We start from the raw sequence: 57,671 nt of genomic DNA, 5'->3' as shown, positions 1-57,671 counted from the left end.
AGTAAAACGGGCTTCTAATGTCACAATTTCCCCATTTTCGACATATTGGGTCACTAAATTGCGCATATCTTCATGGTAATTCCAAAACCACCAAGCTCCGATTACGAACGCTCCAAAAAGTCCTGCTATTACAAATGAACGCATCTTCATCCTACACTTCAGATTATTAAAAATTCACTATTACTTAAACTATTGTTAGTCGATCAGAGAAACGAAATCAAGAATTTTGTGAAAAGAGGCTTCATCTGTCTGATGAAGCCCTCAAATGAATTCAATTACTCTTTCATTGAAAGAAGGAATTCGACGTTGCTATTTGTTTTCTTTAGGCGTCCGAGCAATAAATTCATCGCATCGACTGCAGCTAAATCTGCAACAGCTTGACGCAATAAATAGATTTTCTCTAATTCGTTTGGATGGTAAAGAAGCTCTTCTTTACGTGTTCCACTCTTAATTAGATCAATTGCAGGATAAAGACGACGATCAGCTAGACGACGATCTAGGACGAGCTCCATGTTACCTGTGCCTTTGAATTCTTCAAAGATCACTTCATCCATACGAGAACCTGTTTCAATTAGAGCCGTTGCGATGATTGTTAAAGATCCACCCTGCTCAATGTTTCTAGCAGCTCCAAAGAATCGTTTAGGTTTATGAAGAGCATTCGCATCGATACCACCTGTCAAGATCTTTCCGGAGTGCGGCTGAATGGTGTTGTAAGCTCTCGCCAAGCGAGTAATCGAATCCAAAAGAATCACAACATCCCGACCATGCTCAACAAGTCTTCTGGCTTTTTCAATGGCCATTTCAGCAACTTGCACGTGTCTTTCAGGAGGTTCATCAAAGGTAGACGAAATGACTTCACCTTTCACGATCCGTTGCATATCCGTCACTTCTTCAGGGCGTTCGTCAATCAACAGCACGATAAGCACAATTTCAGGATTATTTATAGCAATCGCATTCGCCATGGCTTGCAGCACCATCGTTTTTCCGGAACGAGGAGGCGCAACAATAAGTCCACGCTGCCCTTTACCGATTGGTGCAGCGAGATCAAGCACTCGAGTAGAAAGCTTGTCTTTAGTCGTCTCCATCACCATACGCTCATTTGGATAAAGCGGTGTCAAGTTTTCAAATAAAATTCTTTCACGTGCTTTTTCTGGGGACTTTCCGTTGATTTTATCAACTTTTAGAAGCGCAAAGTATTTTTCTTTATCTTTTGGAGGACGAATTGTTCCGCAAACAGTATCCCCTTTTTTCAAGTCAAAACGGCGGATTTGTGCGGGTGAAACGTAGATATCTTCTGCAGATGGAAGATAGTTGTAGTTTGTTGAACGAAGAAATCCGAAACCATCTGGTAGAACTTCCAAGACTCCTTCGCCATAAAGAATCTCATTGGGATTTTCAGAAATTGCTTTTACAATCTCGAAAACCATTTGAGATTTTGTCAAAGAACCTAAATGCTTTAATCCAATTTTCTTACCATATTGATTAAGCTGATCGATATTCATTCGCTGGATATCAGCAATACGCGTAATTTCTCCAACGACCGGCTCCTGTTCTTTTGAGGAAGAGACTTCGTTTTGAGAGTTTTCGGTTGTAGTCATTTTATCGGCTGAGAGGATCTCAGGCGAGGTCTCTTCTTGAGTATTTTCGGGATTCATGAAAGAATCGGACTCCTAAGTGAAGGGTTATTGAGTTAATTGATCAAAAAGTATTTTTACCATCTCCTGCACATCAACCAGATTGCCGTTGTTGATAATCACATAATCAGCTCTGTGTGCTTTCTCGTAGGGAGACAGCTGTTGGGCCATCCGTTTTTCATAGGCGATGGCATCTAAACCTGTTGCATCCATAAAATGTTGCTGTGATACTTTGGGATCGGCCAGAATAGCAATTGTGCTGTCGTATATGTTTTCGGCTCCAGCTTCGAAAAGTAAAGGGATCTCTGCCACAAAGAGGGAAGTGTTCTGTTCGCGGTAGGCAGTTTGATAGCTTCTTTCGATTTCATCCCACACAGCTGGGTGCAAAATTTTTTCTAATGATTTTAAAAGCTCCGGATTATTAAAAACCTTTTGGGCGACTTTAGAACGATCGATCTGGCGATCAACTAAGATCTCCTCCCCCAAAAGATGAATTACTTTTTGACCTGGGGCTGTTTCTGGAGATAGAAGTTGATGGACAATTAAATCGGCGCTGACCACATATGCACCGAGGTCCTTAAAGAAACGACAAACCGATGATTTGCCAGAAGAAAGACCGCCTGTTACAGCTATTTTTCTATATTTTAACATTCTTTCCAATTTTTGCCAATATTGATGTCAACAACTAAAGGAACATTTAATAACATAACGCTTTGCATAACCTCTGGAACCAATTGAGAAAAAAGTGAAATTTCTTCATCTGGAATTTCAAAAATCAATTCATCGTGAATTTGTAAAATCATGAACCCTTTTAAATGCTGTTTTTCAATTTCTTCGTCCATTTTCAGCATCGCCATTTTAATTAAATCTGCAGCCGTTCCTTGTAAAGGAGTGTTAACTGCCAGCCGTTCAGCTGCAGCCCGAATCTGCATATTTTTACTTAAAATTTCAGGAATAATTCGCTCTCTCCCAGTCAACGTAACAGACTTTCCCGTGGCACGTGCATTTTCTTTGCTCTGATCCAGATACTCTTTTATTTTAGGGTAACGCTGAAAGTACATGGTGATAAATTTTGAAGCTTGTTTGACTTCGATCCCTAACTCGCGCGCCAATCCAAAGGCTTGCTGCCCATAAATAATTCCAAAATTAATCGCTTTTGCTTGATAACGTTGTTCTTTTGACACTTGCTCCAAAGGGATCTCAAACATGGAAGCTGCTGTATATGTGTGAATATCTTCATTATTTTGAAAAGCCGCCATTAAAACTGGATCCTGGCTCAGATGAGCCAAAAGACGTAGTTCTATTTGAGAATAGTCAGCCGAAAGAAAGCTCCACCCTTCTTTTTCTGGTCGAAAAGCCCCTCGAATTTTTCGGCCTTCTTCTGTTCGTATTGGAATGTTTTGAAGATTGGGATCTTGAGAAGAAAGGCGTCCAGTAGCCGCAACAGATTGATTAAAAGTGGAATGAATACGATGCGTTCGAGGAATCACTTGTGAAGGAAGAGCATCAACATAAGTGGATCGCAATTTCTCTAAAAGGCGATATTCTAGAATTTTACCTGCCAATGGATAGTCATTTTTCAAAAATTCTAGAACTTCTGCACTAGTCGAATGTCCCGTAGCCGTTTTTTTTGGAGCCGGGATTCCTAGCTTAATAAATAACAATTCACTCACTTGTTTGGGAGAATTTAAATTGAACTCCTCTCCGGCCATCGTATAAATCGACTCTTGCAAGGTTTTTAATTCTTGCGTAAGCTCTTTCGAAAGCAGCTCTAAATAAGGAATATCGACATAAATTCCCCTCCGCTCCATTTTAGCAAGCACAACGAGTAAAGGCAGTTCAATTTGATGATATAAATTCAAAAGATCTCGTTCCTTTAATTGCTTTTCAAGCACTTCTTTTAAGCGACAAGTAAAATCGACATCTTCACAGCAATATTCTGTAACCCGCTCAATGGGCACATCACGCATGCTCAATACATTTTTTCCTTTCCCGATCAGTTCACTAATCGGAATCGTCACTTTTCCAAAATACTCTAAAGCTAAAACTTCTAAAGAATGTTGTCGACTATGCGCATTTAAAATATAAGAGGCGAGAATGGTATCAAAACAGATATTTTGAATCTGAATGCCTTCGTTTTGCAAAACATGCCAATCATATTTCACATTATGCCCGTAGAAACCAATTGCCGAGTTTTCAAACAGAGGCTTTACCCCCTCTAGAACACGCTGCTTCCCAAGTTTTCCATTTAAAGGCACATACCAAGCTTTTTTAGGATGAATTCCAAAACCAATTCCGACAAGTTCTGCTTTTAGCGGCTGTATATCGGTTGTTTCGGTATCAAAACAAATCTGTTTTTCGGAAGAAAGATTTTTGAGAAGCGCATCAAAAGCCTCCGGTTCATCGACAAGCACGTATTCAACCGTTTCCTTTTCTGCCTCAACGGCTGCTTCCACTGGCTCTTCTTGTCCTAGTTCACGCAGCAAAGAATTAAAATTCATGCGAGCATAAAACGTTTTTAAAGGGTCTATTACCGGATCCGTTTTTTTATAAAATGCAATCTCTTGTGGAATCTCAACGCTCAAATCGATTGTGACTAAGTCTCGGCTTATGCGCGCAAGATCGGCCTCTGTTTGAAGAGTTTCCTGCTTCTTTTTGCCAGGAACTTCTTCTGGATGAGCTAAAATATAGTCGAGAGAACCAAATTGCCGAAGCAAAGCGGCGGCCGTTTTTTCGCCAAATCCTGTCAAGCCCGGAATATTGTCAGAAGCATCACCCGTCATGGCTAATAAATCAACCATTTGACTAGGAGGAACACCCCACTCTTTTTCAATACTCGCGGCGTCTAAAATCGTGTTATCTTTGTGTGTATTCAGAAGAAAAACATGCGGATTGACAAGTTGCGCCATATCTTTATCGCTTGTACAAAGATATGTAATCGCGCCTTGCTGTTCGGCCCATTTTGCAACAGTTCCCATTGTATCGTCAGCTTCTACTTCAGGAACGGAGAGATAAGGGATTCCCATCAGAGAGCAAAAATCTTGCGCCCATTCAATTTGATAGCGTAAATCAGAAGGCATGGCTGAGCGGTGTGCTTTGTAATTTGGATATAACTCTAACCGCTTTTTGGCATTATTAGGTCCGTCAAACACACAAACAAGATGTTCAGGATTGAAGTCTTTAAATAATTTCAATACAGAACGAATAAAACCATAGAGAGCATTTGTGGATTCTCCCTGCTTATTAGTCATATTCCGAATCGCGAAATAAGAACGATATAAAAAACCTGAAGCATCGAGAACATAGAGATTGTGCATATTATAAGAACCACGCATTAAAGATTACCCCCAAAGAGTCTCTTTGGGGGATAAAAGATCTGAATTATTTATTTTGCGTCAGGATGGTAAAGATATAGAGGTTGATTTGAAAATTTAGCATCCAATTCTTGTGGTAATCGCAGTTGAATCGAACCCGATGCTAAAGCATTTGTTTCACTAAAAATTTGTGAAAACCAATTTTTCCCTTGGAATTTCATTACCTGATAGAAATCATCTTCAATTCCAATCTGTTTAAGAAGTGCTTTTAAAGTCTCTCCCCGGCTAAATCCACTCCCATCAATATATCCTTTCGCAAAGGCTTCATCCGCTGGAAAAACCGAAGCGCCATATTCATCAACCAACTTTTCTTTGTTTAACTGGGGACGATTTGCCGTCACCACCCCCACAAAATGCTGATAATAAAAATTAATGAGGCCTTGCATTTTGTCTTGTTCTCCAGGCTTCCAAGGACGTAAAGGATTTAATTCATCCTTGCCTTTGCCTGCAGAAAGAGTCAACGATTGCACGCCAATTTTATCTAAAAGCTGAGAAAGATTCAAATAAGAAGATGTGATCACTCCGACACTCCCGACCAAGCTCACATCACTCGCATAAACTTTATCAGCAGCAGAAGCGACATACATTCCACCCGAAGCACACAATCCGTCCACATAAGCAAATACCGGGACATCAAATTCTTTTTTGTAAGCCTTCAAAGAACGATAAATGCCATCGGCATCAAAAACGGTTCCCCCCGGAGTATTAATCTCTAAAAAAATGGCTTTAACGCGATTGTTACTCAATGTCCCTTCGCGGGATTCGATCAATTGTTGGCGAACTGTTTTTGCGTTTAATGATTCACCACCAATCAATCCATCAATGGGCAAAACGAGCACGACAGGAGCCGTACTAGAAAGTGCGGTACGCACGTTTTTCGCATTCGGTGCTATTTCCAAAGAATATTCGCTTGTAATTTCACTTTCTTTAGATTCAAATAGAGAAAAGGCACTGATTGCCAAAAGAACACCCAGTAAGACCCCAAAAATTTTGCAAAAGGCGATAATAAAGGTTCGGAATCCCGAAACGAAAACAGATTCTTGCATGCATCACTCCTATTAACGATATTCGTTTGACAAGATAGTACGACTTCACGCCCCGATTGACAATAAAAATCTATCGATCAACTCCTTTTTAAAATTGTTTTTAAAGTCATTAAAAAAACCTACCGATTAATTTGGTTTCTCGTTAGAATTGATCCTACTTAATAATTCTAAAAAGTTCTTTTAGTTAGAAAACAAGTCGCTTCTTTATTGAATCACAAATAAGGACATTCTATGTCAGAGTTAGCATTCCCTAACACCTCTGCTATTGCACAAAACACCGTGCCAGAATACCTTGTGAAGAAATACCATTTGAAGCAACTAGAAGAAATTCGCCGCTTTATTCCTTTGAAAAAAGGCTCTATTTTAGATCCTTTCTCTCGATTAGCCCATCGTATTGCACATTTTTTTCAACATTTTCAATTTTTGCGAACCAGCACCATTCAAAAATGTTTACGCAAGGAATGTGCGCACCAATTTGATTTAGAATTGGAAAAGTTTTCCAAATTGACAAACATCACTCCAGCAGACATCGAAAATTTTGAAAAGTGTTACAACCAAATACAAACCATCATCAAGGTTTTTAAGGGAACTAAGCTTGAAATCGGTCTCAATAATTTGTTTAAAATTTATAGCTGGGGATTGCAAGAGAAACGTTTTAATGCTGCAAAATCTGGGCAAAGCCTTGTTCTTTGTCATTCTGGCGGTAGAGTTTTTTTAATTCCAGCCCCTCCTACAGCTCCCGCGGTGATTTACACACCAAATGACTCTACCACAGGCTTGGATAAAGCAACGTTAAAGAGCGTCCAACGAGGCTTGAATCATGTCCCACCAGAAGAGATCACAAACTTTAAGCCTGAAGGTCCTTTTGGAGAAAAGGTAAAGAAAAAAATCGATGGCGTTAAAGAACGCCAGGCTGAAAAAGACCCACCACATGTCATTGAAGACCCTGCTGTACGTGATCAGCAAGCCCAAGAGGGAGGGTGCTGCACTGAGGATGAATGGAAAGCATCCGAGCGTGACTACGATCCTAATGAACATGAAGATCACAGCAGAGTCGGTTCAGGTTTTTCTTCTTCTCCGCCTTCAAGCTCTACATCGCAATCCGTAATACCAGGTTCTAGTAGTCCAAGAACAGGATCACTGCATGATCTAGGTGCAAACGATGTGAATCAACCTCCCGCAACTCCTGGAAGAGTCTCACAAATGGCTCAAATTTTTGGAGGAGTTGCCTCTCAGGCTCAACGTGAACGCTTTGCTCGAAAAGAAAACTAAACCATAAAAAATGTTTTAAGAAAGCACTTGAGCCAATTGAAACCAATTTCCATCTTGATCACGACAAGCCAATAATTTAACTTGCCCGGGGACCTCGATCACATCTCCCACACAAGTCACCCCTTTCTGCACGCAGGCCTCTTTAGCTTTCTCTATATCTTCTACATTTAAAGCTACAACCGCATTTGATCCCGCAGGAATTTGCGTGTATTCACTTACTTGAGCAACCCCTAGGCGTCCTCCTCCTTCATATCCCTCAAACTCAGCCCAGCCAAATTGCTTATCCCATTCTATCAATTGCAGTCCTAAACACTCTTGATAAAATTTAACGGCTTGTTCAAGGTTAGAAACAACAACCCAACATAATTTAATCGCTTGAATCTTCATCTTTGTCTCCTAATTTTAGGGATTTGTTGCAAGAATATGCATTTGTTTTTTTTTGAGGTAATCATTTATGGCCCTGATGCGAAAAATAAAGGCTTCACCCAAATTATGGAATCTTTGGCCCCCCTTTTTGTTCGCAGGAATCAAAATCGTCGAAGTAGCTAAAGACTATCGTCGCATCGTGACAAAGCTAATTCTAAGATCCTGGAATACCAATTATGTAGGAACTCAATACGGAGGATCCATTTACTCGATGGCAGATCCTTTTTATATGATCATGCTTATCAAAAATCTTAGCTCAGACTATGAGGTATGGGATAAATCGGCAACCATTCGCTACCTCAGGCCAGGACGCACAGATCTTTTAGCTGAATTTACCCTATCTCAAGAAGAGATCGATTCCATTTTAAGCACCCTTCAAACACAAAGTCGAATGCTTTGGAATAAAAAGATTTTCATTAAAGACACCCATGGAGAACAGATTGCCGAAGTTGAAAAAGTGATTTCAATCCGAAAAAAGCTCACAATGTCCTTGACAATGCCTGAGTAACTAAGGAATCGATGGAATTTACTAAGTAGAAGGGAATCGACAGAACCTTTTGATGGAAGGAGAGAGGATTTTCTCCGATTCTTACACCTAATGGACTATTTTTTTCATTGAGAAAAACGTGCAACGATCGCAATGTACCTGTTGCCCCTGCTTTTACCTCAATTGGAATCACATTTGCTTTAATAGTCTCAACAAAATCAACCTCTGCCAATCCCCCCGTCATTCGCTCCCAAAAAAGAAGGGGTGCATTTTGATAAGGCGCAGAATAAGCAAGAAGTTCTTGTCCCACAAACTGCTCAGCAACCATGCCTGAATTAATTTGCATGATCTCTTGCTCAAAAAATTGCGTCGCATCGGTTTTTGTCGCTGTCTGGAGCAATCCAACATCCAAATACAATAACTTAAATCGTTCACTTTTAATATGGGCATGAAGAGGCAGGCCTGCAGCTGTGGTTGCAAATATGCGCTGAATAAGCCCAGCTCTGTAAAGAAGTTCGAGAGCGGGCTTTAACTCTCTAGATCGAATATCTTCATGAATACGGCTATATTTTAATATTTGTCCAACAACAGATGGAGCCTTTTGAAAAATAGCATGCAAATATTTATGCTGCACGTGCTTAGCATACTTGCCAAAATCACTTTCATAAGCCTGAAGAATTCTCTCATGAACTCTTTGCGAATCATAGAATGTTGTTTGACTCAAACTCGCTTTTACCGCAGCTGGCATTCCACCTATAAAAAGATAACGTCTTACCCATTTTAAAAATTCTTGGTGCTCTAATTCACTCGGTATGTGATCGAGGTTATATTCTTTGAGTCGGGTCGCTAAAATGGGAGCAGCTTCTTGAAGATATTCTATAAAAGAAAGAGGGTGCAAATAAAGAAATTCAACTCGTCCAACAGGAAAACTAAAGTTTTCATTGTGTAGCAAAAATTCAAGGAGAGAGCCGGCTGCTATCACATGAAGATTTGGCATCTGCTCTTTAAAATATCTCAAAGAGATGAGCGCCTCTGGGCATGATTGAATTTCATCAAGAAAAAGAAGAGTTGTTTTTTCCTTTATTTTTTTTTGCAGAGCGATTTCTAAACGCGACAAAATTTCTTTAGGTTCTCTTGTATTAAATGCGATTCTTAACTCTGGTCGATTTTCAAAATCAACAATCGCGATATCCTCAAAATAGGTTTTACCAAAATCTTCAACTAAATAACTTTTTCCGACTTGTCGTGCTCCTCGCAAAAGAATAGGAAGATGCTCCCCTCTATCTTTCCATGCAATTAACTCAGCCTCAAGCGTCCTTTTCATAAAAAATCTCTTTTTGGTTATTTTTGCACCCAATTTTAGCCATTTTTTGGTTGGAATTGCCCCCTATTTTAGCCAATTTTGGGTTATAATTGGTATCTAAAACGAACATAATAAATACCAAACGACACAAATTTCCCCCTATCAAATACTTCTTATTGAAAATAATGACTAACTTTTTTAGGTTGGGAGATCATTTCAACAAACTTGAAGATTTTTACAATGTTCACAAAAAAAGCTAAAAAAGACTTCCCTCCCGATACATTTCTTCCCACGCCCCTACGCATTTTAGCCATTCTTCAGCTTTGCCTGGCATTTACGGCCATTTGTCTGTATGCAGGCCATCCTTTTATGGGAGCTCTTTTTACACAAAAATCTCACACGCTTCTATTTGAAAATGTCATGGGTACACTCGCTCATCCGTCATCTGAAGAGCATCAACTTTTTAATCGACAACACTTTGAAAAACTCCCAGAACACGAAAGACAGCATATTATCTCTTCTTATCGACAAGTCCAAAGTATGGGAAATCAATCCTTTTTAGAAAAATGCAAAGACTCCATTCTCTTGCTTTTTCTTAAAACGCCAGCCTTTACGAAAGGATGGATTTTATTTTCAGTTGTGTTATCCATTCTCCTTCTTCGTAAAAGAGAAGGCGCGGCACAAGCGACATGGGTTTTACCCATCCTTTGCATCGCTTTTATTTTTGATGCCCGACATACAGGAACCAAATCCCTGCAATTAGAAAATCAACTCTTTCCTTCTGAAGAACGGCTTATGCACGAATATGTAAAAGAACCTCTGAGCTCAAGTATTTTAGAGCAGCATAAACAATTGAAAAGAGGTTGGGAACTTTATTTAATTCAGGAATGGGCAAAAGAACTCATATCGCAAAACCCCTCATTGCGCAAAAAACAAATCATGAAGGGAGAGTTTGCCTTTAATTTAGCCCGCTTAAATATGCGCATGCAAAATCCACAACCCTTTCATTTTTCTTTTATTGAATCATTTAACTATCTTTACATATTTTATTTTTGTTGGAATTTATATTTTGCATGGTTTATGAATCGCAAAAAGTGGCGGTATCAACTTGTATAATGAATCCTTCTAAATAAAGAATGAGGAAACCATGAAGCTTTCACGTTTATTCCATTCCTTATTTGCTTGTTTTACTTTATCAACAATCTGGCTGCATGGGGAAATTCAAAATGTTGCAATCACCTGGCAAAGTGCGCTTTGTCCTCCGGCATGTGCAGAACTTCTTCAAAAAGAATTTCAAAAAGTGCGCGGAGTTTCTCAGGTCCTCATGAATGCTTCGGCAGGCCAACTACAGCTTAAATGGCAGCCGAATGTGCCTTTCTCTTTTGCACCTATCAACGGAACTATGCGTATGGTAGGTCCACGTTTAAAAATCATCCGCTTAACTGTACGAGGGCATATTCGTACAAGTGGAAATAATATTACATTAGTTTCCGATCAAGATGGAACTGTTTTTAATCTTGTCAATCGGATCACTCCTGTACAAGACGAATACACGGAACAGTACAACATTCAAACCCGAGCTTTTCCGCCTCCGGTTGTAGAAGAAATGCGTCAAAAAGAAAAAGCGCGACAGATGGTCATTATTGAAGGCCCTCTCTTTCAGCCAGAAAGAGTCGTTCCCTTACAATTGGTGGTTGAATACATGAAAGATGCTCCTGTACCCGCTACAAAATAGGTGTCGGAATGACTTCACCAACTTGGAGAACCGACCGCAATGCCCAAATGGCTTATGTTTTTCCATTTGGGGAGCACATCCCTTCTCCTCCCCTAGATAAAAATCTTCTGGGGGGAAAAGGGCATGGGCTAGCAGAAATGTGCGCACTTGCTCTTCCAGTTCCCTCTGGATTTATTATCACAACCGAAGCGTGCAATGTCTATCGTCGTAACCAAAAAAGCTTATCCAATGAAATTGTTGAACAAATTTTCCACGCCCTGCAGGTTTTAGAAAAAAACACAGGATCTCAATTCGGCAGCGAGAAAAATCCCTTACTCGTGTCAGTGCGTTCGGGTGCCCGAGTTTCTATGCCAGGCATGATGGATACAATTCTCAACCTGGGTTTAAACGATGCTTCGGTGGCAGGTTTTGCAGAGAAAATGGGTAACGCTAAATTTGCTTATGACAATTATCGCCGCTTTATTCAAATGTACGGGGAAGTGGTTGACGGAGTCAGCCGAAAACAGTTTGATCAAACATTTGAAGAGATCAAGCGGATAGAAAAAGTCTCCTCAAGCCAAGAACTCGAAGCAGACGGACTTAAAAGGACTTGCATCATTTTCAAGCAAATTTACGAAGACCATTGCGGCAAACCTTTTCCTCAAAATCCAAAAGAACAATTAATGCGCGCCATAGGAGCCGTTTTCAACAGCTGGGACAGCGAAAGAGCAGTGTTGTACAGGCACCTACATGGCTACCCGGATGATTGGGGAACAGCCGTGAATGTGCAACGAATGGTTTTCGGGAATAAAAATGAGCGCTCTGCCACCGGAGTTGGATTTACAAGAGATCCTGCGACTGGCGAAAATATGTTTTACGGAGAATTTCTGGTATCTGCACAAGGGGAAGATGTGGTCGCTGGAATCCGGACCCCCCACCCGATTAACGAATACCAAAGGCATGTTTTTCATTCTTCTCTTGAAAGCTTAGAAAAACTGATGCCCTCTGTCTATCAGCAACTTCTCTCGATCGTCAAAAAGCTCGAACAGCATTTTCACGATATGCAAGACATCGAGTTCACCATTGAAGATGGTCATCTTTACATGCTTCAAACACGTGCAGGAAAACGTACGGGTTTTGCAGCGATCCGTATCGCTGCAGAGATGCTGGATGAAGGTTTGATCGACGAAAAAACAGCTTTAAAACGTGTTCAACCTGAACAACTCACCCAAATTCTAACTCCCATCTTTGATTCCGAAGTCAAAAAAAGTGCCGAGCAATTTCTAGCAACTAAAGGGCTCAATGCAGGTCCTGGAGCGGCTTCTGGAAGTCTGGTTTTCACGTCGGAAAAAGCTGTAGAAATGAGAAGAAAAGGAATTCCCTGCATTCTTGCTCGAGAAGAAGCAAGTCCTGATGACTTTCCCGGTATGGTCGCTGCAGAGGGAATTTTAACGATTCGTGGGGGCAGCACCAGCCATGCAGCTGTAGTAGCAAGAGGGATGGGAAAACCTTGTGTCGTGGGATGCTCTTCTTTATTGTATAATGATGCTGCCAAAACACTTTCTGATGGCAAGCAAACTATCAAAGAAGGAGACCCTATCGCTATCGACGGCTTAACTGGTGAAGTTTTCTTCTGCCATCTTCCCACAAGCGCTTCAGAAATCGCACAGGTTCTTCTAGCCAAAACCAAAAAACCTGAAGATAGCCTTCTCTATCAACAATATGACAAATTGATGGAAATCGCCGATCGCTATAGCAAAATCAAAGTGCGAATGAATGCCGATACCCCCCAAGATAGTGAATATGGACGTCTCTTTGGAGCTGATGGAATCGGTCTTTGCCGCACTGAACATATGTTCATGGACCTCAATCGCTTAAATGATGTGCGTTGCATGTTTTTTAGCATCCATCCCGATGAGCGCAGATTGGCTATCGATCGATTACTTCCTCATCAGAAAAAGGATTTCATCGGAATTTTTCGGGCTATGCATGGACTTCCGGTTACCATTCGGCTGCTAGATCCTCCCCTACATGAATTCATGCCACACAATGAAGATGAGCTCGATACACTCGCTCACATCATGAAAATTTCACGCAACCGTCTGGTGGAAATTCGCAATTCCCTGAAAGAACTCAATCCAATGTTAGGACATCGAGGCTGTCGTTTAGGCATTTCCTATCCAGAGCTCACAGAAATGCAAACACGAGCGATCCTTGAAGCCGCTATAGAGGTCGCTACAGATGGCATGGTGGTATACCCAGAAATTATGGTCCCTCTTGTTGGAATTGAAAATGAACTGATTCATCAAAAGGCCTTAATTGATAAAATAGCTCACCGCGTTTTTTTGGAAACTGGAAAATCGATTCCTTATCTGGTTGGGACCATGATCGAATTGCCCAGAGCCTGCCTAATTGCCGATAAAATTGCTGAACACGCCGACTTCTTTAGCTTTGGGACAAACGATCTAACTCAAACAACATTTGGGATTAGTCGGGATGATAGCGCTAAATTTGTCCCTCTATATGTCAAAGGGGTAGTAAATCCACTTGAACCAACGGAAGTGTTTCAAATTCTTAAACATGACCCTTTTCAAAATCTCGATGAAGAAGGGGTGGGAGTGCTCATGCAAAAGGCTATTCACAAAGGAAGACACGTTAAGCCCGATCTTAAGTGTGGCATTTGTGGAGAGCATGGCGGAGATCCGCAATCAATCGCTTTATGCCAAAAAATGGGGCTGAACTACGTTTCTTGCTCTCCTTTTAGAGTTCCAGTTGCGCGTTTAGCGGCCGCACAAGCAAGCATTTCTGAGTGATAATTTAGAAAATTTCAGCCGAACTGACAACTCTTAGAGAGCCGTCTGAAAGGCGTACGAGTAAAAATCCGGCTTCCGTTATCGAATCGATAACACCTCTCCATTGGTCATTGCCTTGGGCTAAGGTCACCTCTCTTCCAATTAGCCCCTGAACTTCCTTCGCATACCTTTCAAAAAAAGGAGAAAATCCTTCTTTCAAAAATAAGGTATAATCTCTCAAAAATTTACCCTCTAAGGAATGCAACAGTATTTCTCGTTCGAATGGTCTTTTAGCTTCAACCATGAGCGAGGTCGCAGCTCGTTCAATCAACAAGAGGTCCTCTTCTGTCATGTTTACATTGATCCCAATACCCAAAATAACTAAAGAGTAGGAGTCCTCCACACAAGTTTCCATCAAAATACCTGCTACTTTTTGATCTCGAATCAACAAGTCATTCGGCCATTTGATGTTTACGACTAAGCCCTGCTCTTGGATAAGCTCTGCAATAAAAAGGGCACTAATTTGAGCCAGACAGTAACTAGAAACACGCAATGTATTCGGAATAAAAAAACAAAAAGTGGCGTAGATATTGCGAGAAGGTGGAGAAAACCACGTTCTCTGCAATCTTCCCCTGCCCGATGTTTGTGCATCGGCCGTGATCAAAGTCACGACTTCCCGATCAAATTGATTGCGGTGTTCTTTGGCCCAGGTATTTGTAGATGAAACAGTATTTAAATGGTGTCTGACAATTTTCATAACTCAAAAATCCTCTGCGATGTAGAATAGCATTATGCAACAAACAAACTCAATTAATTTAAAATTAGTCATTAAGCGACCGTAGAATAAAAATGGCGATATGGAACTACCATTATTTAGCGCGCATGGATTTTAGAATCATTCCCGTGATTCTAAGTTTAATGTTTGTCAGCATTTTGATTATTTCCTCCTATAGCTCCGCAGGGACTTCTGAGATTGTCGATGAATCCTTTTTTACCCCTGTCGTTGGAAATCAACTGCAACGCTTTTTGCTAGGCTGGGGTATTTATCTTTTTTTTGCTGGATTTGACTACAATAAATTACGTGAGTGGGCCTGGATTTTATACGCAACCATGCTTGTTGCACTCTTCGGGCTATTTTTTACAGATTCCATTCAACAAGTTCATCGCTGGTATCGTATTCCCATTATCCATGCCGCTTTTCAACCATCTGAAGGCGCTAAATTAATTGTTGTGATTGCCCTTAGCTGGTTTTTGGAAAGAAAGAGCCATCAATCTTCGACTTGGAATACAGCCTTTGGAGGCCTTTTAATTGTTGGCATTCCTTTTTTTCTTATCCTCAAACAACCAGATTTAGGAACCGCACTTGTTCTTTATCCCATTACGTTAGTGATGTTTTATTTTGGTAATATTCAGCCATGGGTCATCCGCTTAATGACCTGGGGTGGCGCCCTGATGTTATCCATTGTTGCCTTAATATTTTTGGAAATTGTGCCGCATGAATCCGTTAGATCGTATGCCACACTTGTGATGAAAGAATATCAATTTAACCGACTCGACCCACGCACCCACCACCAGCGAGCTTCAGCAACCGCCATTGCTCTGGGAGGGCTAACAGGAACGGGTTGGCGCAATAGCGACTACACGCGTGGAGGCTGGCTGCCTTTTCCCTATACAGACTCTGTTTTCCCCTCTTTTGGAGAAGAATTTGGTTTTTTTGGGTTAGTGGCCTTAATCGCCCTTTTTTATGCCCTCATTTATTTAAGTTTCCAAGCAACTGCTGTCGCAAAAGACCCTTTTGGTCGGCTTTTATCCGCTGGTATCACCGTCTACCTGGCAATTCACATTTTAATTAATATCGGAATGATGAGTGGTTTCTTACCGATCACAGGAGTTCCCTTAATCCTAGTTAGCTATGGAGGATCTTCGATTCTATCCACCATGGCGGCCCTGGGAATTTTACAGAGCATTTATAGTCGGAGGTTCATGTTTTAATGTTTCAACATCTTTTTATTTTTCAACCTGGTCTTTGGATTGGCGAAGGAAAACTCACGTTCAATACATCTTCAGAAACATTGCGATTTTTCACAAAATGGACAGTGTCTTCGCTCGTTCAAGATGAAATCCATACTTTTCAGCAAGTGGAAATGGAGAGCGTCACTGAGCAAATGCGTAACCACTTTCGTTTTTTTGATATCACCCCCACCTCTTTTTCTTTAGAGCTAGAAAACGAAACGATGGGAAAGGTATCTGGTATAGGGGTCATCGAGCAAAATAAAATTGCTTGGGAGTTTCGAAGTGATACCTTAGAAGGATTTGAAGTCTACATTTTCAATCCCGAACTGGAAGAGTACGCTTTGCATGCAGAATTTTCGTCTTCAGAAGACTTTAGAACCATTATTGATGGGAAAATTTGGAAAAAAACAACTTAAACATATTTTTATACAAATAAATCGCACAGCATGCTATCTACATTTTCTATCAACCAAGGATAGATTATGAGAAAAATATTACTAGCTTTACTGTTGTTACCCATACTTGCGTATGCAAACGATATCACTTTAATTTCTAAAGAGCTCTATACGTTCAACATTCATGATCTTCGCAACTTTCAAAGAGCTTTTGGGATCTTTTCTTTCATTGAAACGGGTACAGCTGGCGGTGAAACAACAGAATTAGCCGCCAAAACATTTCCTCAAGTACATAGCATCGAAATCTTCGAAAACAACTATCGAATCGCCAAGAAAAGATTAGATAAATATCCTAATGTGCGCCTGTATCTAGGCGATACCTGCGTCTTATTGAAAGATATGATTCAGTTGGCCCCTCAAAGACGCCTCTATTGGCTGGACGCCCACTGCTCCGGAGAAGGGACAGGTGGAATTCCTGGCTACAATCCAATTCCTACAGAATTAAATATTATTAAGGCCTACGGTTCTGCCGATGATGTAATCCTTATTGATGATATTCGAGGGATGTATTTTCCAGATCAAAGAGCCCTATTGCCTGTCAGGGAGATGTACGCACAGATTAAAGAAATGAATCCGCATCATGAATTCTACACAATTGGTGATATTGTTCTCATTTTTAACCGCAAGTTTTATCCTCACGTTGTCGTGTCAGATCTTGTCAAAGCTTGCTCAGCGTCTCTTTTGTTTGATCCAGAAAATCAAGCAGAGTCTTATTTACAAGATATCGTCGATAAAGAATTGTTTGGCATAGCTGCTAGTAAACCCTATTCTGCCGAAGGGGAAAAAATTGGAAAGCTTTATCAAAGATTCTACGCCTCTTCTGGCAAAAATGGTGGAGAGATTACTTATCTTTTATGGAAAGCTTTACAAGACTTAGGCAACCATTTTTATAATGAAGCTGCTCAACACTTTAAAACCTTACAACAAACACCTTTTGCACATTGGCGCATAGCTGCTTATCAAGTGCGAGCCTTGATCTTAGATCAACGGGTAGAAGAGGCCAGGGAAGTCTTTCAACAATCTGTACAACAAGCTTATGAAGATTATCCAGTTATTGTTAAACAAATTTTAAATGATGGGTGGATTGAATATCTGAAATAGATAAGAAAAAGGCTGTCTTCTGAGAGACAGCCTTAAAAAGGACTTAAGCTTTGATTTTAATATCAATACCAGCAGGCAATGTCAATGTCTTAAGAGCATCGATTGTTTTACCTGTTGGGTGTAGAATGTCAATCAATCTTTTGTGCGTACGAATCTCAAACTGTTCCCGTGATTTACGGTCAATGTTTGGAGAACGTAGCACTGTGAACTTCTCGCAACGTGTTGGAAGAGGGATTGGACCAGCCACTCCAGCTCCAGTACGTTTAGCAGTTTCCACAATGTCAGCTGTTGAACGATCCAACAAACGTTGGTCGTAACCTTTAAGCCGAATACGGATTTTTTGCTTAGATTGCTTAGTATGTTTTTCTTGTTTTGCCATATAGGATAAGCCTTACTTCTTAGTAATTTCTTCTTGGATTTTAGCTGGAACTTTCTCAAAGTGACTTGGTTCCATCGTATACGTTGCACGTCCGGAGGATAACGAACGCAATTGCGTTGAGTATCCGAACATTTCACTCAAAGGCACTTCAGCGCTTACGATGACAGATCCTTTGTGGTTCTCTTGTCCTAAAATCTTCCCGCGACGACGGTTCAAGTCTCCAATCACATCCCCTAAAGAAGCTTCAGGAGTTGTAACGTCTACTTTCATGATCGGTTCAAGGATAATTGGCTTACACTTACGTGCAGCATCTTTAATCGCCATGGAACCGCAGATTTTAAACGCCATCTCACTAGAGTCGACATCGTGATAAGATCCGAAAACAATCGCAACTTTTACGTCAACTAGGTTGTAACCAGCTAACACGCCCGTCGCAAGACCTTCGTTTACACCTGCAATAACAGCTGGGATGTATTCACGAGGAATCACACCGCCCACGATTTTGCTGACGACTTCGTTTCCTTTACCTTTTTCATTAGGCTGGACTTCAAGCTCAACGTGCGCGTACTGTCCACGACCACCGGACTGTTTCACAAACTTCGTTTGAGAAGCCCCTGGGATTGTGATCGTTTCTTTGTACGATACCTGTGGTTTACCAACGTTTGCTTCCACGCCAAATTCACGCTTCATACGGTCATGCAAGATCTCTAAGTGAAGCTCACCCATCCCTGCGATGATTGTTTGACCCGTTTCTTCGTTCGTTGTTACACGGAAAGTAGGATCTTCTTCTGATAGAGCGGAAAGCGCACCAGAAAGTTTTTCCCGATCTGCTTTTGACTTTGGCTCAATCGCCATTGAAATCACAGGCTCTGGGAATTCCATTTTTTCCAAGACGAAAGGACGTTCTGCTTCACAAAGAGTATCGCCTGTACTTGCTTTCTTAAGGCCAATGCAAGCTCCGATATCCCCTGTGTAAAACTCGTCTCTTTCTTCCCGCTTATTAGCGTGCATTTCAAGCAAACGAGAAATACGTTCTTTACTATCTTTTGTACTGTTGATCAGGTTCATCCCTTTAGTCAACATTCCGCTATAAATACGGATAAATGTTAAACGACCAACATAGGGGTCTGTCATGATCTTAAATGCAAGCGCAGAAAACGGGGCGTCATCTGATGGTTGCAACATGATCTCTTCATCCGTATTCAAATCATGTGCTTTAATTGCACCACGATCTAATGGAGAAGGCATCCAACTAACAACCGCATCTAGTAACTGCTGAATCCCTTTGTTTTTAAAAGCTGATCCGCAAAGAACTGGGTTGAATTTATTTGCACATACCCCTTTTCGGATTACAGCATTGATTTCATCAACAGTCAAAGCATCTGGATCTTCCAAAACTTTTGTCATGAATTCATCATCGCTGTCGTCAATTGTCGCCAATTCATCTAACAGTTCTGTACGCATCTGTTTGCATTTTTCCAAAAGATCTTCTGGAATGTCTGTTTCTTCCCACTGAGCACCGAGGGTTTCATCATGGAAAAAAAGAGCTCTCATGCTAACAAGATCAACCATCCCTTTAAAATCAGCTTCTGCACCGATTGGGCAGTGCACAGGGATTGCGTTTGCATGTAACTTTTCACGCATTGTGCGAACAGCATCTGCAAAGTCAGCTCCAACGCGGTCCATTTTGTTTACAAATGCGATACGTGGAACTCCATAGCGGTCAGCTTGACGCCATACAGTTTCAGATTGAGGTTCAACGCCAGATACGGAGCAGAATACAGCAACAGCGCCATCGAGAACACGGAGAGAACGTTCTACTTCGATTGTGAAGTCAACGTGTCCAGGGGTATCGATGATGTTGATTTTTGCATCTTTCCAAAATACAGTCGTGGCCGCAGAAGTAATGGTAATTCCACGCTCTTGCTCTTGTTCCATCCAGTCCATTGTCGCTGCACCTTCGTGCACTTCACCCATACGGTGTACGCGGCCTGAATAGTAGAGAATACGCTCTGTTGTTGTCGTTTTACCGGCATCAATGTGAGCCATAATCCCGATATTACGAATGTTCTTTAATTGGTTTTTTTCACCTCTTGCCATGCGTCATTCTCCTTTTACCATTTGTAATGAGCAAAGGCTTTGTTAGCTTCTGCCATACGGTGAGTGTCGTCTTTTTTCTTGATCGTGCTTCCTTGTTTGTTAAAGCAGTCTGTTAACTCTGCAACAAGCGCATCTTTCATTGAACGACCTGGTTTTTTTCTTGCATTATCAATAATCCAACCCATTGCCATCGAAGTACGACGGTGAGGCAAAATTTCGATTGGAACTTGATACGTTGCACCACCGATACGGCGGGATTTAACTTCGAGAGAAGGTTTTGCGTTTTCTAAAGCTTCTTCGAAAGCTTCTAATGGGCTTTCAAACTTCACTCTTTTAGAAAATTCATCCAACGCACCGTAGACAATTCTGCGTGCGCAAGATTTTTTTCCTTGCTCCATCACTTTGTTAATAAATTTTGCGAGTAGCACACTCCCGTAAAGGGGATCTGGTTCAATTTCTCGCTTTTCTGCGCGATGTCTTCTTGACATAATTTCCTCAATAAAATTGTGTTCTTAAAACAGGTATTATAAAGCCTGAATAGGAAAACCTCAACGAATTCACCTGGCTTGACAAATCTGTCAGCCTGTGCGTGATTTACGTTTTAACATTTAAAACACAAATCACGAACTAGGATACTCATTCAGGAGAATCCCAGTGTTACTTAGGACGTTTTGCCCCATACTTAGATCTTCCTTGCTTACGGTCTTTAACCGCCGCGCAGTCTAATGCTCCACGTACGATATGGTAGCGCACACCAGGTAAGTCTTTTACACGTCCGCCACGCACGAGAACAATGCTGTGCTCTTGGAGGTTGTGACCTTCACCACCGATGTAAGCGATAACTTCTTGACCTGTAGACAACCGAACCCAAGCTACTTTACGCAAAGCGGAGTTAGGTTTTTTTGGAGTCTTTGTCTTAACTTGCAGACATACACCACGTCTTTGTGGACATGCTTGCAGAGCAGGAGACTTACTACGTTTTGTCTTTGGTCGTCGTTCTTTTCGAACCAACTGGTTAATTGTCGGCATGTTTGCCTTCTCCTTATACTTTCCACACGATTTTCTTCATGTGATACGGTTTGATTTTGTTAAATTTAAAGATAACATTTAACGAAATAGTCCTCTGGAAATTTTAGATTTCCTTATGAAGACATGGAGTAAGTATAGAGGAAAGAAAGATTTTTGCAAAGAGAAGTTAAAGATAAAAAGCAGACAAGCCCAAAACGCAAACTTAAATTTAGAAATGCAGTGAATAACACCCTAACTTTTTAATAATAAAGGGAGAAATAGAAACCCGGCCATTCTTCTAACCGGGTTAAATCTGATCAATTAAACAGTTTGGGGAGTTAATAATGTGCGAATTTCTTCATCTCCATAAGATCCTAATTCATCATTATATAATTGAAGCGCTATCTTTCCAAAATTGTTGGTTTTGGAAGGATCCGCCCCATATTCGATCAAATCTTTAATAAACCTCGGTTTAGCTTTAATAGCCAGATGCAATATCGTATTTCCATTTTCATCTGTCGCTGAAAGTTCGCGGTTGATTTCTTCAGAACTTTTCCCATCAAAAAATTCTTCCAATGTGACAAGATTTAATAATGCCCCTTTTAGTCGTGTATTAATTCTCGCCGTTCCTTGTTTCATATTTTTTGGAGTCGATGCAGCAGGCTTGTTTTCAATAGAGCTTGCTTGGGGAAGCGCCTTTTTAACTCGTACTGATCCAGAACTGTTCAAACGAGCTCTTGCCTCATTAATAGCTGCCAAATCGATTGTAAGGTGCGGAACTTGCGCCCTCACTTTCTGCGCAACCGACGCTCTATTCCCAGTCCCCTTTTGCATTCTATTATTAGAATTAACATTTGGCAACGGCGCTGGCGGAGGCATTGGAGGAGCAGGAGGAACCGGTGGTAGCGGTGTTACTGTAGCAAAGTCAATAGGACTTCGCTTTCCTTCATGCCCCTCAGGAACAGATTCATAAGAAACCTCTTTTTGCTTCAGTTCAACTTGAGGGTCGCCATGACTATTTTTGGAAGAATCTTGCTCTGTCATATTATCATCAGATAATTTTTGCTCTACATTTTTGGGCTCTACATCCTGGGTATCTTCTTCCTCAGGCTCTTCTTTCTTTAACTTTTCTTCTCTATCTGCATTGTTTATCCTGAGTGAATCCAGATCTCTCACAATATCACTCGACACCCCTTGCTTATCACTTCCTATGGAATCCCCTTCAGGAATGATCGCATTAGCTTTATTATTTATTTCTATAACCTTTCCACCAATGCGTTGTTTTATCGTATCGAACTCACAACAAATTTTTGCATTCTTACTTTGCAGGGTTTTTTCTTTCAATTTTTCAACAAGTGCAACTAATTTATTTTTATATTCATCATCCAACTTATATTTCTTTTCTATCGCAACTTTTTGTAGAATTTTTGCGACTTCAGATTCTTTTGTCGACGCCAGTCGCATTCCAAAGAAACGCAAAAGATTATGCAAAAAATGAAAGCGAATTTTGATTCGTTCATTTTTTAATTCTAACCGCGTTGTTAAATACACCGGTTTATTTTCCAGAATTAGAGCGGCGTACGCATCATTTATTTTTGTCTGAACTCTTGCGATCATAATCCCTCTTAACTAAGACATGTCATTGATTTGAAATTAATAAAAATCGTAAAAATCGAATAGTTATTTGCAATCCCTAAGGCAAACATCTACTATACACGTGATGAGCTTAAACATCGTCTACAGAATTCATTTCGTGATAAAAAATCATCCTCTTTTCTCAAAGAATAACAAGAAAAAGTTTATTCCTAGTTATAGATGAAATTTTTAACGGAAGTTTAAATTAATTTATTTACCAGAAAACCACAAGGTAGCATTAAACAAAAAAAATCTGATAAAGACAACCAAATCTTAATCTCTAAATAAAAAAATCAATAGAATTACTAAATAAAATCGAAGGGAGTGAATAAAGGCTGCTCAACATCTTCTTTTACTAGCACAAATTGACTAGAAGCATCCAGAATGAACTGAATCGTCTTTCTCGCTTCTCTTAGAACCGCATACTTTCCGTCAGAAAGCTGCATAGGATAGATCTTATTTAAATGTTGGGTAAAATGTGCAAATGCTTTTTTAGCCTTTGCCGTCTGGTGGTCCCAAACGCCAGGAAAAAGCTCTACAGGATTGTTCCCGTTTGCCAAGTATTCTTCAACCTTGGTTCTACGTACTTTTTCGAGAAACTCTTCAAATCTAGCTAGCCCCTGGGAAGAAATCTCATGAAATTGCGCATCAGCCTCCTCTTCAATCCGCACGATGAGCGCAAGAGCTCTCTCAGTTCCAGCCAAAGCATAAACAGAAATTAAAACAGAAACCACAACCCCTTTGAAAAAGCAAGCTTCCAGCTCTCCCCTTTCATGCATTTCATCAGAAAAAATGCCGATAATGTTGATGGCAATCACATTTATCCCACTGATAAGTGATTCACCACTTCCAATCAGGACAATCACACCTATTCTGAATCGAATAAAAACTTCACTTACGAAATTTGTCTGCTGCTCTTTTTTAGCGAATTCGTGCCCCTCTACCATTCCTAGTAGCAACGTTCGCGTTAAAGAAGGCTGCAAAAAAGGTTGAAGGTACAAAGGCATTATGCACAACCAATTTAATGATTAAAAACAGGAATCACCGCAATTTTGGTTGATATCGGAATTTCGTCATAATAAGCTGAAAATGCCATAGCAATCCTGTGCAGAATTTGATCCACTCAGCCAATCTCGCAACAGCTCGGTACCGACGCTTTTTCCAATCAACCTCTCACAAAATCGCATAATGTAGGCATTCTTTGTTTTTTATCAAATGCAATCATCTTTTTTTTACAAGATTACAGAGCGAGCAATGCCTGCGCCTTTGTTTCAAATTTAATGTGCGCAAATTGACTAGATGCATCCAGAATGAACAGAAGCTTTTCTTAAAATGGAACACTTTTCGTCAGAAAGCCGCATAGGGTAGATCTTATTTAGATGTGGGGTAAAATGTGCACATGTTTTTTGGCCTTTGCCGTCTGGAGATCCCACACGCCAATTTTTTCTGTGCTAGGTATTCTTCAATCCTGGCTCTACGTACTTTTTCGAGAAAATCTTAAATCTAGCCGGATCCTGGGAAGAAATCTCATGAAATTGTACATCGCCTTTCCTCCAATCCGCATGATGAGCATAAAGGCTCTTACAGTTCTAGCCAAAGCATAAACAGAAACCACAACTCCTTTGAAAAAGCAAGCTTCAAGCTCTCCTCTTTCAAGCATTTCATCAGAAAAAATGCCAATCATGTTGATGGCTATGATATTTATCTCCTTGATAAGTGATTCCCCTCTTCCAATCAGGACAATTACACCTATTCTGAACCTAACAAAAACTTCACTTACAAATTTGTCCGCAGCTCTCTTTAGCAAATTTGCGCCCCTATACCATTCTTAATAGCAACACTCTCGTTAAAGAAGACTGCAAAACAGGGTGAAGGAACAGGGGCATTATGCACCAACGATTTAGTGATTAAAAACAGGAACCGCCGCAATTTTGGTTGATATCGGAATTTCGTAATAATAAGCTGAAAATGTCAATGCAACCACATGCAGAACTTGATCTTGCCCTGCCACTCTAGCAATAGCTTGATATTCGCGTTTTCCCCAATCATCTCTCACAAAATCGTATAATGTAGGCATTCTTTGTTTTTTATCAAATGTGATCATCTTTTCTTCACCTGGCTGTAATACTGGTAAAGAAACCTCCTCTGTTTCGAATAAAGAGGCAGATGATAGATGTTGAAGAGAAGGAGGGAATCGATAGTAGACTTGCAGAGTTCCCGGTTGGCTCGCTTGGTTTCCTTCGTTCTTAACTTTTACACTAAAAGCCACTTCTATACCGGCCTGAATTTGCCCCTCTCGCATTTGTTCTGGTGGATTGTCAACAGTCGCAACAGGCTTTATGGAAACTTCCCCTTTCAGGAGAGCTTTAGAGGTATTTGTTTCATGCGCAATTCCAAGAGATGCCAGCCACAAACATAGACAAATTAAAGGGATAATTTTTTTGTTCACAATTCCTCGTACGATTTTAACCAAAAATTCCTGCTATCAAATAAAATACAGCCACAGCCACAGCAGCTCCGGCTGGAACTGTCACGACCCACGAAATGACAATCTCACGCATTGTTCCAAGATCTAAAGCTTCTATTCCGCGCGCAAGACCAACGCCTATGACAGCCCCCACTAGAGTATGTGTTGTCGAAATAGGCAATCCTAAACGCGATGCTAGTAAAATTGTCGTTGCAGCACCAAATTCGGCCGCAAAGCCTCGGGTTGGAGTGAGTTCCGTAATTTTTTTTCCAATTGTCTCAATCACACGCCATCCCCAAGTCGCTAATCCTGCCACAATCCCAACCCCACCCAGAGCTAAAGCCCAAGCTGGCACAGGTGCTTCAAAAGGAATTTCTCCCGTTAGCAAAATGGATGCGGAAGCGGATAAAGGACCAATAGCATTCGCAACATCATTCGCACCATGGGCAAAAGCCATCAAGCAAGCGCTGATAATCTGTAAATATCCAAAAATTTTTTCCACACCACTATATTCGGAATGCGCATCATCATGTGGCTCACTTTGTTTGTGAATCATCCCATCGATTTCTTCAACGACATTCTCTAAATGAAATTGTAATTCTCCACAAGATGCAGACTGCACACGCTCCAGGCATTTTTTGGCTTTTTCCATTTCTTTTATTTGCTCAAGGTTGATTTGAGCAACCGACCGGATCTGCACTTCGGTAGGAAATAAGCGCTTAAGACATAACCAACTGATGAATGCTCCAATTCCCCCCGCAACCAAGCTCATAAAAAGGCCCTGCAGAGGAGAGAGATTTAAATTTTTCAATCCTGAAGGAATCATGATCAAAAAGAGGATCAAAATGAGAAGAAAAACCAGTAGCGGCGTCCACTTTTTAGCGGCCTTCAATGGGCAAGAGGAATAAAAAATCTGTTTGCGAAGCAAACTAAAAACACCATAAGAGATTAATCCACCTAGCAGAGGTGATACAATCCAGCTCGAAACAATTGAAAAAACATTCGACCAATAAACAGCTTCGATCCCCCCTACAACAACACCGAATCCAATCAAAGCCCCAATAATGGAGTGGGTGGTAGAGACCGGCCATCCAAAATAAGAAGCCACTTGTAACCAGGCTCCCGCTGCAATCAAGGAAGAAAGCATCCCATAGACTAATATACGGGAATCATGCGCGAAAATTTCCGGATCCACAATCCCTGTTTGAATCGTGGACGATACATGGGATCCAAAAAAGAAAGCCCCTGAAAACTCCAAAACAGCAGCAATAATCACAGCTTGTTTTAAAGTTAAAGCGCCTGATCCTACAGAAGTCCCCATAGCATTGGCAACATCATTTGCCCCAATATTCCAAGACATGTAAAAACCAGCCACAAGGACTAGAATTAACAAGATAATTTCAATTGACATTATTTTAATTCCAAAGTTGTCCTAACTCGATGAGCTAGATTTTCAGACAAGTTGGCAATTTCTCCTAAAGAGTAGAAAATACGTTGCCAAAGATAGAATGTTCCATAGGAAATCTCTTGATCCATTTGAAACAATCCTTTAAGGAGCTTTCTTTGAATAAGATCTGCCTCATGTTCTTTGAAAGAAACTTCATCGACCATCCTGCGTACTTTTTCAGCCTCTATTCCGCCGAAAGAGGATTCTAATAATTCGTGAAGTTCTTGAATAATATGACGGGCACCCTCAAAAGTTTCTAAATTTTTATCCAAAAACTCTTGAAAATGATTTTCCAAAGGAGCCAGAAAAGTAATCTCTTTTAAAGTGGCTAACACAGCAATATCTTCAGCTTTATCCGCTATGCTATCTTGTATCGTTAAAATTTGCAGAAGATTTCCTCTGTCAATGGGCAAAAAAAGACTTTTAGGAAGATGATTTCGTATGTCATTTTTTGCAATATCTGCCTGATGCTCAAATTCGCAGGTTCTCTCGGCAATTTGTTCTACCGCCTGATAATCGCGGTCTTTGATCGCTTGAAATAAATCTTTCAATAAATAAACACAGGAAGCCACCTTGCCCATATGAGATTCTAATAGAGCAAAAGGAGAACGTCCAAAAAGATTAAGAATTGTCAACATCGTGTGATCTCTCTGCAAAAAACTGCTTATTGAATACATGATATGCGAGTTTCTGTAAACCCAAACTTTCTAGCATATTCAAAAAAACAATAAACATTATAAATTAAAATAAACAGTCAATTAGGACAAAATTCATGTTCAAGACCCTCAAGAAAAGTGCAAAAAGAGCTGGCCTTCCGCCTGGCGCTTTGGTAAATACCGATAGTACACCCTCTACAGCTTGTATCTCTCTCATTCAATATGATAGCCATACTTTTGAAGAACACCAAAATCTTTCACCAGAAGCGAGTGTTCAACAATTAAATCAAGATCTATCCAATTGGATCCATGTGCAAAACAGCCACGATACGCATGCCATCAGTTTTTTGGGAGAACATTTTCATATTCACCCTCTTGCACAAGAAGATATTTTAATATCAGGACAAAGATCTAAACTAGATGACTACAAAGATTTTTTATTTATTGTGATCCGGATGCTTCGTTACCAGGAAACAACAGACTCCATCGAAGATGAGCAAGTAAGCTTAGTGTTAGGTCCGAATTTTTTGCTTTCGTTTGTAGAAGCAGACCAAGATGTTTTTGATCCCGTTCGACAGCGCCTTAGAAAAGAATCTAGCCGTATCCGCACACTGGGGATCGACTACTTATGCTATGCCCTGATCGACTGCATTGTCGATAACTACTTTTTAATCTTAGAAAAGATAGATGAAAAGCTCGACAAGCTTGAAGAAGAGGTTATAAAAGCCTCAAAAACAGTCACCATAACACGTTTGCAAAAATCCAAACGAGACATGATTATGTTACGCAAATCGATTTGGCCCTTAAGAGAGGTCATTAATCAATTTCGCAAAAGCGAGACACCCCTTGTCTCTGAAAGTACAAAACTTTATCTACATGACGTCTATGATCATACCATCCAAACAATAGATACTATTGAAAGCTTTCGAGATATCGCCTCCAGTATGCTTGAAATTTATATTTCAACTTTAAGTCAAAAGTTGAATGAAATCATGAAAGTTCTTACTGTTGTTTCCACCATTTTTGTTCCTCTGACCTTTATCGCCAGTATTTTTGGAATGAATTTTAAGCATATGCCAGAACTCGAGTGGAAATGGAGCTATCCGCTCACCCTATTCGTCATGGCTTGCCTTGCCTGTGGCATGATGGTCTACTTTAGACGAAAAAAATGGATTTAACACATTTATTCATACATTGGTCAAACATGAATCTCATTTATCAATATAATCATTTAAAAATTGCGATTGAATCAAAACCTATAGGCGGCTATCGAGGCAAAGTCGGCACTTTAACCGTTTCTCACGCCAATTACCTTGTTTTTACAGAATGGAGTAAAGAGGATTTAACTAATCTTGCTGCGATTACACAAAAAATTTTACAAATACACGAAAAAGAGCATATTTCGAACTCGTTGATTTTTGGAAGACAACGCGCGATCACATTTGTCCCCTACCCCCGTTGTAATTGGTACGAAAAGGTTCAAGGGGCATACCACGCTATTTTTGGAAGCTCAATATTAAAACAAAATCAAATCGATCAAATCAGTCAGTTTTATCGAACCGCTTTTAAGAATATGGATTTCGAGAGTGACATTGAAAGCCTGCCGACTTTAGAAAAGCCACTCAAAAAGCCCGCAGATCCTTTTTGTAAGGATGTTGTCTTGAGCAAGCAACGCATCGCGACCGTTTCTAAAGAAGGAGAGAACTACGAGATTTTACATGATAATCGCCCCAAAGGAAGATTAAAAAAAGATCCGCATATTTTAATTATTCCTTCAGCCGAAAGTGGTCACGTGGATGGCTCAAAAGTGCCGTTAAAAAGACGTATCCACATGCTCGAGCTTGTGCAAAAAACGATGCAAATTTTTGAAAAAGAAAAGTTCAAAGATTGTCTATATTTAGAGAGGAATGGGAAAAAGCTCCAGAGTGTCCCACATAAACACAGTCACATTATCGGCATCCAATTTCCGAAAAATAGGTGGGAGAGAATCCGAGCTTTTTTAAGACTTCTTCTTCCTTCAGCGTTATCTAAACCCGAACTGAAAAAGCGAATTGATCTTTATAAGCCCCATTTTGTGGCATAACGTCAGCAGGTTGCATTGCGCAACCTGCTTTTTTGAACTTAAATATGATCTGTGAGAAATTGTTTCACTTGATCTAAGCCAATTCTTTCTTGCTGAAGTGTATCCCGATAACGCACTGTTACAGTTTGGTCTTGCAGGGTCTGCGTGTCTACAGTAAAGCAGTAAGGTGTTCCCACTTCGTCCATACGCGCATACCGCTTTCCAATATTTTGCTTCACATCGAGCTGGATAGGCCATTTTTTGCGCAAATCTGTAAATAATTGTCTAGCAATTTCAGGCATTCCATCTTTGTCAACTAATGGGAAAATAGCGGCTTTGATCGGTGCCATTCTTGGATGAAATTTCATCACCACCCCACTTGGTCGATTTGGATCGTCATGATAGGCTTCACAAAGCAGTGCCAACGCTCCGCGATCAGCTCCTGCAGAAGGCTCAATCACATGAGGGAAATAACGCTCATTCTTCTCTTGGTCATAATACTTGAGGCGATCGCCTTGACCTGAATGTTCTGCATGCTGTCTTAAATCATAATCTGTACGGTGCGCAATTCCTTCTAATTCCCCAAAATCGGGATCCGTAAAAGGAAACTTATATTCGATATCGCTACTTCCTGCCCCTTCTTTCGCATAGTGAGCCAGCTCTTCGAGAGTTTGTGCTCGTAACCGCAGATTTTCAGAGGAAATCCCAATGGACTGCCACCACTCATACCGTTTCTTTCTCCAGTATTGGTACCAATCAGCCGCGTCTTTGGGTGGAACAAAAAATTCGATTTCCATCTGCTCAAATTCACGTGAACGAAATGTGAAATTGCGGGGTGTCACCTCGTTGCGAAATGCTTTCCCAATCTGAGCGATACCAAACGGCATTTTAACGCGCGAAGTATCTAAAACGTTGCGGAAATTAACAAAGATACCTTGTGCAGTCTCTGGACGCAAATAAGCAATAGCAGAGGGGTCTTCAATTGCACCAATCATTGTTTTAAACATCAGATTAAATAGACGAGGTTCTGTCAATGTCCCTGGTTGATCGGTATCGGGACCAATCATGATTCTTTGGATATCACTTGGCAGCTCTGTATAGGGAAAAAGCTCTGTGGGAGGAATCCATTCTCTTTTGTCTTTTTTTAGAATTTTCTCTGCGCGTTTCTTCCAGACATTTTCGACATCTTCAGCATCCACAACCGCTAACCAGCCTAGAGAATGTCTTTCAGTTTGGTCTACCACAACCAATTCTGCACATTTAAGATGGTCTGCACGATAGCGATTCTTTGTTTCACGGCAATCCACCATCGGATCGCTAAACCCACCAACGTGTCCTGAGGCAATCCACGCCTTAGGATTCATGATAATTGAGGAGTCTAATCCAACCATCTCGACAAACTTTCCATCAATCCCCATATCAGGACACAATACGTTGTCGTACCACCAAGCTTCTTTGAGATTGCGTTTTAGCTCGACACCTAATGGACCGTAATCCCAAAATCCATTAATCCCTCCGTAAATTTCAGAAGATTGAAAAATAAATCCTCTTCGCTTACATAAAGCGACCAATTTGTCCATTTTGCTAGAAACTTTGACTTCTGACATAGAGAAACTCTTTTTTTTGAAATTCATGCATTGGATTAATCTCTTTGGCAAGAGATAATTAAGGTAAGATTATAATTACCGGCCGGATCTTTGAAAAGCACAATTCTACCATTTGACAAAAAAGTAAAGTTCCCTTAAGCAGAAATAAATCATTAAAATTATTTTTTAAACAGGAATCTATTCGATGAATCATCAATCCAATATTTCTCTAGTCCGGAAGCTTTATGAAGAAATTTACACAAAAGGCAATACGGCCTTGTGTGACCAACTCTTTGCAAACGATGTGCGCTTAATTGATCCCGCCATGCCGAACTTTAGAGGGGGAATTGAAGCAATGAAAGAAAGAGAAAATACTTATCGAACCGCCTTTCCGAACAAAGTAGCTCGTCTCGACGATATTTTTGCAGCCGAAGATAAGGTTGTGGTGAGATGGACAATTCAGGGCACCCATTCGGGTCATTTACAAGACATCCCTGCTACAGGAAAAAATATTAAAGTGACAGGCATCAGTATCTTTCATATTGTTAACGGAAAAATTGCCGACATTGCACAATCATGGGATCGCTTAAGCCTTTTAGAACAAATAGGAGCAATTGCCATGACTTCAGCATTGCATAACTAGCCCCAAGGCCATAAAGGCCTTGGGGCTTTGCCATCGCCTATTTAAAGAGTGTATCGAGATCCACAACCCCTTTTTCTAACCACTTGTAATCTCGTTCAACAACACGCTTAGCAATCTTATTTGTCTGCGCATCATTATTATCGGTTAAAGCCGCAAAGTTCTCTTCAATACGTCGCTTAGCTTCCACACAGAAATAATCGGCCAAATCGATGGCGGATTCTTGTTTTTCTTTTTCTGATTTTAGAATCGCAAAAGAACAGGTGGCGGCCATCACAAACAAATCGGTACCAATTTCCACTAACCGCCCTAATAGCATTTGTTTATGCTCGAGCTTTTTCTTATATTTCCCCATATAATAGAAAACGGTTCTAGCTAATCTCGGAGCCGTTTTTTCAATGAATTGGTAATGTTTTTCTAAAGCCCCAAGCTCTTTGTAAGACGCTGTTTTCCAGGGTTTAAAGAGCTGTTTTAAATACCACCAGCTGTAATGCCCAATTAATTTTGGCACCTGCAGAAAAAGCTGCGAAACGGGTATTTTGCCCTTTAATAGAAATCCTAATTTTTGAAGATGGGAATCCATCGCTTCTCGAGCAAGGAACAGCTTCATGATTTCGGTTGAACCTTCCAGGATGGTATTAATTCGGCAATCACGCAAAACTCTTTCTACGGGGTATGGAAGTTCCCCTCGAGCTTTTAATGAGCTTGCTTTTTCATAACCCCGCCCACCACGCAGCTGCAAGGTTAAATCGGCAATTTTCCAAAGGGCTTCCGTGCAGAATAGCTTTGACATGGCAGCTTCAATGCGAATATCCACATTCCCCTGATCGGCCCAGTTACTAGTCAACCAACACACAGCTTCCATTGCAAAAGTTGTGGAGGCGATGTACGCAACTTTTTGACGACCTTCTTCATGCAAAGCAATCGGCATGCCCCATTGCACACGATGAGTCCCCCACTCGCGTGCTATGTAGAGACATTGTTTAGCAGCTCCTGTACATGCTGCAGGAAGTGTTAGACGCCCTACATTAATAGTTGCAAGAGCCATGGCAAGTCCACGCCCTTCTTCTCCAAGACGATCTCCAACAGGAATTTTTACATCTTTGAATCGTAATAATCCATTGTAAATTCCCCCTAAACCCATAAAATTACAACGATGCACCACTTCGACTCCCGGAGTATTCATCTCCAAAATAAATGCGCTGATTTGCTGCTTTTCTTTGCCATTCACAATTTTAGGAGCTGTCTTGGCTATCACAATGATGATATCGGCTATAGTTCCGTTCGTACACCACAGCTTGTCCCCATTTAAAATGTAGTGGCTTCCGTCTTCCGATAACCTAGCTTCAGCGACCATTCTAGCGGGGTCGGATCCGACTTCTGGTTCTGTTAAAGCAAAAGCTGATATCGATCCTTTTCTAAACCTGGGGAAAAACCGTTTCTTTTGCTCTTCTGTGCCGTATAAGCGCAAAGGCTGAGGAACACCAATAGACTGATGAGCCGAAATCAGCACAGCCGTTGATCCACAGTAGGATGCAACTTTCATGACGGTCCGATTATAATTGGTATTGGAAAAACCTAATCCGTCATATTGCTTGGGGATTTTCATGGCAAAAACACCAAGCTTAGCCATTTCTGCAATCACCTCTTTAGGAATTTCCCGTGTTTCATCGACTTTGTCAGGATCAAGCTGCGTGGTTAAAAGAGCCATGAGCTGGTCTGCAAAGGCATCCCCTATTTTTTGATCTTCGGGATCTTGCTCAGGAAACGGAAATAATAAACGCCAGTCAAAATTTCCCGTAAATAGCTGAGCACCAAAGCTTGGCTGTTTACCTCCTTCAGTACGTGCCTCTTCAGCAACTTCCATTGCCTGATCGTGCGTCGTTTTAGTTGGTTCTAATTGAGTCCCCATTTCTCTCTCCTTACATTCTTTTTCTTTACTTTAGAGAGTTTTTTTTGTTTGTAAAATAAAAAATTTACAAAAAGACATCATTTAATGATTTCCCCATTGAGCATAAAGTCTTTTTATACTATTTTTCTTAAAAAGGAACCAATTGTAGTAACTAATGGACATTCCCAATCATTTTTCAGATTTAGCTCGAGCTGCTTTTCACGTTGCTAAAGAAGCTGGAAGTCTCTTAAAATCGGGTTATCAAAAAGATTTCGATATCATCCCTAAAGAGATGAAAAATGATGTTGTCACAAGCTATGACTACGCCTCTGAACAATTAATTGTCGCGCGTTTAAGTGATCAATTTCCCACGCATTCATTTTTATGTGAAGAACGTGGGGCAATGCCCCATCCAGACGGGTCGATTTGTTGGATGATCGATCCTCTCGATGGGACTGTTAATTTCGCCCACCATGTCCCCCTGTTCTGTGTCACCATTGCAGCCTGCCAAGAAAACGACGTTCTATGTGCAGTCACATATGCACCGGTTTTAGAGGAGCTATTTATAGCAGAAAAAGGGAAAGGGGCTTATTTAAATGGAAGACGTTTAAAGGTTAGCGCCACCTCCTCAGCCCATGCAGCCTATATCGGAACCAGCCTTTCTTTTAATCTCCATCTACATCCCACTCATTCGATTGATGTTTTTAGCAAAGTCGCCCACTTAGGTTCCCCGATGCGAGCTCTCGGTTCAACAGCTTTAAATATGGGTTATATAGCAGCGGGAAGGCTCGATGCCTACTGGAGTATCAGTGGAGCTTTAAGTCCATGGGATATTGCAGCCGGCATTTTGATGATAGAAGAGGCTGGAGGGGTTGTCACACAAGTAGATGGATCAACCTGCCAACTGAAAAATTCAAGCTCGCTTTTAGCTTCTAATGGAAAAATTCACCAAGAGCTCATTCAATATTTAAGCTCTTAGGCATTCCCATTCCCTGAAAGCGCCGTATCCGTTTTTTCTGCAGGAACGAGAGAAAAAACAATCTGATGACGCAATTTGAAAATCCCTAAAAGATTGGTTATTAAAAGCAATGAACCTGCAACGGACATCACCAACAACGCTTGGGTTTGATCAAAGAAAGAAAAGAAAATAAATGCACCAATCGCATAAACTACATAAGCTGCAAAGCCATACGTTGGGCTTAAAAAGCGCGCACATTTAATGCCCACACAAAAATAGGCAATCATCGTTGTATATCCGACAATGAGAAGAAATATCGGAATAAAAACATGCATAAAAGGAAAGTAAGCACTCAAGGCTTGCTGAACTAAAGAAGATCCTTCAATTGGGGCTGTCCACACACCTGACAATAAAACGATCAGGATACTCATTGTGCAAACTAAGTTGTCAATACAGACACCTAAAATGGCAAGCTGAGCCTGTCTTTCTGGATAAACAGTACTCGATTCACTCTGAATGATGGAATCATATCCAATCCCAATATCTGAAGAATAAGCAGCTCTTGAAATCCCATGTTGAATCGCAAGCAAAGCAGAGCTCCCAGCAAAGCCACCTACAGCAGCATGCCCTGTAAAAGCTGAAATAAAGACATTTTTAAGAACCCCAGGTAAAAAAGCGATTTCGTTTAAAATAATCCACGAACTCATTCCTAGATATATCACCATAAAAAATGGCATGATCCAGCTGCAAATTTTCCCAACCCGAGGAATCCCTCCTACACCCGCATACAAAATAACACCGAGCAAAGAGGCGATAATCACAAAACGATTAATTCCCAGGTTTGTGGAAAGGCTATTGGTTACAACAGAAAACTGGTAGATTTCTACACCATAGATACACAGCAAAACAGCCACAAAAATGGAGATCCATTGATTGTTAAAAGCGGAGCGCAGAAAATACTTCGGCCCTCCATCATAACCGCCGTGATTATTTGTCACACGATGCTTAATCCCAAGATAAATCTCTGAATATTTAATAATTCCACCCACAAGAGCCGCCATCCACACCCAAAAAAGCGCTCCTGGCCCACCAATTTGAATGGCGGTCACAATTCCGACAATATTCCCAATTCCAATCATCCCTCCTACTGAAGCAAAAAATGTTCGCAAGGGATGGACGCCTCGGGTTGTCTCTGAATTTGACTTATTAAGAAAACTAGCAAAGGTTCGAAAAATGGAGGGGATAGCGCGAATTTGGAAAAAACGGGTGCGAATTGACAAGTAAATTCCCAGAATCATGACTAAAACAAATGCAATATAACTCCAGAAAATGCTATCTAATTGGCTAAGGTAATAAAAAAAAGCATCTGTCATCGACATTCTCTAAAAGCTCCTGCAGTCTTCACTCGTACAATCAAAAAAAACAATTTACTATTAATTCACACGGGCATCTCACAAACAACTAATATGTTCATGGAAACTAAACATCATAAAAAGAAGTTAATTCATTTAGAACTAACGAAGGAAGGTTTGAATTTCAAAAGATTATACTGCTTATATTGATTTTCATTCAACAAACAACCATTAAAAGCGCAATACATATTTACCCTATGAAATTAAACATTCATTTTGATAATTTTAACTTGAATTATTTAGAACAAATTTAAACGTTTTTGTCTTTAGAGTCAAGGTTTGTTTTCAAAAAGATTGTGTTCTTTTCCTCTGCTAAAATTCCTAAAAATTAAGATTGTTAGTTATTTTTGACTATGTATAGTGAAGACAATAGTGAGGACATATGGATACCGAACTTTTCCGTTTAAAAATCGTCCTTGTTTTAACCATCGGATTCGCTTTAGCAGGATTGCTGGGTTATTTGTCTCTCCGCATGCGATTATCCCCTCTCTTAGGCTACCTGCTTGCCGGGTATGTTATTGGACCCTATTCGCCCGGATTTGTCACGGAAATTGACGTTTCAGAACAGCTTGCCGAAATCGGTGTCATCATGATGATGTTTGGGGTCGGCCTAAATTTTAAACTAGAAGATCTGTATAATGTCAAATGGATCGCTATTCCAGGGGCAATAGGCCAAACTTTTTGTGCAACCATCTTTTCCACTCTTTTTATGTCCTATCTCGGTTGGCCCATCCAGACAGGCATTATCGTCGGCCTTGCGATTGGAGTGGCAAGTACAGTTGTATTAGTCCGTATTTTATCTGATTTTCATCTTTTGCATACCCAACAAGGGAAAATCTCCGTTGGTTGGCTGATTGTAGAAGACATTTTAACTGTGATCATGCTCATTTTGCTACCCGTTATTGCATCTCTCTCCAAAAGTGGAGGATTTTCCATGCGGGAAAGCTTCTACCTCATGGCGATTGCTCTTTCTAAATTTGCGCTTCTCACGATCTTGATGTTTACCATTGGTAAAAAGCTAGTAATCTATATCTTGTCTGCTGTCGAAAGAACAAAGTCTAAAGAGTTATTCACAGTTGCCATTTTAGCTCTGACCTTTGGAGTCGCCACAGCTTCTGCCTTAGTTTTTGGTGCCTCCATCGCAATGGGAGCCTTCATTGCCGGAATGATCATTGGGCAATCTGACGTTAAACATCTAGCATTTCGTCATGCTGAGCCCTTAAAAAATGCTTTCGTTGTCACATTTTTTCTCTCCGTCGGGACTCTTTTTAATCCAGGTGCTATTTGGGAATTTTTTCCGTTATTCATTTCAATCCTCGGAATCGTTTTAATTGTAAAACCCTTAGCCGCATTTCTCATCGCTATTGCCCTTAGACAAACCACTTATACAGCAACTGTTGTAGGCTTAGCCCTCGCACAAATCGGGGAGTTTTCTTTTATTTTGTCTGAAGAAGCCATGCGGTTAAAGCTACTTCCCGACGAAGGCTATGATGCGATTGTCGCTGTCGCGCTAGTCTCCATTGCACTCAATCCACTCCTTTTTAAATTGATTGAAACGCCTGCACAAAGCGAACATGACGAGAAAGAAGAGCTCCACGGCCATTAAACTTGACTATATGCTTTGAAAAGAGGCAAATCGTTCTTTTCATCAATAAGATCAGATGAAGGTAAAACCTTTAAAATATGGGATTTTATCATATTTTGAGCCAATTCACTCTCTTGGTTTTGCAAAGAATAATAGAATAGCAACAACAATTCATCCGAGACATTTGAGCAGACAAAAGATCTCGATAAAACGTCCTCGTTTCAAAAAAGTTGGAATTCAAAAATCTTAAAATAATGGAAATCGTGTCGACATAAAAATCGACCAAATCACCTGTCTTTCAAAAAAACCCTTAGGAGCTTCGACCGCCCCCTTTTCAGAAAATTGCTTACGGTAGGCAATAAAAAGGGAGAGCAATTCTTGTAAAGCCAGCTTGCCAATATAAACGCCTTGGTTTGATGCGGATTTTGGCAAATCCCTTTCTTCCAAACGTTTTGAATCTAGGAAGATATCTTGTGTGATCAAGGAAAGATGCTTCAACAGTTCAAAAAAAATCGTCTCTAAACGCTGTAATCGAATATATACATTTTGCTCTTGCAAAGCTTGTGTAGATCAAGACATTTCTTCTCGTGATAATTTGACTTCTTGCGTAGATTTTTCCAAATATTTTTGATTTAAAAAGATAGTGAACAAGACCCCAATAAAACTGAAATAAGCGAGAATCGGATTCAGAATCCCACCAAAAAAATCTCCTGTTTGTCCCCATTTTTCAATTGAGACAAACCCGGAATGAAGTTAGGCCTTAAAAAAAAGAAAGAAGGCGAGCAAAAGAAAAAGAAGCACAGATAGGGGAGCAAGCAAGATCATCCACCGACTTGCCCTTTTTTTGGACTCTAATTGCTCATCCATATTGTTTCCCTTAAAGACTTTTATTCCCATGAGGTAACACAAAATGGATATTTTATAAATTAATTTAGGTTACAGTTGCCAGTTTTAAGACTTTCTTTTGTTTACGCGCGGCATAATTGATTTTCCTTAATTCCCAACAACAAATTCCGTAATGAATTGAATAATACATAAAAACACCCGAAGTAAATAAAGCGAAATCCTCTGCATTGTAAAGTCCCAGAATTCCATTATTAATCATAGAAAACATAAACTTCAGACTGAGCGCTATTAATGCGATAGGAGAAAAAAGACATCCCATAATGGCATTTAACATTAATAGCCAAGTTCCTTGCTTGATCCAAATTCTCCAAAAAACAAATCCAGAAACAGCCATAAAAATCAGAGTCAAAAAAAATTCACTTAAAATAAATGCCACTGCATTTGAACTTAATGAAAAAAATATGAGCAGTAATTTGTCCAACCAATTTAACAAATTGATTATAGTAAATGTTTTAAGCCATTTTTTTCGAATACTCAACTCACTTTGAATCTTTTCTTGCTGCTCAGCGGTCTGATTACAGTCTAAGGATAAGTCATGGATAAATTGCTCCTGAAGCACATCTACTTTTCGATTAAACCACTTCTTTAGCTCATAACAAGCCACTCCTAAAAATCCAAGAGCGATGAACCAATAGCCGATATTTAAACATTCATTTAAAGACATCTTATTCTCCTACTAAGCTGGTACAGAAATAAGCTTGCGCATTTTGTACGCATAATTTTTACTTCTTAGTCTCCAACAATAAAAACTAAAATACACAAACATGCACTGCAGAACAAAGTTAGCGTACGGTTCATAATGCAATAGATCCTTAATTCCATTCGTCTGATGTAAAAAAATCATTGTTCTGGGAATACTTGTCATGATGATCAGCCCCACTGGGATTCCTAGGCAACCAATCAGGGTTAAAAGCCAAGTCCCCTTTTTGATCCAAGCCCTCCAATAGATCAAACACCCTTTGCAAAAAAAGGAAATCGCTAGAAATCCCCCTATCCAGAAATCCGCCTTCCCATCCATCATTCCCTTAATCATCATCAGAAGCCAAGTCGAACAATTGAGTGAAACAAACAAAATTAACCATTTTTTACGAATCAAGAGTTCCTCTTGAGTCATAATTTCGATACAACTTTCCATAACGCTAATTTTTTGTTTTACCCAGTTGCTTAAAACCCAAATAATACCAGCTAAGACAACGACTAAGCCTGCACTTTGATACATTTCATTGTTCATGCTTTGAATTCCTCCTGAAAAAGTAGATGTGATTAATTGAGAAATAATAATGCATTCGCCAGACCTTTATAAAACTCATCGCTTTGGGAAAAACCACCGGCTTGAACCACCCAACCAAGCAAATAAAAAACAACGAATGTAATGATCCATTCTTTTTTTTGGATCGCGCTATTTTGCCACGTGAATGGCACCAATCTCAAAATGACAAGCAATACGCAAAGAACTAATATTTTTTCCATATTGGACTAGACCTCTGTCAATACGAATTTTTTTGTTAACAGAACGCTCAAGAATTTACTTTCCTTCACTGTTTTAAATCAAATGTTTTTTGGTTATCAGGATTTTTTTTACTTCTTGCCGAAATACCGTACAGGGGTATAGTATTTTTCTAAACAAAGGATAATCTTCATGAGCGATCACGACTGTAAAAACCATCATCATCCCTGTCATAAAAAAGAAGTGGCTAATCTTAACCGCATTAGTGGGCAGATTGAGGGGGTAAAAAAAATGATTGAAGAACGGAGATATTGTCCTGAAACTTTAACGCAACTACGCGCCATTCGTTCTGCCATCAAAAGCATTGAACTGCGCATTTTAGATGTTCATCTATCAAGTTGCGTCTCTCAAGCGAGTCTCTCGAGTGATCAAAATGAACAAAAAAGAAAAATTGATGAAATTCGAGACCTCATTAAAAGATTTGAATAATTAAACAACAAACAAGGAGTCAATGATGCAAAAAGTTCTCAATTTTTTAGGGGCCTCTTTTATTGCAGTGAGTTTTTTGTCTGCTAATCCAATTCCTGCACCCAGTAAAGCTCCATGCCCCTGTGAAGATTGCAAATGCACCATGCAAAACCATTGCGGATGCCTATCTGAAGAAAACGCGCATTTAGGTTGCAAATGTGGAAAAGAAGAATGCGGATGCGAACAAAAAAGCGAATGTACGCTTCTTTCTTGCTGCGGATAATTATTTAATTATTTAAAGCTTTTAGTTCCCTGTAATACTGAAATAAAACAAGTTAATTATAAATTAAACTTTATAGTATAATAAAGATATAATTAAACTTCATTTTATTTCAGTAAAATAGGGTTATTATGGGCTTAGATTCTTCTCATCTCACTCCAGCGGTGAGCCCTTCTTTGCCTGGAGTTGAATTTCATGAAATCAAGCAAGAACCTTCTAAAAGTACAATGGAAGTTTCCATAGATGGGCACCCTCATGCGATCGCTCTTTATCATGATACAAATTTTGACCCCTCTACCCAGTTAGAATCGACCCTTAAAAAAATCGTCAATCTCGTCCGCGATAACCCAACACGAACCAATCCCCTCGAATTTAAGTTAGAAAATGGGGAGGTAGACTTCAAAGATCGTAAAATCACCGAACATCCCCAAAAAATAGGGACATTTACCAAGCTAAAAAACTATATTTCGAATTGGATTTCGAGCTTTATCACTTCTAAAAAAACACCTACACCAACTTTGAGCAAAGTAGAGACCATACCCATTACCCCCCAAAATGAATCTCCTAAACTGAAAGAATTCAGCGCTTTAGAAGCTAAGCAGGCTTTAGACTTGATTCACACCTTGCGTGATGCCCAACAAGCCGGAGAAACAAAAGTCATACACAATGGTACTGAATATCAGATCCCAGAACAAGATAAATACGGCATAACAACCTGGAAATTAGACATTAATGGGAAATCATTCGAGATTAATGAATTTGCTCCCGGAGCCTATCACGATGTTAAAACAGAGGGTTTTCTGAAACGGCAAGAGTTAGTCATGGATGCCGCAGAATTGTACCTAAGCGAGATGTCGACAACTCACGATTATACCGTGGGAAAAAACAAGGAAAGGAAAGAAAGTCCAGATCCCGTGATTACGGCAGAACAAAAACAAGAAATTATGGACCGCATTAAACATTTAGAAACAAAATGCAAGGAGTCCATCGAAGCAGAATGCCAAATCGACCCAAACAAAATTCGATCACCTGAAGGAGATGAACATTATAAGCAGATACATAAGATCGCAGAAGAAAAGATCGCCCAGCTTGCAACCGATATTAGCTATGTTATCAAAACCTCAATCCCTTCCGGAACAAATCGCCCCGCTTTTAGCTTGAAACAGTTAGCCGAATATGAGAAAAAAAGCGTCCTTAATCGTGGCAGGCCAACCATCATTAATACTTTCTACATCGATTCCAAACAATTTGTCAGCATGCAAATACCCGTCTCTAAAACCACGATCCCCAGCACTATCCGCAACAGTCCTGGTCTAGTCAATTATGTACGCACCTCATTTGGAATATTGGATGAAAATCATCACATGCAGGTTTTATATAGCGGAATCCGCCACTCTAGCTATCCTCCCATTACCATTGCCGATGCCTATAAACGACAAGCCATTGCTGGCCAAAATGCACGCCAAGGCTTGATCGATGCGGCACAAAATATTCTGCAAGACACAGATATTGAAACATCCCCGGAAAAACCATTAGAAGTTCCTTTGCGCAGCATGTTATTACTGACTGCCAAGCAAATCGACTTTGTACGCAATCGCTCATACGGGATTATAGGAAAATGGAAGGGAGAAAGTGAAACAACCCAGTTAGAAGAATCCGCTCAGGCACTTCGCCTATTTAATAATCGGGTAATCAAGGTAGAAATTGATGGTAAAGACGTTTGGATTAAGCCCAACATTTCTTTTATGAATCTGGGAGCTAATGCAGCGGCAACAAATGCATCTCGAGTAAGTAAGCTCGCGGATGCAGCCAGTCAAGCAGGCATTAATGCGCGAGGATTCAATACGCTTGAACAAGATATCTCCAAGTGGACTTCCACAGCCCTTGATAACTTGAAAGGACAAGTATCACCAGAAATACTCTCTCTACTGAAAAATATCGCTTCTGATAATGTGAGTGATGCGGAAATTCAAAAACAACAAGACCTAGAAGCCTCTCTCCAAAAGAACCTGTCAATTTTATATGAAAATTTAGAAACAGCTCAAGACGCATACTTAAAAACAGGCACATCTTTTTCTAAAAATGTGATCAATAAAACACAAGAAGAAATTCGTTCTCTTGAAAAGCAAATCGACCAAGCAAACAAATCATTACTTACAGCCCGTACAAAGGCTTTTCGTAAGCGAGAAAGCACACTAGAGCAAAACGTCAATATCTTAAAAGGAATTGGAAAAGATCCCGACTGGTCAGCTGAAACCACAGCACAATTTAAAGACTTGCAGCAAGTTTTAGCTCTGCACTATGAAGCTCAAAAAGTCTTTCATCATAAAAAATTTCGTGAAACCGATCATGTGATGGACTTCCAGGTCGCTTATAATTTGCTACAGGATAAAATAGGAAATATTAATGAATTTTTCTGTAAAAGTGCGGAAGATCGCACTGGTCGTGTAGATGATAGAATGCAGGAAAGCCTAGTCTTTCAAGCTCTACATGGGCGTTTTCCAGGCTCACTAGATGCGGAGAAAGTGCAAACCTATGCAGTCGCGATTAATCAATATTCGGCCAGCCAAAATAACACAGAACAAAATTCCAATGCTCGCGGAGAACAAATTGGAACAGAAATCAATAAAGGAATACCTGCCAGAAGGGGAAAATTGCACTCCATTTTAGCTAAGCACATTTTCAAAATAGCCAAAAAGCTCAAGCCCTCAAACGAGGCTCTCATTTCATAGAAAAAATTGATCAAGAAAAGAACATGATGGTCGTGATAAAGCATGCCCTTTATTGTATATCGCACAAATTTCATATTCAAAAATGGGGAGATCAATAGGAAAGACCTTCAAACTTGTATAACGATTATTCGCCACAATGTAATCAGGAAAAAAACCAATTCCAATATTCATTTCTGTAAAACGCGCCACAACTTCCCATGCAGCTAACTCAGCCTGTATTTTTAACTGCTGTTGGTTTGCTTGTAACATGTATTCCTGCAAGCTAGCGATATACATACTTTCTGCATAATCAATTAAAATCCCTTTTTCAAATAGCTGAGGATGCGATTCTACGTGTTGATATAATTGAAAAACCCCTTTCCTAAGCAAATGTTTAGAAAAATCTGTAAACTCACTGGAATTAACAACAATAGCAAATTCAGCTTCCCCTTGCCTTAAAGCGCTCCGAATCAAATTTAATCCACCTAACTTGTAACTAATCGAGACTGAAGGAAATTGAGCCTGCATTTTTTTATACATTGGAGCGATGAAAAACATTCCAAGGCTGTTTGTACTCACAAACTTCACGACGCCATTTACCCCTTCTTTATTGTAATGAATTTTTTCATGTATCGCTTGAACTGCCGTGAAAATATGCCTCGCCTGTTCAAAAACGATTTTTCCTTCTTCCGTGATTTGAAATTTCTGACGGGAATGCACTATAACTTTAGCTCCCAAAGAAATCTCCAATTTACTAATAGCTTGACTCACAGCAGACTGAGTAACAAAATTGGCTTTGGCTGCCTCTGAAATGCTATTAAAATTAACAGCATCACAAAAATATTTTAGATGTAATAGATTAAGATGGGGATTCATAGGATCTAATATTAAAAAAAGTGATTTTCTTAATCAATTTAATTAATTTTTCTTACCAGTCTGTCTTTTGTTAGTCTTGTGGCAGAAACAAAAAACACCTAACCAAAGGCGGCCATATGTTTAACCCAACGCAAAGCACGCATTCTCTAAGCAAATACTGCGACTTCAAAACAGGACAGATTACCCCTCATTGTCAAATGCTTTTAGAAAAGGCCGGTATTGATCTCGAGGAAAAAAACATCACAAAGGTTGCTGCAAAATTAGATCACTTAATTGGTTACACCCATAATGTGAATGCTATACGCTCGGAAGGGAAATATCCTTCTTCCGAACATGCCAAAAAATTTCTCAAATATCACTGCGCACAAAGAAAAAAAATTGTGGATGTCCAAAGAGCCAAAGGGAAATCTGTATCCATCATCATGCTTGGAGGTGCCCCTCTTCCTATTCGCAATCGTTCTTTAGCTGCAATCAAAATCGCTAAAAAAGAGATCGACATCCAAAACATTGTTATTTTTGTCAGGACTTCAGAAGAGATTTCAAAAACTGAACAAATTATCATAAATCTATTTAAAGCCCACGCATTGCATGTTTCTCCCAAAATCCATTTGGTAGGAGATGTTTCTACTGGGTTATTAGAAGCTGGATTAAAACAAACAAAGGAAGAGTGGAGAGGTAAGAACTACATGCTTGCAAGCGATCCCATGATGTGTGATAGAATGGAAGCGATGGCCAAAAAAACCTTAGATGAGGTGGATGCAAGCTGCGTCGGGTTAGCCTCGATTCCTGTTAAAGATTATCGAAAAGACCTTCTCCTCGCTAAAGCGAGAACGTCGCAAGAAATAATCGACATGACACTTGAGGACATAGTTCCTGCCAATCTCAGTTTAAGCCAAGATGACATCATCGAAAACGCGCGTGTTGAGCTGTGGTTTGAGGCCAAAGCCATACACGAAGCAAGCTTCGCCTACGAAAAAAACTCTCAATAATATTTTAACATCGAGCCACAACATGCATATTTCACAAACAAATGTAGTCATTCCTGACTTCATTTTGCTAAATTTAGATTTGAATGGAACTGTCACATTTGCAGATACAACCAAGAATGTCAATGAAATCATTTACGAAGTAGCTGGAGCCATTTTTTCTTGTTGGAATGGTTCTGCAAGAATGTCTTACAAAGACTACATTCAAAAAGTTCGTTTCCCTGGAAACAAATACCAAAAAGACATTAAAGAAAAACAGGAAGAAGAAATTGGAAAATTTCTTCTATATTTAGAAGAAAAAGCCTCTACAAGTGCAGAGCGTGCAAAACTTTATCATGAAGCTTCTGTTCTCTATCGAAAGCTCGCAGAAAAATATCTCCATCCAGCAACAGAAAGAGCCGTATTTACTCCCTTTGATTCGGTTTTTAAGCTGATTCAAACAATTGAAAAAAGATGCCTTTATACCTGTATTATTCGGACTTTTGGCAATGATGGCCCTCTCATAGCAGCCGCATTTAAAGAAAAAGGAATCACTTTAGATCGTACAGCCATATTTAGCTCTGCAGGGATGCAATTGAGTGATCAAACAACCGTATTAAATGGTGAAAAACTATTAGAATCAATGCTCGAGACTAATACATTAGGTAAAGATCACGTTCAAGAATGGTTTAATAACGATCGAAAAGCAGAATCTGGAAAACGAATTTATTGTGTTTCTGACAGCCACTTCAAAGGAAGAACAATCATATCCATCATTTTTGATGACAATCTAAAAAAAATAAAAAATGATCTTCCTGCTGATCCACAAGAACAAAATATCGCCTTCCCCATTGACGTGTATGGCCGACCAGTATCATGGAATGCAAAAGGTATCATTGGAATTCGGGTAAATCCAATCAAAGCAGCTTTAGATGAAAATTACTTTGTGAAAAAAGTGAATAAAGCTCTCTCAAAACGGGGTTTCACTACTATATAACATTTTGACAAATGCCTAGAACTGATTCTGGGCATTTGTCAAAAAGCTACTTCGCCAGCCATCCGACATGCGATCTTCAAATTTGAAAACTAGAATTCAATCAACAAAAGCTTTTAAAGCATGGAATAGCCGTGGTTTTGCATGACCATCAATGGTATAATCTTCTTACACATTTGCGAAACGATAAAAAATTTATTAAAAAAATTGTATGGTCTAGCACCTATATTTCGTAACAAAGCTTGATTTAAACAATTTTGGAATGAAGACATTAAACCACCCAATCGAGGAGAAGCGAAACGCGGTTTGGGCCACACATGCAATTTTTTAGCAGGAAAACAGCTGAAATACTTAAGTCTGTTTTTGCTTTAACTAAACAAAATATAGATTGACCTTCAAATTAGAAATAGTTTAAAATGAATTCCTTTACCAAATTGCAATGAACAATAGGTTGCAAATCATGAACATTCACATAAGCACTCTTTTAGAGCCAGAGAATACATCCAAGCCGTTTTCTCATTCATTATGTTCCCTTTTCTTGTCTTCATTTGCTCTTTCTTTTCGCCGTCGGCGTTAATACCATTCTTTTTTTCCTTTTACTTTTTTATTTCAAACAATAGCTAGCTAACAAACCTATTTTTATCATCTGTTTGTTCTCTAAGTTTATTATTTTATTTTTTCTAAACTTTAATAAGTATTTGGACTTCATTGCCCAAACTCTTATGCAATTAAGGACTTATTATGCCTTCCAATTTTAAAATTATTTTCGCCCTTTTTTTGACAATCATGCTTGTCCTTGGGTGGACTAAGATGAAACCTTTTCAAACAGATGACTCCTTTGCCCAGCAAACACTTGTGATCGGCCTGCAAAGTGGCTATCCTCCTTTTGAATTCATGGACGCCAACGGAAAAATTATCGGCTTTGACGTAGAGCTTGCGGAGCAGATTGCCTCAAAATTAGGCAAAACACTTGTCATCAAAGATATGGAATTTGAAGGTGAAATCCTCTCTCTTAAACAAGGCAAAATTGATTTGATTGTGAGTGGGATGAACATCACACCTAGCCGACTTAAGGAGATTGCGATGATTCCTTACCATGGAGAGGCTGCCACATCTCTGAGTTTAGTTTTCTGGAATGAAATTCCGCAAGGAGTTCATTCCATTGAAGATATCGCCAAATTACCCAACCCCTCCATTACAGTGGAATCGGGCAGTCTTCCTGAAGATTACATTAACCATTACAAAAATATTCATGCCAAATCTTTCCAAGGCTCTCTTGCTCCTTTAATGGACGTCAAATATGGCAAATCTGTTGCCAACCTAGTCCAAACTGACGTTGCAACATATCTGCAAGAAAAACATCCTGAAATCAAAATATTGAGCATCCCTCTTTCAAAAGATGACGCTATTTTAGGCTTTGGCATCGGAGTCAAGAAAGAGAACCAAGGACTGTTTCAGCAAGTTCAACACATCATCCAAGAACTAAAAGCCTCAGGCGAACTCAAGCAGTTAGAAAACAAATGGTTCAAGGAAGTGCAATAATGTCAGAAGAATTGTTACTCATAAAGTCCTTGCCATTACTCCTTCAGGGAGCTTTTTCAACGATCCAAATAGCCATAGTCTCTATACTTATAGGCCTGTGCTGTGGAATTATACTAGGAATCCTGAATTGCCATAAAATGCGTAATCCTACTTCGTCATGTCTCATTAATGGCTTTGTCTGGATAGTCAGAGGCACCCCCCTATTTGTCCAAGTGCTAATTGTCTATTATGCTTTGCCCGAAGTGATTGGTCTCTCATTATCTCCTTTTGTAGCTGGAGTTACCGCTCTAGGCATTAACTCAACAGCCTATATTTCAGAAATTGTGCGTGGCGGAATTAATGCCATTCCTGAAGGTCAATGGGAAGCCGCACATGTCATTGGACTCAAACCCTGGCAAACTTTAAAAGGCATTATTTTACCTCAAATGCTTCGTATTACCCTTCCGAGCTTAACGAATGAGCTGACCGCATTGATTAAAGAGACAAGTATTCTCATGGTCATCGGAGTGGCCGAGTTAACAAAAGTCAGCAAAGACATTGTCACTCGCGAACTTGATCCCATGACGATCTACTTAACGGCCGCATGTCTCTACCTGGTGATGACAAGCAGCGTTTCCATTCTCGCACAATTCATACAAAAAAGAGGGCAAGCATGATTTCAGGAAAAAATATCGTATGGAAATACAAGCATAAAAAAGGCTCTACGCTTATCTTAGATGACGTCTCGTTTGAGTTAAAACCGGGAAGAATCACAACGTTTATGGGTCACAGCGGGGCCGGTAAAACGACTTTACTGAAATGTATCGCCAATTTGCATTCTGCGTACGAAGGGCTCATTACATGTAACGGAAAGGATGTTAAAACCCTTTCTTCTATCGAAAGGGCAACATCTATTGGTTTTGTTTTACAACAATTCCATCTGTTTCCTCATCTTACGGTTCTCCAAAATTGCACATATGCTCCCATACATGCCATGGGCATGTGTCCAGCCGAAGCAGAGCGCAAAGCAATCGAAATTCTGACTTCATTGGGAATGCATGCGCATATACATGCATACCCATCACAATTATCGGGAGGACAGCAACAGAGGGTCGCCATTGCACGTGCACTCGTTTTACATCCAGAAGTTTTACTTCTGGATGAGCCCACATCAGCCTTAGATCCCGAAAGCAAAAAAAATCTCGAAGACCTACTGCTCGATTTAAATGCTCGTGGAATCACCATTGCCCTATCAAGCCATGACATGCCCTTTATTCGACGTATCATGGATTGTGTCTACTTTATGGAAAAAGGAGAACTTGTGGAAGAGTGGGACAAACACACAGAGGAACTCTCCTCGAAGCAGAAAATCAAGCAATTTTTAGAAAATATTTAAAGAATCCCTACTCATGCATCCGGTGCAAATCATTGCACCGGATTTCTTCATCACTTAACCACTTGCCATGCTTTAATAAGTAATCAAACTGAAACTTAATTAAATCCGGATCAATTTTGTCTTTTGGCAAGCTAGCACCCAAATAGTGAAATCCAACAAAAGGGATGTCAAACTCATCTAAATATTGCTTCACACTCTCAAGATTATCTGCTAAGTCATCTATAAATAGAACGTTGGAAGGCTTCCAATTTATCCGTTTTAAAAAAGCGATTAACACTTCACCTTTCGAATACCCTTTCGAAAATAAAATGCCATTTTCAAATAAAGGAGCAGGACGATTTTTTTTGCAGATTTCGGTAAGGCTAAAACTTTCTTGACAAGGTGCCTCGGCAGAAAAATCAATGCCTAGAGTTTTTAGATGTCGAATCCGCCATTGCTCAACAGATGGAATAACTCCAAAGCGTCCTGTTGGACAGCTTGTCAAAGCCATGGTTTTTATTCCTTTGACTTGCAGACTTTCAATAAAGCCTGGAGTAGATCCTTCCACTAAAACCCGTTTTGGAAGAAGCATAGTTAAGCTAAGCTGATTTTCTAATTCGTCCTTTTCTTTATCTGTTTTTGCTTTCTCAAATGCATCGTAAATAAGCCCTAAAAAAATTTCATCGCATTCTGGATGTAAAAAAATATCTGTGGTCGAAATCAAGACTTCATCAACATCAAAAACAACTAAAGCATCTTCATCGATATTTTCTATATATGCATTGATTTCATTGATGTGTTGAATTTGTTGGGGGCCATTCATCTTCTTTAAAGCTTCGCTATCGCTTAGCCAAACACCTGTTTTAGCGAGATGCATGAGCTGAAATTCAGCTAAGGCCTCGTCAACAATACATGGACGATTCTCCACATCTGTATAATGGAAACCGATAAATTCAATTCCCGTACCTTCCAGAGCATCTTCTACCGATTTGAGATAATCAAAACTGTTATCAATAAAAATGACTTTGGATGGCTTCCAGCCGATGCTATTTAAGAATGCAATGAAAACTGGTCCTTTGGCTTGTTTGTTTGAACACAAGATGCCTTGTTTAAATAGAGATGCTTGGTTTCCCGGAACCTGAATTTTTAAATTCTGGAATTCGGGTAAAGCCTGGCTGAAATCAAGACAAAATTTTTTAAGGTGCGCGATACGCCAGTCCTCCATCGAAGAAATGGCTCCACAAGGACCTGTACCCATTCTTGTAAAAGCAATGGTTTTGATATGACGTTGTTGTAAAGAATGGATAATGTCTACCACTTTAGGATCGACAATTTCGTACTCGATTGCTGACAAGATTTGACCGAAAAAATAGTCCCCATCATGTTTACCTGGAGGTACTATTGCGGGATTTTCCAATGTTTTTTTCGCAAGTTGAAACCAGATATGTCTTGCTGCGGGGCGCAAAATGTGATCTTTCGAAACAATTAAGGTATCATCAACATCAAATAAGACAAGGCTATCTTGGCCAATATTCTGTGTGACTTTTTCAAAAGCGGCTAAATTTGGAGCTTCCACAATCAAAGCTTGAGCTGTTGCCTGTGAAAGATAGAGTGCAATTAATAGAATCGTTATCTTTTTCATATTACTTAAGTTCCTTTACTTCAGAGGCATATTTCAACCATTGCAATTCAAATTCATCCTCTGAAATCCTTTGTGAAGGATAATTTTGAGCTCCAAGAAAATGCAATCCCTGATATTCAATAGGCTTTTCAAGCTGTTGGATAGCATTCTCAAGGCTTTTGAGATTATCTTCTCGGTCATCAATAAAGATAACCTTATCAGGATATTTGCCAGCCTTTTCAAGGAACGTCACGAAAACCTCACCTTTAGAAACTGCATTGCCATTGACGAAAAGAATTCCGTCTTGATAAATCGAATAGTTTCCTCGATAGGCTGTCAAATTGTCAAAAACCAGTGTGTGTGGATAGGGAGAAGCCTTGGAAAAATCAATTCCCAGCTGTTTTAATCCTTCTATCCGCCCATTTCCCCATATTCTCTATTCCACCAAATTGTCCTGTTAAATGGGCCGTAAGTGCCATTGTAGGGATATTCTTTCCTATGATATTCGATAGATATTGTGGCGTTCGTTCATCTATCAAGACTGAAGGACAACTAGTTGTCATCAAACTCAAGAACATCATTTGCTTGTCAACTGGTATATTTTTCATAATAGTCTTGGAAATCGCCCCAAAACGTTTCATATTTGCCATTTGAAAAGCCGGATTGCTTGGCTGGATCAAAACCATATCCACGTCAAATATCGCCCATGTTTTCGAATCGGCATCGCTAAAATGCTGAAAAACTTCTTCCATATTGTAGACAGTTGTAATTTGCGCATGACATAAAAAACTGCGTACGATCAGAAGGATTAACCAAAATTTTCTCATCTCTCATCCCTATTGTTTGAGTGCATTAAATGAAGAGTGTATAGAGGGATTAGATTTAGCGAAAATTAATTAATGTGATACCCTGTATAAGCAATACTTATACATGAGGTCAAATGAAGTTCATTCCAAACATTACCTTTCTTCGCTACTTTTTTAGTGCTGGACAATCCAAAAGTATCTCCAGAGCATCTAAAGAAAACTTTGTCAGTCAATCGGCTATCAGCCAAGCCATAAGCAAATTGGAAAAAACTTTAGGGAAGCAACTGATCACGCACGAAAAAAATCGCTTTCAACTAACAGCAGATGGCTTATTACTCCTAGACAAGTGTAAGCAAATTTTCACGGTATTTTCTGAAATCGAAGATGCGTTTAATGAGACAGATAGTGTGTTCAAAGGAAAACTCTCTTTTGCTTGCACCCACAGTTTTGCCCTATCGTTACTCCCCGCCTATTTAAGTAAACTTTCTCAAACATGGGAAAAAATTGAACCCATTCTAAGATTTGGACATACAGGTACCATTGTGGAACTTGTTAAAAAAGGAGATGTCGATTTTGGAATCGTTTTGGACAACGAGGATTTTTCGCTATTTCATTCTCGCGAAATTTACAGGGGTGAATATCATTTATACACAGCAAAAAAATTCACAGCAAATGCTAAGAACAAATTTATCCTCAGTGAAGAACGAAAAGAGGTTTCATTATTAAAGCAGCATTTCCAGAATAACGGAGTTGAAATACATGCTTATATGGAAGTATCCAGCTGGGAAGTGATTGCAAGCTTGGTTGAACAGGGTATGGGAATTGGCTTTCTTCCTGACTATATTGCAGGCAAACGAGCACTGATCCCTTATGAATACTCAATTCCTAAAATCCCCTATCGAATTTTAGCAATCTCCCCGAAAAATAGGAAGCTCTCTAGAAATGCACAGATGTTTATTGATCTAATAGGTCAAATCTAATCACTCATCTTAATTCTTTCAAAAAAAACCGATTTGACGAAGATTGAAATTTAGCAATTCGACAATGAGAAAAAACGAAATATGACTTATGCAACCATTATCCCTTTTGATAGCGGGGACTCTTATATTGTTAGATCTCTTCCAATTGAAGAAAAAAACTCAAGTAAACCTATAGATATCCTGGGACGGACAAAACAAGATCGAGAATTTCTAATACAATTTGTAAAAATTTTTAATGCAGCTAATTTGGGTGATTTAAAAACCTGTCAAAAAGTCATTAAAGAAGGATTTTGCGATTTAAATGCTTACCGTTACTTCGCCGGCAAAGTAGACGCCTCCCGTATGAGGCTAAATAACGTCACCCCTGTAAAAATGGCGGAAATGCAAGGACATCTTGATATTGTTGAATATTTCCATAAAGTTTCAAAAAGTATTTCAAAAGGTAAGCAAAAACAAACCTCTTATGAAGACCTCAATGAGCATCAATTGAAACGAAAAATTAAAAAGTTAAAAAAGAAAGAGATGGCCTACCAAAGGGAAATCGCCAAACTTAAAGATCAAATTGAACAAATACCTGAAAAACCTGGACCTTCTAAAATAATCTTAAACCTATATGCGAATGATCTCGCTGAAGCGATGTGTCGCTCTGTCCCTGATGAAGAGCTATGCGATCTAGTAAAACAAGTTGTGATTCACGAAGAGAAAAACACGTTAAATAACCCTCTTGATTATATTATAAATCATCAAGGTGAAAACCCAGAGATAGCTGTTCAAAGAATGGCCTTGATCTATCCCGTCACCACCATACATTTGGAAAATGCTCTTTCGAAGAGCTATTCACCAAAAACGATGCAATTGATGCTTCAACAAGCCTGCATCCATCAGGATGTTGATACAAAAGAATGTCTCCCGTGGTTATTTTGTCATGGTTATCCCGAAAAGCTCATTCGTTTATTTATTATGTATGCATCAGAAATAGAATTTAGACATCTCCCCAAAGCATTTAAACTAAACTTTTCCTTGAAAACGATAGAAATTTTGGTCGACAAGATTCCTGAATTGGAGGATGAGATATGGAATTACATCTTTCCTGAAACACATAGCATGCTTGATTTTTTTGAAGAACAGCTGGCTAAATTTAAAGAAGGAACCGAGGATGACCTTTTGCCACCCAGATTCTTTGATCTTTATTGGGAGCATTTTAAAGATAAGCCAAAGCCCTACCTTCCTCATTTAACTCCTTTCCCAAATACATTCATTCGGAAGGTTATCCATAAATGTCCCGCTCTTTCATTTGATATCGGTCGTGTATTAGGACAAGTAGATGAAGAAATGTTGTGGTTCTTATTAAAGCAAAATATTAGTGTTCTACCTCTTCATTTTGAACATGTTTTACTATATGGATATTCAGATAAATTGGTCCTATACCTATTTGAAAGATTCAAAAAAGGGGAACTATCCAAACAAGCGCTCAAAATTGCAAGGCTTAGGCATTATTCCCAAGAGGTCATCCATAAGCTAGAGAAGAACTCTGCAAAATGCTATTTGATGTAGATATGCCATGTATGAGACTGCAAAAATTGCCAAAGCAGTGAAGAACATTTCTCTTTAGATAACATTTTAGGATCAATCCAAATATGCTGTAATTCTTGCTCCAAGTTGTTTAGAGGCAAAAGACCTTCAATTCGATAAATCATTCCAATTTGATAAAAGCAATAGGATTCATGTGCTGAAGTTTTTGGAACGTCGGTAGTCGTTGTCAAATTATCAAAAAGAATACATGACATAAACGACATGGCCACTTCTTCTGCAAATTCCCGACGCAGCGCTTGCTCAACGGATTCGCCAAATTCAATCCTCCCACCAGGAAAATCTAGCCGCCCCGCAAATGGGCCATGCTTTTGTTCGATCAAAAAAACTTTGTCCTCTGCTATGGCTAATCCATAAACACCCGTCCTAGTGATTTTTCTGATAACTGAAGCACCAGCCAAACTCTTTTTGAGGTAATGGAGGATAGTATCTTTTGCATATCCACCCCGTGAAGATTCAGTGACAAAGCCTAACCTTTGATAAAATTCCACAGCTTGAAAATTCATCGTTTCCACAAAAGCAAAATGACATCCTCGCTTTTTCCCATGTTCCAGAGCATGATTCATCAAATACCGACCTATTCCTTGCCCGCGATATCTTTCTTCTATAAAAAGAAATTTGATGTGGAGTTGTTCCCAAAAAAGCTGTACGACAACAGTCCCGACAAAATCGGAACCATCATAAATTTCAAAAGAGATCAGGTCTTCACTAGGACCATCGATGCTTATTGCATTGGTTGCTTGCCGAGCGAATCCTTGAAAAATCCTCTTCTTCATTTCTTCTGTTAAAAGATTCTCTTCGATATGATACTTCATTTGGTTTCCTTACTCTATTTGCAGTTGGATTTGACTGCCCAAGTAACTGAGCTGGATATTTTGCAAAGAAACTTGCCAATCTCTCTAAATGCTTCTCCGCTGCTTGGTATACGACCTTCACTTTTCTTCGCAGTGAATGACTTCAACATCTAGAAATGCTTCTAATTTCACTCTCCCATACTTCCATACAATTTAGTGAAAACGCCTGAACACACAGTCATAGATTTTCCCATCTATATCAAGCATGTTACAACGACAGGGGTCTAAAAGAATGTTTGTCATGAAATCACCAAAAAACATTGCTTCGCATGATACATAGCTTGTTTTTCAGCTTGCAAGTCGCTCATGTGTTCGATCAATTGTGCCAGATATCCATTTTCTTCGTGTGAGGTTATTGTTTCATTTTTACTAAGCTAAATTAAAGTGAAAAGAAGCATCATAACGACTTTAATTACAAAATGATAATAATAAAAACATAAGATTATCAAATACTTGACCTCCACCAATCAATTTCAAAAGAATGCTTATTCCTTGATAGTTAAAAATATAATTGAAATCAACCTTGTTTTTTTGATAAAATACTTATTATCTTTTCCCAAAAGGCATTTTATGAATACAACTTTATATGCACATAAAATTGATTTTGATCCCTCTTTCAAAATTGAATTCGCAGAAAATACTTCTTCCGCTATCCCTGCACTCATTAAAATATTGCAACCTTTTTCTTTTAGAAATGACATACAGTTAGACTTGTCTTCTGAAAAGCTTGAAACAATCACTCCGCTAGAACAAATTTTAAATTTGATCAAAAGAGGAAACACCCAAGAAGCGTTGTCACAGCTTTCCACCCTGTCTTCGACAGATGGAACTGATCACTTAATAAACATTGCGAAAGAGCTCTCGAAACCATCTTACGGCACCGAGAGTGTGAGGCAAGTTTTGAAATGGAATTTGCAACTTTCACTCCAACATTTGCATGGAAATGCTTACCAGACGAATAAAAAAATAGAAAAATTATTACGCAAAATTAAACAATTCAACAACTATCGTATCGAAAAAAGAGAATCCTATGGACACAGCCCTTCATACGCGTTTATCGATTTAGCAGGTAAAACATTTGCCATTTTAAAACATTCTGACCCTGAATATTACAATACGTTCAAGACTAAGCTTCTACCAGAAATGTATTTAAAAGCCAGTGTTTGGGAGCATGAAATCATTGGATATGAGCAAGATCAAATTCTCGGCTTGAAACGTGTTCCCACAACCCTAGCAGTCACTTTTGTAGTAAATCAAAAAGAGTCACATGGAACGATTCAAAAGTTTATCCAAAATTCAAAGACTGGATTTGATTTCTACAATCCTAAAGGTGCCAAATTACTCTTAGACGTTCAAAAAAACCATGTGCACATGCTTACTTTAAGTGGTTTTATTAAAGGAATAGCCGCCGGACATTTCAATAATTACCTTCTCAAACTATCTGAAGATAACCAAAAAATTGAAAAGATCTACGAAATTGATTTGGAAGAAATGCTGAATCCCTTTAATAAACTAAAGGGTAACGAAGTCGTGTTAGGCTATGAAAACATCGATGAAGAGCGCAAATCAACTGTTTACAAGTCTATTATTACATGTAGGATGTGGGTTTTAGGCCTTCCCCAAAATGCACAGCCATTTGAACGCGCGACTCTATTAACATTAACACATCCAAATTTTATTTCAGTTTTTCAAGAATACCATGAAAATGCTCGAAATTACTCTTGTATTTCGGAAGATTCTTGGTGTGCACAATTGGAAAGATTGGAAGTGATGCAAAATCTCGCAAGACTAGAACTGGAAAAAGAGGAGATCTCTTTAACTCCTCGTGATGTATATTTTGCTCTTTTTGGTGGGGAAGATTTGTGGAAGCTAGCAGAACAAGAAAACTATCCTGATTTGATCATCTCGAATAATCTTGTCAGTGATCCATATCAGCATGTGATTAAAGATTTTTCTAATCCAGCGGCAAGTATCAAAAATTGTAAAAGATTAGAGGAGCCACGCGAAGAGAGCCAAGAAGCTTATGATATCATGAACTTCTTTCGCATTATGCAAAACTTAGAACCTTTACCGATGCCGAGTACACATTCTTAAAGGGATTTTAATAGCCATATAATGAAATCCTGTAAACGTTCTTAAGAAGAGGGAAGCCGTGGAACCGACTCTCAGATTTGGCTATACAGATATAGTTATTAAACTTGTTAAAACAGGTATGTGAATTTTGGGATTGTTCTCGAGAATGAAGATTTTTCGGCCTTTCATGGTAGCGGAGAACATCGCCTATAATTGGCCAAAAGCTAGTCGGACAACCTGTAACTAAGTTTATGCTCAGTGAAGAGAGAAAAGGAGCTTCATTGCTTAAGCAATATTTCAATGATCATGCCGTTGAAATGAACCTTTGTAGATAGTATCTAGCAGGGAAGTCATCGAACGCCTAGCTGAACAAAGTATGAGAATTGGATTTCTTCCCGACTATATTGAGAGTAAACGAATTTTGATTCTCTATGATTGTCCCGTTCCAAAAATAAAAGCTCCTCGACAATACAAAATGTTTATCGATTTGATGAGTAGTATCTGACATTTTATGGTTGTAAGAAGGCTTGCAACAGACGCAAAAACGAGAAACAAACATTTAATGCCATCAAAATTGACGCAATTAACCAGAGATATTGTCAAATGTTGTGTTTTGAGCATCTAATAGCGCATCCAGCTTGTTAAAAATTAAGCTGTGTATTTCATATTAAAGACTTCTTCCCCATCTTTAAACTGCACACCCAAAATCAGTTTGTTAATCAACTCATGACCTTTTAATTTTCGCCATCGCTTTTGCGCTT

At 39.5% G+C, this 57,671-nt stretch carries 54 protein-coding genes (1 of these 54 running past the window's edge); 24 read left to right on the top strand and 30 right to left on the bottom strand.

Going from position 1 to position 57,671, the window contains the following annotated elements:
* The 5 genes from AOM43_RS09230 to AOM43_RS09210 all read right to left on the bottom strand — a co-directional run.
* A protein-coding gene (locus AOM43_RS09230; protein ID WP_036746214.1) for a PepSY domain-containing protein crosses the window boundary here: on the bottom strand, window positions 1-144 show its beginning. It extends 699 nt beyond the left edge of the window; the window shows 144 of its 843 coding nt (coding positions 1-144); it begins with the start codon at window positions 142-144; its stop codon lies off the left edge, out of view.
* A 131-nt stretch (window positions 145-275) separates the two neighbouring features.
* A complete protein-coding gene (gene rho / locus AOM43_RS09225; RefSeq protein ID WP_232503263.1) occupies window positions 276-1,502 on the bottom strand; it encodes a transcription termination factor Rho in 1,227 nt (408 codons plus the stop codon).
* Window positions 1,503-1,682: 180 nt separating this feature from the next.
* A complete protein-coding gene (gene coaE / locus AOM43_RS09220; protein WP_006341333.1) occupies window positions 1,683-2,285 on the bottom strand; it encodes a dephospho-CoA kinase in 603 nt (200 codons plus the stop codon).
* Window positions 2,279-4,969 (bottom strand): DNA polymerase I, encoded by a 2,691-nt coding sequence (gene polA, locus AOM43_RS09215; protein WP_059359972.1) that lies wholly within the window; start codon window positions 4,967-4,969, stop codon window positions 2,279-2,281. Before polA ends, coaE begins: the two co-directional genes overlap by 7 nt.
* A gap of 50 nt (window positions 4,970-5,019) precedes the next feature.
* Entirely contained in the window at window positions 5,020-6,054 is a 1,035-nt protein-coding gene (locus AOM43_RS09210; RefSeq protein ID WP_059359969.1) for a S49 family peptidase, read from the bottom strand.
* Between the two features lie 231 nt (window positions 6,055-6,285).
* On the opposite strand from AOM43_RS09210, the gene AOM43_RS09205 reads away from it, so the two are divergent.
* A complete protein-coding gene (locus AOM43_RS09205; RefSeq protein ID WP_059359967.1) occupies window positions 6,286-7,326 on the top strand; it encodes a hypothetical protein in 1,041 nt (346 codons plus the stop codon).
* A gap of 15 nt (window positions 7,327-7,341) precedes the next feature.
* On the opposite strand, the gene AOM43_RS09200 is transcribed toward AOM43_RS09205, so the two are convergent.
* A complete protein-coding gene (locus AOM43_RS09200; RefSeq protein ID WP_013924502.1) occupies window positions 7,342-7,713 on the bottom strand; it encodes a VOC family protein in 372 nt (123 codons plus the stop codon).
* A gap of 67 nt (window positions 7,714-7,780) precedes the next feature.
* Between AOM43_RS09200 and AOM43_RS09195 the strand changes: the two genes are divergently transcribed.
* Window positions 7,781-8,260: a DUF4442 domain-containing protein gene (locus AOM43_RS09195; protein WP_006341338.1), complete on the top strand. Its 480-nt coding sequence runs from the start codon at window positions 7,781-7,783 to the stop codon at window positions 8,258-8,260.
* Here AOM43_RS09195 and AOM43_RS09190 read toward each other — a convergent pair.
* The gene (locus tag AOM43_RS09190; RefSeq protein WP_006341339.1) at window positions 8,232-9,563 is read right to left on the bottom strand and encodes an ATP-binding protein; all 1,332 of its coding nucleotides are present in this window, start codon (window positions 9,561-9,563) and stop codon (window positions 8,232-8,234) included. The genes AOM43_RS09195 and AOM43_RS09190 overlap by 29 nt on opposite strands.
* Window positions 9,564-9,782: 219 nt before the next feature.
* Here AOM43_RS09190 and AOM43_RS09185 point away from each other — a divergent pair, with 219 nt between their 5' ends.
* Genes AOM43_RS09185 through ppdK form a run of 3 tightly spaced genes read left to right on the top strand, consistent with a single transcriptional unit; the run spans window position 9,783 to window position 14,069 of the window.
* On the top strand, window positions 9,783-10,658 hold the full coding sequence (locus AOM43_RS09185) for a hypothetical protein (RefSeq protein WP_006341341.1): 876 nt from the start codon (window positions 9,783-9,785) through the stop codon (window positions 10,656-10,658).
* 31 nt (window positions 10,659-10,689) lie between these two features.
* Window positions 10,690-11,277 carry a hypothetical protein gene (locus AOM43_RS09180; RefSeq protein WP_006341342.1) on the top strand — a complete coding sequence of 196 codons (588 nt, stop codon included), beginning with the start codon at window positions 10,690-10,692 and terminating at the stop codon, window positions 11,275-11,277.
* Between the two features lie 8 nt (window positions 11,278-11,285).
* Entirely contained in the window at window positions 11,286-14,069 is a 2,784-nt protein-coding gene (ppdK, locus tag AOM43_RS09175; RefSeq protein ID WP_059359965.1) for a pyruvate, phosphate dikinase, read from the top strand.
* A gap of 4 nt (window positions 14,070-14,073) precedes the next feature.
* Here ppdK and AOM43_RS09170 read toward each other — a convergent pair whose 3' ends face one another.
* A complete protein-coding gene (locus tag AOM43_RS09170) occupies window positions 14,074-14,805 on the bottom strand; it encodes a biotin--[acetyl-CoA-carboxylase] ligase (protein WP_059359963.1) in 732 nt (243 codons plus the stop codon).
* A 92-nt stretch (window positions 14,806-14,897) separates the two neighbouring features.
* Here AOM43_RS09170 and AOM43_RS09165 point away from each other — a divergent pair, with 92 nt between their 5' ends.
* From AOM43_RS09165 to AOM43_RS09155, 3 genes are all read left to right on the top strand, one after another.
* Window positions 14,898-16,040, top strand: coding sequence for an FtsW/RodA/SpoVE family cell cycle protein (locus AOM43_RS09165; RefSeq protein WP_006341345.1), 1,143 nt, complete (start codon window positions 14,898-14,900; stop codon window positions 16,038-16,040).
* The gene (locus AOM43_RS09160; protein ID WP_006341346.1) at window positions 16,040-16,477 is read left to right on the top strand and encodes a hypothetical protein; all 438 of its coding nucleotides are present in this window, start codon (window positions 16,040-16,042) and stop codon (window positions 16,475-16,477) included. The genes AOM43_RS09165 and AOM43_RS09160 overlap by 1 nt, the downstream gene beginning before the upstream one ends.
* Before the next feature lie 66 nt (window positions 16,478-16,543).
* The gene (locus AOM43_RS09155; RefSeq protein WP_059359961.1) at window positions 16,544-17,617 is read left to right on the top strand and encodes a hypothetical protein; all 1,074 of its coding nucleotides are present in this window, start codon (window positions 16,544-16,546) and stop codon (window positions 17,615-17,617) included.
* A 43-nt stretch (window positions 17,618-17,660) separates the two neighbouring features.
* Here AOM43_RS09155 and rpsJ read toward each other — a convergent pair whose 3' ends face one another.
* The 10 genes from rpsJ to AOM43_RS09105 all read right to left on the bottom strand — a co-directional run bounded on the left by rpsJ (window position 17,661) and on the right by AOM43_RS09105 (window position 27,291).
* Window positions 17,661-17,996 (bottom strand): 30S ribosomal protein S10, encoded by a 336-nt coding sequence (gene rpsJ, locus AOM43_RS09150; RefSeq protein WP_006341348.1) that lies wholly within the window; start codon window positions 17,994-17,996, stop codon window positions 17,661-17,663.
* Window positions 17,997-18,008: 12 nt separating this feature from the next.
* On the bottom strand, window positions 18,009-20,096 hold the full coding sequence (gene fusA / locus AOM43_RS09145; protein ID WP_006341349.1) for an elongation factor G: 2,088 nt from the start codon (window positions 20,094-20,096) through the stop codon (window positions 18,009-18,011).
* A gap of 14 nt (window positions 20,097-20,110) precedes the next feature.
* Window positions 20,111-20,584 carry a 30S ribosomal protein S7 gene (gene rpsG / locus AOM43_RS09140; RefSeq protein WP_006341350.1) on the bottom strand — a complete coding sequence of 158 codons (474 nt, stop codon included), beginning with the start codon at window positions 20,582-20,584 and terminating at the stop codon, window positions 20,111-20,113.
* 169 nt (window positions 20,585-20,753) lie between these two features.
* Window positions 20,754-21,125 carry a 30S ribosomal protein S12 gene (gene rpsL, locus AOM43_RS09135; RefSeq protein WP_013924496.1) on the bottom strand — a complete coding sequence of 124 codons (372 nt, stop codon included), beginning with the start codon at window positions 21,123-21,125 and terminating at the stop codon, window positions 20,754-20,756.
* Between the two features lie 300 nt (window positions 21,126-21,425).
* Entirely contained in the window at window positions 21,426-22,721 is a 1,296-nt protein-coding gene (locus AOM43_RS09130; protein ID WP_059359959.1) for an ankyrin repeat domain-containing protein, read from the bottom strand.
* A gap of 323 nt (window positions 22,722-23,044) precedes the next feature.
* Window positions 23,045-23,746, bottom strand: coding sequence for a hypothetical protein (locus AOM43_RS13785; protein WP_006341354.1), 702 nt, complete (start codon window positions 23,744-23,746; stop codon window positions 23,045-23,047).
* Window positions 23,747-24,213: 467 nt separating this feature from the next.
* Window positions 24,214-24,546: a hypothetical protein gene (locus AOM43_RS13780; RefSeq protein ID WP_226987470.1), complete on the bottom strand. Its 333-nt coding sequence runs from the start codon at window positions 24,544-24,546 to the stop codon at window positions 24,214-24,216.
* Window positions 24,547-24,639: 93 nt separating this feature from the next.
* Window positions 24,640-25,188 carry a hypothetical protein gene (locus AOM43_RS09115; RefSeq protein WP_226987469.1) on the bottom strand — a complete coding sequence of 183 codons (549 nt, stop codon included), beginning with the start codon at window positions 25,186-25,188 and terminating at the stop codon, window positions 24,640-24,642.
* 16 nt (window positions 25,189-25,204) lie between these two features.
* Complete coding sequence (locus tag AOM43_RS09110; RefSeq protein ID WP_039376377.1) at window positions 25,205-26,617, bottom strand: inorganic phosphate transporter; 1,413 nt, start codon at window positions 26,615-26,617, stop codon at window positions 25,205-25,207.
* Window positions 26,617-27,291, bottom strand: a complete 675-nt coding sequence (locus AOM43_RS09105) for a TIGR00153 family protein (protein WP_006341360.1) — start codon at window positions 27,289-27,291, stop codon at window positions 26,617-26,619. The genes AOM43_RS09110 and AOM43_RS09105 overlap by 1 nt, the downstream gene beginning before the upstream one ends.
* Before the next feature lie 134 nt (window positions 27,292-27,425).
* Between AOM43_RS09105 and corA the strand changes: the two genes are divergently transcribed.
* The gene (gene corA / locus AOM43_RS09100; protein ID WP_006341361.1) at window positions 27,426-28,487 is read left to right on the top strand and encodes a magnesium/cobalt transporter CorA; all 1,062 of its coding nucleotides are present in this window, start codon (window positions 27,426-27,428) and stop codon (window positions 28,485-28,487) included.
* Window positions 28,488-28,513: 26 nt separating this feature from the next.
* Complete coding sequence (locus tag AOM43_RS09095; RefSeq protein ID WP_006341362.1) at window positions 28,514-29,392, top strand: HIT domain-containing protein; 879 nt, start codon at window positions 28,514-28,516, stop codon at window positions 29,390-29,392.
* A gap of 38 nt (window positions 29,393-29,430) precedes the next feature.
* Here AOM43_RS09095 and AOM43_RS09090 read toward each other — a convergent pair whose 3' ends face one another.
* Complete coding sequence (locus tag AOM43_RS09090) at window positions 29,431-30,978, bottom strand: glycine--tRNA ligase (RefSeq protein ID WP_006341363.1); 1,548 nt, start codon at window positions 30,976-30,978, stop codon at window positions 29,431-29,433.
* A gap of 184 nt (window positions 30,979-31,162) precedes the next feature.
* Between AOM43_RS09090 and AOM43_RS09085 the strand changes: the two genes are divergently transcribed.
* Entirely contained in the window at window positions 31,163-31,600 is a 438-nt protein-coding gene (locus AOM43_RS09085) for an ester cyclase (protein WP_006341364.1), read from the top strand.
* Window positions 31,601-31,637: 37 nt separating this feature from the next.
* Here the strand turns inward: AOM43_RS09085 and AOM43_RS09080 are convergent, their stop codons facing one another.
* Complete coding sequence (locus AOM43_RS09080) at window positions 31,638-33,509, bottom strand: acyl-CoA dehydrogenase family protein (protein ID WP_059359954.1); 1,872 nt, start codon at window positions 33,507-33,509, stop codon at window positions 31,638-31,640.
* A gap of 154 nt (window positions 33,510-33,663) precedes the next feature.
* Here AOM43_RS09080 and AOM43_RS09075 point away from each other — a divergent pair, with 154 nt between their 5' ends.
* Complete coding sequence (locus AOM43_RS09075) at window positions 33,664-34,467, top strand: inositol monophosphatase family protein (protein WP_006341366.1); 804 nt, start codon at window positions 33,664-33,666, stop codon at window positions 34,465-34,467.
* On the opposite strand, the gene AOM43_RS09070 is transcribed toward AOM43_RS09075, so the two are convergent.
* Window positions 34,464-35,819: an amino acid carrier protein gene (locus AOM43_RS09070; RefSeq protein ID WP_006341367.1), complete on the bottom strand. Its 1,356-nt coding sequence runs from the start codon at window positions 35,817-35,819 to the stop codon at window positions 34,464-34,466. The two genes, AOM43_RS09075 and AOM43_RS09070, sit on opposite strands and share 4 nt — an antisense overlap.
* A gap of 421 nt (window positions 35,820-36,240) precedes the next feature.
* Here AOM43_RS09070 and AOM43_RS09065 point away from each other — a divergent pair, with 421 nt between their 5' ends.
* A complete protein-coding gene (locus AOM43_RS09065) occupies window positions 36,241-37,464 on the top strand; it encodes a cation:proton antiporter (protein WP_006341368.1) in 1,224 nt (407 codons plus the stop codon).
* A gap of 225 nt (window positions 37,465-37,689) precedes the next feature.
* On the opposite strand, the gene AOM43_RS09060 is transcribed toward AOM43_RS09065, so the two are convergent.
* The 4 genes from AOM43_RS09060 to AOM43_RS09045 form a co-directional block, all read right to left on the bottom strand.
* Complete coding sequence (locus AOM43_RS09060; protein ID WP_226987468.1) at window positions 37,690-37,926, bottom strand: hypothetical protein; 237 nt, start codon at window positions 37,924-37,926, stop codon at window positions 37,690-37,692.
* Between the two features lie 448 nt (window positions 37,927-38,374).
* A complete protein-coding gene (locus AOM43_RS09055; protein WP_006341371.1) occupies window positions 38,375-39,013 on the bottom strand; it encodes a hypothetical protein in 639 nt (212 codons plus the stop codon).
* 12 nt (window positions 39,014-39,025) lie between these two features.
* A complete protein-coding gene (locus AOM43_RS09050) occupies window positions 39,026-39,580 on the bottom strand; it encodes a hypothetical protein (RefSeq protein WP_006341372.1) in 555 nt (184 codons plus the stop codon).
* A gap of 32 nt (window positions 39,581-39,612) precedes the next feature.
* Window positions 39,613-39,819 carry a hypothetical protein gene (locus tag AOM43_RS09045; protein ID WP_006341373.1) on the bottom strand — a complete coding sequence of 69 codons (207 nt, stop codon included), beginning with the start codon at window positions 39,817-39,819 and terminating at the stop codon, window positions 39,613-39,615.
* Between the two features lie 169 nt (window positions 39,820-39,988).
* On the opposite strand from AOM43_RS09045, the gene AOM43_RS09040 reads away from it, so the two are divergent.
* The 3 genes from AOM43_RS09040 (at window position 39,989) to AOM43_RS09030 (ending at window position 43,276) form a co-directional block, all read left to right on the top strand.
* On the top strand, window positions 39,989-40,285 hold the full coding sequence (locus AOM43_RS09040; protein WP_013924483.1) for a metal-sensitive transcriptional regulator: 297 nt from the start codon (window positions 39,989-39,991) through the stop codon (window positions 40,283-40,285).
* A 22-nt stretch (window positions 40,286-40,307) separates the two neighbouring features.
* Window positions 40,308-40,547 carry a hypothetical protein gene (locus tag AOM43_RS09035; protein ID WP_144016280.1) on the top strand — a complete coding sequence of 80 codons (240 nt, stop codon included), beginning with the start codon at window positions 40,308-40,310 and terminating at the stop codon, window positions 40,545-40,547.
* Window positions 40,548-40,675: 128 nt separating this feature from the next.
* Window positions 40,676-43,276, top strand: coding sequence for a hypothetical protein (locus AOM43_RS09030; protein WP_039376368.1), 2,601 nt, complete (start codon window positions 40,676-40,678; stop codon window positions 43,274-43,276).
* On the opposite strand, the gene AOM43_RS09025 is transcribed toward AOM43_RS09030, so the two are convergent.
* The gene (locus AOM43_RS09025; protein WP_059359951.1) at window positions 43,271-44,131 is read right to left on the bottom strand and encodes a LysR family transcriptional regulator; all 861 of its coding nucleotides are present in this window, start codon (window positions 44,129-44,131) and stop codon (window positions 43,271-43,273) included. The genes AOM43_RS09030 and AOM43_RS09025 overlap by 6 nt on opposite strands.
* A gap of 116 nt (window positions 44,132-44,247) precedes the next feature.
* On the opposite strand from AOM43_RS09025, the gene AOM43_RS09020 reads away from it, so the two are divergent.
* From AOM43_RS09020 to AOM43_RS09000, 5 genes are all read left to right on the top strand, one after another.
* Window positions 44,248-45,120 carry a hypothetical protein gene (locus tag AOM43_RS09020; protein WP_059359949.1) on the top strand — a complete coding sequence of 291 codons (873 nt, stop codon included), beginning with the start codon at window positions 44,248-44,250 and terminating at the stop codon, window positions 45,118-45,120.
* 22 nt (window positions 45,121-45,142) lie between these two features.
* Complete coding sequence (locus AOM43_RS09015; protein ID WP_006341380.1) at window positions 45,143-46,093, top strand: hypothetical protein; 951 nt, start codon at window positions 45,143-45,145, stop codon at window positions 46,091-46,093.
* 807 nt (window positions 46,094-46,900) lie between these two features.
* Window positions 46,901-47,632, top strand: coding sequence for a transporter substrate-binding domain-containing protein (locus AOM43_RS09010; RefSeq protein WP_226987467.1), 732 nt, complete (start codon window positions 46,901-46,903; stop codon window positions 47,630-47,632).
* Window positions 47,632-48,288, top strand: coding sequence for an amino acid ABC transporter permease (locus AOM43_RS09005; RefSeq protein WP_059359945.1), 657 nt, complete (start codon window positions 47,632-47,634; stop codon window positions 48,286-48,288). Before AOM43_RS09010 ends, AOM43_RS09005 begins: the two co-directional genes overlap by 1 nt.
* Window positions 48,285-49,007 carry an amino acid ABC transporter ATP-binding protein gene (locus tag AOM43_RS09000; RefSeq protein WP_006341383.1) on the top strand — a complete coding sequence of 241 codons (723 nt, stop codon included), beginning with the start codon at window positions 48,285-48,287 and terminating at the stop codon, window positions 49,005-49,007. Before AOM43_RS09005 ends, AOM43_RS09000 begins: the two co-directional genes overlap by 4 nt.
* 7 nt (window positions 49,008-49,014) lie before the next feature.
* On the opposite strand, the gene AOM43_RS08995 is transcribed toward AOM43_RS09000, so the two are convergent.
* From AOM43_RS08995 to AOM43_RS13965, 3 genes are read right to left on the bottom strand one after another with little or no spacing between them, the layout of a single operon-like run.
* Window positions 49,015-50,628 (bottom strand): DUF2608 domain-containing protein, encoded by a 1,614-nt coding sequence (locus AOM43_RS08995; RefSeq protein WP_013924476.1) that lies wholly within the window; start codon window positions 50,626-50,628, stop codon window positions 49,015-49,017.
* A gap of 1 nt (window position 50,629) precedes the next feature.
* Window positions 50,630-50,962 (bottom strand): DUF2608 domain-containing protein, encoded by a 333-nt coding sequence (locus tag AOM43_RS13970; protein WP_264358368.1) that lies wholly within the window; start codon window positions 50,960-50,962, stop codon window positions 50,630-50,632.
* A 31-nt stretch (window positions 50,963-50,993) separates the two neighbouring features.
* The gene (locus AOM43_RS13965; protein WP_264358367.1) at window positions 50,994-51,434 is read right to left on the bottom strand and encodes a DUF2608 domain-containing protein; all 441 of its coding nucleotides are present in this window, start codon (window positions 51,432-51,434) and stop codon (window positions 50,994-50,996) included.
* A gap of 113 nt (window positions 51,435-51,547) precedes the next feature.
* Between AOM43_RS13965 and AOM43_RS08985 the strand changes: the two genes are divergently transcribed.
* Window positions 51,548-52,393: a LysR family transcriptional regulator gene (locus AOM43_RS08985; protein ID WP_006341386.1), complete on the top strand. Its 846-nt coding sequence runs from the start codon at window positions 51,548-51,550 to the stop codon at window positions 52,391-52,393.
* A gap of 81 nt (window positions 52,394-52,474) precedes the next feature.
* Complete coding sequence (locus tag AOM43_RS08980) at window positions 52,475-53,947, top strand: hypothetical protein (protein WP_059359943.1); 1,473 nt, start codon at window positions 52,475-52,477, stop codon at window positions 53,945-53,947.
* Here the strand turns inward: AOM43_RS08980 and AOM43_RS08975 are convergent.
* A complete protein-coding gene (locus tag AOM43_RS08975; RefSeq protein WP_059359941.1) occupies window positions 53,935-54,798 on the bottom strand; it encodes a bifunctional GNAT family N-acetyltransferase/NUDIX hydrolase in 864 nt (287 codons plus the stop codon). The two genes, AOM43_RS08980 and AOM43_RS08975, sit on opposite strands and share 13 nt — an antisense overlap.
* A gap of 609 nt (window positions 54,799-55,407) precedes the next feature.
* Here AOM43_RS08975 and AOM43_RS08970 point away from each other — a divergent pair.
* Window positions 55,408-56,931 (top strand): hypothetical protein, encoded by a 1,524-nt coding sequence (locus AOM43_RS08970; RefSeq protein WP_059359939.1) that lies wholly within the window; start codon window positions 55,408-55,410, stop codon window positions 56,929-56,931.
* Window positions 56,932-57,671 lie beyond the last annotated feature (740 nt).

Source organism: Parachlamydia acanthamoebae, assembly GCF_000875975.1.
Classification (GTDB): Bacteria; Chlamydiota; Chlamydiia; order Chlamydiales; family Parachlamydiaceae; genus Parachlamydia; species Parachlamydia acanthamoebae.
Note: the sequence above shows the minus strand (reverse complement) of the source record. Positions and strands in the feature narration are given on the sequence as shown.

What these genes read in the sequence shown, in the direction of transcription:
- AOM43_RS09090 (WP_006341363.1), bottom strand. Translation starts at nt 30,978, where the DNA reads ATGTCAGAAGTCAAAGTTTCTAGCAAAATGGACAAATTGGTCGCTTTA.
- coaE (WP_006341333.1), bottom strand. Translation starts at nt 2,285, where the DNA reads ATGTTAAAATATAGAAAAATAGCTGTAACAGGCGGTCTTTCTTCTGGC.
- AOM43_RS09130 (WP_059359959.1), bottom strand. Translation starts at nt 22,721, where the DNA reads ATGATCGCAAGAGTTCAGACAAAAATAAATGATGCGTACGCCGCTCTA.
- AOM43_RS09210 (WP_059359969.1), bottom strand. Translation starts at nt 6,054, where the DNA reads ATGCAAGAATCTGTTTTCGTTTCGGGATTCCGAACCTTTATTATCGCC.
- ppdK (WP_059359965.1), top strand. Translation starts at nt 11,286, where the DNA reads ATGACTTCACCAACTTGGAGAACCGACCGCAATGCCCAAATGGCTTAT.
- AOM43_RS09005 (WP_059359945.1), top strand. Translation starts at nt 47,632, where the DNA reads ATGTCAGAAGAATTGTTACTCATAAAGTCCTTGCCATTACTCCTTCAG.
- AOM43_RS08995 (WP_013924476.1), bottom strand. Translation starts at nt 50,628, where the DNA reads ATGAAAAAGATAACGATTCTATTAATTGCACTCTATCTTTCACAGGCA.
- AOM43_RS09050 (WP_006341372.1), bottom strand. Translation starts at nt 39,580, where the DNA reads ATGAACAATGAAATGTATCAAAGTGCAGGCTTAGTCGTTGTCTTAGCT.
- AOM43_RS09075 (WP_006341366.1), top strand. Translation starts at nt 33,664, where the DNA reads ATGGACATTCCCAATCATTTTTCAGATTTAGCTCGAGCTGCTTTTCAC.
- rpsL (WP_013924496.1), bottom strand. Translation starts at nt 21,125, where the DNA reads ATGCCGACAATTAACCAGTTGGTTCGAAAAGAACGACGACCAAAGACA.
- AOM43_RS09040 (WP_013924483.1), top strand. Translation starts at nt 39,989, where the DNA reads ATGAGCGATCACGACTGTAAAAACCATCATCATCCCTGTCATAAAAAA.
- AOM43_RS09165 (WP_006341345.1), top strand. Translation starts at nt 14,898, where the DNA reads ATGGCGATATGGAACTACCATTATTTAGCGCGCATGGATTTTAGAATC.
- rpsJ (WP_006341348.1), bottom strand. Translation starts at nt 17,996, where the DNA reads ATGGCAAAACAAGAAAAACATACTAAGCAATCTAAGCAAAAAATCCGT.
- AOM43_RS09045 (WP_006341373.1), bottom strand. Translation starts at nt 39,819, where the DNA reads ATGGAAAAAATATTAGTTCTTTGCGTATTGCTTGTCATTTTGAGATTG.
- AOM43_RS09010 (WP_226987467.1), top strand. Translation starts at nt 46,901, where the DNA reads ATGAAACCTTTTCAAACAGATGACTCCTTTGCCCAGCAAACACTTGTG.
- AOM43_RS09065 (WP_006341368.1), top strand. Translation starts at nt 36,241, where the DNA reads ATGGATACCGAACTTTTCCGTTTAAAAATCGTCCTTGTTTTAACCATC.
- AOM43_RS08975 (WP_059359941.1), bottom strand. Translation starts at nt 54,798, where the DNA reads ATGAAGTATCATATCGAAGAGAATCTTTTAACAGAAGAAATGAAGAAG.
- AOM43_RS09095 (WP_006341362.1), top strand. Translation starts at nt 28,514, where the DNA reads ATGAATCTCATTTATCAATATAATCATTTAAAAATTGCGATTGAATCA.
- AOM43_RS09080 (WP_059359954.1), bottom strand. Translation starts at nt 33,509, where the DNA reads ATGGGGACTCAATTAGAACCAACTAAAACGACGCACGATCAGGCAATG.
- AOM43_RS09070 (WP_006341367.1), bottom strand. Translation starts at nt 35,819, where the DNA reads ATGACAGATGCTTTTTTTTATTACCTTAGCCAATTAGATAGCATTTTC.
- AOM43_RS09160 (WP_006341346.1), top strand. Translation starts at nt 16,040, where the DNA reads ATGTTTCAACATCTTTTTATTTTTCAACCTGGTCTTTGGATTGGCGAA.
- AOM43_RS09015 (WP_006341380.1), top strand. Translation starts at nt 45,143, where the DNA reads ATGCATATTTCACAAACAAATGTAGTCATTCCTGACTTCATTTTGCTA.
- AOM43_RS09170 (WP_059359963.1), bottom strand. Translation starts at nt 14,805, where the DNA reads ATGAAAATTGTCAGACACCATTTAAATACTGTTTCATCTACAAATACC.
- AOM43_RS09195 (WP_006341338.1), top strand. Translation starts at nt 7,781, where the DNA reads ATGGCCCTGATGCGAAAAATAAAGGCTTCACCCAAATTATGGAATCTT.
- AOM43_RS09105 (WP_006341360.1), bottom strand. Translation starts at nt 27,291, where the DNA reads ATGTTGACAATTCTTAATCTTTTTGGACGTTCTCCTTTTGCTCTATTA.
- AOM43_RS09055 (WP_006341371.1), bottom strand. Translation starts at nt 39,013, where the DNA reads ATGTCTTTAAATGAATGTTTAAATATCGGCTATTGGTTCATCGCTCTT.
- AOM43_RS08985 (WP_006341386.1), top strand. Translation starts at nt 51,548, where the DNA reads ATGAAGTTCATTCCAAACATTACCTTTCTTCGCTACTTTTTTAGTGCT.
- AOM43_RS09155 (WP_059359961.1), top strand. Translation starts at nt 16,544, where the DNA reads ATGAGAAAAATATTACTAGCTTTACTGTTGTTACCCATACTTGCGTAT.
- AOM43_RS09085 (WP_006341364.1), top strand. Translation starts at nt 31,163, where the DNA reads ATGAATCATCAATCCAATATTTCTCTAGTCCGGAAGCTTTATGAAGAA.
- AOM43_RS13785 (WP_006341354.1), bottom strand. Translation starts at nt 23,746, where the DNA reads ATGCCTTTGTACCTTCAACCTTTTTTGCAGCCTTCTTTAACGCGAACG.
- rpsG (WP_006341350.1), bottom strand. Translation starts at nt 20,584, where the DNA reads ATGTCAAGAAGACATCGCGCAGAAAAGCGAGAAATTGAACCAGATCCC.
- AOM43_RS08970 (WP_059359939.1), top strand. Translation starts at nt 55,408, where the DNA reads ATGAATACAACTTTATATGCACATAAAATTGATTTTGATCCCTCTTTC.
- AOM43_RS13965 (WP_264358367.1), bottom strand. Translation starts at nt 51,434, where the DNA reads ATGAGAAAATTTTGGTTAATCCTTCTGATCGTACGCAGTTTTTTATGT.
- AOM43_RS09110 (WP_039376377.1), bottom strand. Translation starts at nt 26,617, where the DNA reads ATGTCAATTGAAATTATCTTGTTAATTCTAGTCCTTGTGGCTGGTTTT.
- AOM43_RS09190 (WP_006341339.1), bottom strand. Translation starts at nt 9,563, where the DNA reads ATGAAAAGGACGCTTGAGGCTGAGTTAATTGCATGGAAAGATAGAGGG.
- AOM43_RS09180 (WP_006341342.1), top strand. Translation starts at nt 10,690, where the DNA reads ATGAAGCTTTCACGTTTATTCCATTCCTTATTTGCTTGTTTTACTTTA.
- AOM43_RS09025 (WP_059359951.1), bottom strand. Translation starts at nt 44,131, where the DNA reads ATGAATCCCCATCTTAATCTATTACATCTAAAATATTTTTGTGATGCT.
- AOM43_RS09185 (WP_006341341.1), top strand. Translation starts at nt 9,783, where the DNA reads ATGTTCACAAAAAAAGCTAAAAAAGACTTCCCTCCCGATACATTTCTT.
- AOM43_RS08980 (WP_059359943.1), top strand. Translation starts at nt 52,475, where the DNA reads ATGACTTATGCAACCATTATCCCTTTTGATAGCGGGGACTCTTATATT.
- AOM43_RS09030 (WP_039376368.1), top strand. Translation starts at nt 40,676, where the DNA reads ATGGGCTTAGATTCTTCTCATCTCACTCCAGCGGTGAGCCCTTCTTTG.
- AOM43_RS09020 (WP_059359949.1), top strand. Translation starts at nt 44,248, where the DNA reads ATGTTTAACCCAACGCAAAGCACGCATTCTCTAAGCAAATACTGCGAC.
- AOM43_RS09205 (WP_059359967.1), top strand. Translation starts at nt 6,286, where the DNA reads ATGTCAGAGTTAGCATTCCCTAACACCTCTGCTATTGCACAAAACACC.
- AOM43_RS09200 (WP_013924502.1), bottom strand. Translation starts at nt 7,713, where the DNA reads ATGAAGATTCAAGCGATTAAATTATGTTGGGTTGTTGTTTCTAACCTT.
- AOM43_RS09035 (WP_144016280.1), top strand. Translation starts at nt 40,308, where the DNA reads ATGATGCAAAAAGTTCTCAATTTTTTAGGGGCCTCTTTTATTGCAGTG.
- polA (WP_059359972.1), bottom strand. Translation starts at nt 4,969, where the DNA reads ATGCGTGGTTCTTATAATATGCACAATCTCTATGTTCTCGATGCTTCA.
- corA (WP_006341361.1), top strand. Translation starts at nt 27,426, where the DNA reads ATGTTCAAGACCCTCAAGAAAAGTGCAAAAAGAGCTGGCCTTCCGCCT.
- rho (WP_232503263.1), bottom strand. Translation starts at nt 1,502, where the DNA reads ATGAATATCGATCAGCTTAATCAATATGGTAAGAAAATTGGATTAAAG.
- AOM43_RS09000 (WP_006341383.1), top strand. Translation starts at nt 48,285, where the DNA reads ATGATTTCAGGAAAAAATATCGTATGGAAATACAAGCATAAAAAAGGC.
- fusA (WP_006341349.1), bottom strand. Translation starts at nt 20,096, where the DNA reads ATGGCAAGAGGTGAAAAAAACCAATTAAAGAACATTCGTAATATCGGG.